The following is a 57,671-nucleotide window of genomic DNA, read 5'->3' on the forward strand; positions in this document are numbered from 1 at the left end:
CAATCAGCCGACGCGTTAGCGGTCGGCAGTGTTGACTTGTTAGCCTTACTTTTAACCAGTCTAAATGAAGTTTCCAATGGGATTTCTACATTTCTTACAGAGTCTTTCATATTAAAAAAGACTGTCCACTCTCCATAGGGATCACCTGCTTCACCAATGTACTTAATCACGGTTTGTGTGAGGAATATTGACATGGGGTCATCTTCCATTATTCCCTCGGCGCACGGTACATCAATTTCATTGATTGAAAAGCTGCCATGTGGCTTGATAATTTTAATGTCGCACAAGATCTTAAAATATCTATTTTCATCTAGCTTAGGATTCGCAAAAAAAGGCAAGATTGTTAATTCTTCACCAAGTTCGACCTCTTCCGCTTCTGAAAAGTGAGGGATATTCTCTTTGGGAGTATTCCATTTTTCCTCCCAATCTTTATCAGGAGTAACCAGCAACCAACCGCCAAATCCCGAGATACTTTTTTGATTTTTCGTATTTGGTGCTTTTGTGCCATCACCAGTTCGCCAATTAAAATCCTCAGCATGAACAACTAATGTTGTGACAAACAGTACTAAAATAACTATCAGATTTCTCATAACTTTCCTTGTAAGGCTAACACGCAGTGTAAACGACCCTTTATCTCCATTTATGACACTACGCTAGCGAATAACTAACGTTAAATCAATTGTTTTGATTTCAGGTAGTTTCCAAGCTTTGCAGAGCGAGCCAAAACCTTGCGATTTACCTGTTTACTGTTTGGTTACGTTTGCTGGTGGTTTGGACAGTATCTGGCGCTCTAGGCTGATCTGGAAATGTGGTTGGGGTGGTCACACATTTTAGTATCGCAGGATCGACTCCGGTACGCGCGCATACCGGAGTCGTAGTGCGGTTTGGTGTTGGGGTCGGTGTTCTTTTGGGTATCGCAGGGTCGACTCCGGTACGGCTAGCGTACCGGAGTCGTGGTGTGGTTTTGGTGTTGGGGTTAGGTGTTTTTTTAAATATCGCATGACCGACTCCGGTACGCGCGCATACCGGAGTCGTAGAGCGGATCGGAGTCGTAGTGCGGAGCTGTGTAGTGTTGGGTTTGGGTTTTGGAATGCAAAAAGCCGCTTTGGCAGCGGCTTTTTTGGAATTTGGAGCGAGTTACGAGGTTCGAACTCGTGACCTCGACCTTGGCAAGGTCGCGCTCTACCAGCTGAGCTAAACTCGCATTTTGAAGCTTTTATACTGCTGGTCAGTATAAAATGGTGCCCGGGGCCGGACTTGAACCGGCACGGGGTTTCCCCCGAGGGATTTTAAATCCCTTGTGTCTACCGATTTCACCACCCGGGCAGACACCTGTTTAACCTGTCAGTCAGGGTGTTAATGGAGGCGGGTCCCGGAGTCGAACCGAGGTGGACGGATTTGCAATCCGCTGCATGGCCACTCTGCCAACCCGCCACTAAGCTTTCCGACTCTGAGAGTTGGAGCGAGTTACGAGGTTCGAACTCGTGACCTCGACCTTGGCAAGGTCGCGCTCTACCAGCTGAGCTAAACTCGCGTTGCTATGGCCATCTGCCTTAACACGAGACGCATTCTACTGTTTTATACTGAGTCGTCAATAACAAATTTTTAGTTTTATGACCGTTTGCTTAAAAAGTAACAGCATCGGCGGTAAAAACAGCAACTTGCTTTGTTCTGCCCCCCTGCGGCGACATCCTGTTTCAAAACCGGCCGCTGCGACAGTCGAAACACGCGCTGTCCAGGCCCGGTTTCAGTAGCACTAGTTTGCGGCTAAATCGGCCCAGGCCGCGCGCAGATATTCGTACATCGACCACACGGTTAAAATGGTGGCGATATACAGCAAAATCCAGCCAGCCGGAGTAAACCAGGCAAATAAGGGCAGCTGGGGTTGCCAGATCAGGCCAATTAACGCCAGCATCTGAGCGATGGTTTTGTATTTGCCCAGATTAGAGACCGCTACATTGGCGCGTTTGCCAAGGCCTGCCATCCATTCGCGCAGCGCTGAAATAAAGATTTCGCGGCTGATAATAATAATCGCCGGCACTACCGCCCAAAGGTTATGAATGTCGGCAGCAATCAGCACCAGGGCGGTGGCGACCATCACCTTATCGGCTACCGGATCGAGAAAGGCGCCAAAGGGGGTCGATTGCTGTAAACGGCGGGCCAGATAGCCATCTAACGCATCGGTTACAGCTGCCAGGCAGAATACTAATGCCGACCAGAAGCGGGCATTTTCTAAGCCCGAATAGAAACAGTAAATAAACACCGGGATCAGCAGCAAGCGAAAGAGGGTCAGCAGGTTAGGAATATTCCACATTTTAGTTCTCACATCAGTCCTGGTTGTCATGCTACTTGTTCTGGCAAGCCTGGTAAATCTTTTCAGCCTGTTGTTTGGAAATTCCCGGTACCTTGCACAATTCGGCAACACTGGCTTGCAACACGCCTTGCAAACCGCCTAAATATTGCAACAAAGCCTGGCGGCGCTTTTCGCCAATACCGGCGATATTTTCCAGTGGGCTTTTCAGTAGCGCCTTGCCGCGTTTATTTCGATGCCCGGTTATCGCAAAGCGGTGCGCTTCGTCGCGGATCTGCTGAATTAAATGCAGCGCCAGCGAATCCTCGGGTAAATGAATGCTACGGCCGCTATCCCATAAAATCAGCGTTTCCAGGCCGGCTTTACGGCTAACACCTTTTGCCACACCTATTAACAGCGGCTTTTTGGCAAAGGGCCAGTTGGCAAATTGTTCTAAGGCGATATTCAGCTGGCCCTGCCCCCCGTCGATAAACACAATGTCCGGAATTTTGCTTTCATCGCTAAGCTTACCGTAGCGCTTGTCCAGAGCAAAGCGCATAGCGCCATAGTCATCACCGGCGGTGACACCGGTTACGTTATAGCGGCGGTATTCCTGCTTATAGGGCCCCTCGCCGTCAAACACCACGCAGGAAGCAATAGTCGCCTGCCCCATGGTATGGCTGATATCAAAACATTCCATCCGGCCGATGGTGCTATCCAGTGCCAGCTGCTGCTGTAGCGCCTGATAGCGGGCGCGCATCTTTTGTGTTAACGATTGCCGGCTATCCAAGGCTATCGCCGCGTTTTTTTGTGCCAGCGCGAGATACTGCGCTTTCTCGCCACGCTTGGCATAGGTTAAGCGTACCTTATGCTCGGCCAGCTTACTGATGGCGTCCGCCAGGGCTTCGGTGTCGGGTATTTCCAGTGGCAACACTATTTCTTTTGGAATTTGCTGCTCACTGTGGCCACTTAAATAAAACTGCAGCAAAAAGGCCGACAGCACTTCAGCGGCTTCGGTATCGGCCGGCACTTTCGGGTAATAGGATTTACTGCCCAGAATTTTCCGATCGCGGATAAAGAGTACATGTACCACTGCCGTTTGCCCTTGCAGGCTAAAGCCAATTGCATCCAGCTCTTCATGTTCGCCGCTGACATGCTGCTGCTCCTGCACCCGGCGCAGTGCACTGATCTGATCGCGATACGCAGCCGCCGCTTCAAATTGTAATTGTTCGCTGGCGCTGTTCATCTTTTGCACCAGATCATCAATTACCTGCTGGTTTTTACCGCTTAAGAATAAGGTGGCTAAGCGTACTTGCTCGCTGTAATCCTGGTCGGAAATTTTACCGACACAGGGCGCGCTACACAGCTTTAACTGATACTGCAAACACGGCCGGGTACGGGCGCGGTAAAAACCATCTTCACACTGGCGAATTGGGAAAATCTTCTGCAGAGTTTTGAGGCTATGCCACACCGCACCGGCATTAGGGTAAGGGCCAAAGTACTGCCCCGGCACCTTGCGCGGGCCGCGGTGTGAGCTGATCCGCGGATGTTTATGCGCGGATAACAGAATATAAGGGTAAGATTTATCGTCGCGCAGCAGTACGTTGTACTTTGGCAGGTATTCTTTAATCAGGTTATTTTCCAGGATCAGCGCTTCGGTTTCGCTATGGGTTAGCGTGAACTCGACCTGGCTGATCTGGCTGACCAGCGCCCGGGTTTTAATGCTGTCGACTTCTTTGCGGAAATAACTGCTAAGGCGTTTTTTCAGATCTTTGGCTTTACCGACATAGATCACTGTGCCGGCGGCGTTTATCATCCGATAAACACCGGGCTGCTGTGGTACGGTCGCCAGAAAGGCTTTGGCGTCAAACATGGGTATTTTGGGTATTAGTGCGCAATTTTCGCGATATCAATCATGCCATGGCGCAGTGCCAGGTGAGTTAATTCCACATCACCACTGATCGCCAGTTTTTCAAACATCCGGTAACGATAAGAATTCACCGTCTTAGCGCTAACGTTAAGTTGCTCGGCAATGTCTGTGACTTTCTGGCCCTGAGTAATCATCAGCATAATTTGCAGTTCACGATCGGATAAGCCTTCAAAGGGGTTAGCCTGTTGGTTATTCACCTTGGCCAGTGCCATTTTTTGTGCCACTTCGTCGGAAATATGCCGCGCGCCGGAGTAGACCTTTTTAATGGCCATAATCATTTCTTTCGGCGGGGTGTTTTTCGAAATAAAACCTGCGGCACCAAGTTGCATCACTTTAGTGGGCACGGGCTCCTCACAGGAGATCGACAAACCGATAATTTTAATTTCCGGGCAGTAATGCAAAATACGCTTGGTGGCGGTCATCCCGCCCATCCCCGGCATATTCATGTCCATCAATACCACATCAGGTTCATATTGCCGGCAAAATTGCAGGGCTTCTTCGCCGGTACTGGCCTCGCCTATCACCTTGATACCGCGCTCATCCATTAGTATGCGACTGATCCCAGTTCTTACCAGCTCGTGATCATCAACTAACAGCACGTTAATCAACTTGGCTCTCCGTTATACTGGCTTACCTGTTGCTCACCCTAAATACAAGCGATTCAGGTATAGAATTATTCTGCTGTCTAGCATAGCCCAGCGCACCGTTTTTTCCTAATACTTATTCGTAATAAGCAAAGGCTGGCGCCAGGCAGCGATTTTGCCAAAAAACAATAATAAATAAAGTTAAATTAATGAAATTTATCGGTAATTTTAACTTAAGGTTAATAATTAATCTTGATGCTGTAATGGAGATAAGGGTTAGCTTGATGACACTGAGAAGTGGCGGAGGGAGAGAGATTCGAACTCTCGGTAGGCTACTAACCTACGCCGGTTTTCAAGACCGGTGCATTAAACCGCTCTGCCATCCCTCCGCATTGGCCGGCATATTAAAAAGGCCGCCGGCTTTTGTAAAGTGCAAAGTTTCGCAGTTTTATCTGTTTGCTGAGATTTTCAGCAACAAGCTGCTATTTTCTGCAGTTTTTCTGCTACGCCCTGTTAGCGTAGCGCTAAAAACAAAAAACCACCGGTTAAGGTGGTTTCTCAGAATAAGTGGCGGAGGGAGAGAGATTCGAACTCTCGGTAGGCTACTAACCTACGCCGGTTTTCAAGACCGGTGCATTAAACCGCTCTGCCATCCCTCCAGCGACGCGTATATTAATCAGTTAATTGCGGAAAAGAAAGCAAAACCATGAAAAAAATTTTAGTTGCTGTATTTTCAAGCGGGTAAGGCTGGTGATAACGGAACTTTAACAGTATGATGCGGTCATACAAATCAAACTTGGTACAGAGGAGACAGCACTATGTCATACAGAGAAACCAGTAATATCGGCACCCTCAGTCAGGGCGTCGAAATCAACAAGGTCCTGCGCAATACTTATTTTCTGCTTGGTTTAACCCTGGCGTTCAGCGCTGTGGCAGCCGGCATTTCAATGGCAATGGGTATGCCAGCGATCGGCGCCATCGTCTGTATGATCGCCGGTATTGTTATGCTGTTTGTGGTTCACAAGAAAGCGGACAGCGCCAGCGGTATTTTCTGGGTATTTGGTTTTGCCGGTTTAATGGGCGCCTCTTTAGGCCCAATGCTGCTGGCCTACGCCGGTTTACCGAATGGTCCGGCGCTGATTATGCAAGCGCTGGCCGGCACCGCGCTGATTTTCTTCGGTTTATCAGCCTATGCCCTGACCAGCCGTAAAGATTTCTCCTTTATGGGTGGCTTCCTGATGATCGGTTTACTGGTTATCGTGGTGGCGGCTATTGCAAATATCTTCCTGAGCATTCCGGCGTTAAGCCTGACCATCAGCGCAGTAGCGGTGCTGGTGATGTCGGGTCTGATCCTGTTCGATACCAGCCGCATTATTCACGGCGGTGAAACCAACTATATCCGTGCCACTGTTGCCCTGTATCTGAACATCTTTAACCTGTTCGTACACCTGCTGCAGTTATTAGGTATTTTCGGCGGCGATGAGTAATCGGCCCCGTTAAACCTAGCCGGCAACGGTTGAGTTCGCTAAAATGCCCCGCTTGTGCGGGGTTTTTTATTTCCCCCTATGCCAGTTGCAGGTATGCAGATTATGATCACCCGCTTTAGCTTACTGTTACAACAAAGCCCCTTTGCTGGCCAAAGCTTTGCCAGTGCGCTGCAGTTCGCCCGCGCTGTGCTGGCCAATGGTTATCAGCTGGAGCAAATATTTTTATATGAAGATGCTGTTTTAGCCGTGCAGCCAGGTATTGATTTACCGGCCGATGAGCCGGATCTGGCGGCGCAATTAGCCAGCTTCTGTCAACAACAACAGATCCCGTTATTATATTGTGTGACCGCAGCCGAGAAGCGCGGTATTTACGCGGCAGAGCACAGCCCTTTTCTTGCCGCTGGTCTGGCAGAGTTTGCCATGCGGTTAACCGGCACTAAGGTGGTACAGTTCTGATGCAAGCGATTCTGTTAATTCAAACCGCCTCGCCTTTTAATCAGGCCAAAGCCCGGGAAGCGCTGGATCTGGCGCTGGCGTTAGCCGCGGTGGAGCATCAGGTGAGTATGCTGTTTCAGGATGATGCGGTGTATCAGCTGCTGCCTCCTGCCGATAACCCCACTGATGCGCCGGCGCCGTTAAAAGCCTTTCAAAAAAGCTTTGGCTTATTTGCGCTGTACGACATGGGCCCCTGCCTGGTATGTCAGCAATCCCTGAACAGCCGTGGTCTGGCTGAGCTTGTGCTACCAGAGGGCTTTAGGCTTGCCGATAGCGCGCAGATCCGCACCGCGATGCAACAGGCCGATCAGCTGATCCGCTGCTAACAGCGGCTTAGCGCTGTAAGGCCTGTGATTAAAAAGGAGCTGTGATGAAACTGATTACCCTGACCCAACCCCGCTTTGAGTTGCAGATGCTTAGCGCCTGCTGTGCGCCGGAAGATCGGATCCTGTTACGCCAGGATGCGGTTTATCTGTGCTTGCAAGCCGATCTAAGCCTGCCGGTGCCGGTATTGGCGCTGGCGTCAGATGTAAACTGGCGCCAAATTACGCCGCTGGCGCAGGTGGAACTAATTGATGATGCACGCTGGGTTGCGCTTAGCGCTCAGGCCAAACAGAATTTATTATGGAACTAAGCCGATGACACAGGCCTTTATAACGGTTGGCGAGCAGTCGCTGCCACTGGATAAACATGGCTATCTGCAGCAGCTGTCAGACTGGACGCCAGAGGTGGCCTTAGCCTTTGCCAGGCTGGAACAGCTGAGCCTGACCGATGCGCACTGGGAAGTGATTTATTTTGTGCGGGAGTTTTATCAGCAGTTTAATACCTCACCGGCAATTCGGCTGCTGGTTAAAGCGATGGCAGAAAAACTGGGGCCAGATAAAGGCAATAGTAAGTATTTGTTTTTATTGTTTCCGGAAGGCCCGGCGAAACAGGCTACCCGGCTGGCGGGGTTGCCAAAGCCGGCGAAATGCCTTTGAGCTTTGAGTTTTGAGTTTTGAGTTTTGAGTTTTGAGTTTTGAGTTTTGAGTTTTGAGTTTTGAGTTTTGAGTTTTGAAAACTGAAACTCAATTAACCGCAGCATTGAAGTCGTTATTGCGCTTTGCAGCGTTAGCCGCAAAGCGCTTGCGTACTGGATTAAACCAGTTTGGTTTGGCCGCCCATATAAGGCTGTAACACCTCTGGAATGGCCACTGAGCCATCGGCTTGCTGATAGTTCTCCAGAATAGCTACCAGGGTGCGGCCCACCGCCAGGCCAGAGCCATTTAGCGTATGCAGCAACTCTGGCTTTTTGCCCTCTTCCGGACGGAACCGCGCCTGCATCCGCCGTGCCTGGAAATCGCCCATATTCGAGCAAGAAGAGATTTCACGGTAGGCATTTTGCCCCGGTAACCAGACTTCCAGATCGTACGTCTTGCATGAGCCAAAACCCATATCGCCGGTACACAGCAGCATTACCCGGTATGGCAGGCCTAATAACTGCAGAATTTTCTCGGCATGGCCGGTCAGCTCTTCCAGTGCCTGCATTGACAGTGCCGGATTAACCAGCTGTACCAGCTCCACTTTATCAAACTGGTGCTGGCGGATCAGACCACGGGTGTCACGGCCATAAGAGCCGGCTTCACTGCGAAAACAAGGCGTATGCGCGGTATATTTAAACGGCAGTTCGCTGGCATCAAAGATGCTGTCGCGCGCCAGGTTAGTCACCGGTACTTCAGCGGTTGGGATCAGTGCCATGCCCTGACCCTCTTCGGTTGCAGGCTGGGTGTGGAACAGATCAGCACTGAATTTTGGCAGCTGGCCGGTGCCGTATAAGCTGGCATGGTTAACCAGATAAGGCACATAAACCTCAGTGTAACCATGCTGCTGGGTATGCACATCCAGCATAAACTGGGTTAACGCCCGGTGCAGCCGCGCCATCTGGCCCTTCATTACCACAAAACGTGAGCCGGATAACTTGACCGCACTTTCAAAATCCAGCCCCTCGGCATAGGCTTCGCCAAGCGCAACATGATCTTGCACCGGGAAATCAAACTGGCGTGGCGCGCCAACGCGGCGTACTTCCAGATTTTCGGTTTCATCTTTACCGACCGGCACAGACAGATCCGGTAAGTTAGGAATGCTTAACGCAATTTTGTCCAGCTCGGCCAGTACCGCATCCAGGCGGATCTTTGCCGCATCCAGCTGGGCGCCTAAGCCATCCACTTCGGCCAGCAAGGGGGCAATATCTTCACCGCGGGCTTTGGCCTGACCAATGGCTTTTGATTTGGTATTACGCTGATTCTGCAGCTCCTGGGTTTCTACCTGCAGCACCCGGCGCTGCTCTTCCAGGGCACTGATGGCCGCAACATCCAGCGTCATACCACGGGTTGCCAGTCGCTCAGCGGTTTGCGCCAGTTCTGCGCGTAAAAATTTCGGATCTAACATAGAATTCGCTTCAGTTCGCTAAATTAGGCCAGCAGCTTGCCGGCGGGTGATCATAACAGGGCTGAATATTACTAAGCTGCCACTTAAATTGAAATGCCTAAGGCAGATTTTCTCTGTTCTGCCGGTGTTATACCCAGAGCCAAGCGCCAGATCAGCCGCAATAGCGCACTATAACGCCGGGAGTCAGCGCTCAAACACGGCACGGCTTTACTATAGCTATTCAGCTTTTAGATTTGGGTTCAGCATCACGTTGCTTCGGGCTTTGCGCATCCAGCGCGCGCAAATAGCGCAGTTTTTCCGCCAGTTGCTTTTCCATACCGCGCTCACTGGGCTGATACAACTGCTGTTGCCATAGCTCTGGTGGTAAATACCGCTCGCCGGCGGCATAGGCACCGGGTTCATCATGGGCATAACGATAACCGGCACCATGCCCCAGTTGCTGCTGCAGTGCCGTTGGTGCATTACGCAGATGCAGCGGCACCGGATAATCCGGACGCTCTGCCACCAGCGCCTTTGCCTGGTTAAACGCCAGATAGACGGCATTACTTTTGGGCGCCAGCGCCAGATACACCAGCGCCTGGGCAATAGCGCGCTCGCCTTCGGCCGGGCCGACCCGGCTAAAGGTATCCCAGGCATTAAGTGCCAGCGTCAGCGCCCGCGGATCGGCATTGCCAATATCCTCACTGGCAATGGCCAATAAGCGCCGTGCCACATAAAGCGGATCGCCGCCCCCGGCCAGAATGCGGGCAAACCAGTACAAGGCGGCATCCGGATCCGAGCCGCGCACCGATTTATGTAATGCCGAAATCAGGTCGTAAAACAGATCGCCATCGCGGTCAAAGCCGGGTAGCTGTTGTGGCACAATTTGCTGTACCTGCGCTACCGTCAGTTCAGACTGCGGCGCCGCCAGCTCTGCCAGTTGTTCCAGTAAATTCAGCAAGCGCCGGGCATCACCATTAGCCAAACGCAGTAATAGCTGCTCAGCCGCCGGCTCCAGCGTTAATTGCTGTGCGCCTAACCCAAGTTCCGCATCAGTCAGCGCCCGCGCCAGCACCTGTTGTAAATCTGCTTCGGTCAGCGGCTTCAGCACACAAACCCGGGCACGGGATAAAATGGCGTTATTTAGCGCAAAGGCCGGATTTTCGGTGGTGGCGCCAATAAAAATAATGGTGCCATTTTCAATATGCGGTAAAAAGGCATCCTGCTGTGCTTTATTAAAGCGGTGCACCTCATCGACAAACAGCAGTGTACGTTGCTGATATTGCTGCTGGTGTAATTTGGCCTGCTGAATGCTGTCGCGAATTTCTTTAATGCCGGCGGTGACCGCCGATAAGCGCTGCATTTGCGCCTGGGCATGGCCGGCAATCAGTTCTGCCAGCGTGGTTTTGCCGGTACCCGGCGGGCCCCACAAAATTAACGAATGCACACGGCCGGCCAGAATGGCTTGTTGCAACGGTGAGCCTGCGGCCAGCAGATGCTGCTGGCCGACATAATCAGCAAGTTGCCGCGGTCTTAACCGGGCGGCCAGTGGCCGGAAGTCGCTGCCAAACTCCAGCGGTAAGGTGGCCATTAGCGTTGCCGCTGATCATCAACGTCCAGATTAGACGTGACCTTAAAGCTGAACTGAGCATTGGCGATCTTGTTGTTCAGCTTAATATCGCTAAACAGAAACACGCTTTGCTGCTGGTTAATATCAATCACCTGCATTTCAATCAACTGATCTTCGCTAAAGGTAAGTAGCAGCTGCTGCACCGGATTATCACTGCTTTGCGGGTGAATAAAGAAACTCTGCTGTTGTTTAGTCACGCGGTATTGCTGCCAGAGCGCCGGATCGGTCGAAGTCAGCAAGGCAAAGGGCGTTTGCCCCACTTCACTTTGCGCATCATAGATACTGACCTGCTCTAACGGCTCATTGTAGATCCACAGCGTTTTACCATCACTGACCAGTAACGATGGCTCCGGCTCAGTGCTTTCAAAGCGAAAACGCGCGCCTTGCTGCAGCGCCAGCTGGCCTTTACCTTCCTGCAGCAGTTGCTGCTGAATATCGTAAACCTTTTGCCGGTAACTGGCGGTGTAGCTTTTAATGCGCGCCAATTGCTGCATCAGTTCGGCACTGGCATCCTCAGCACTTAAGCGCTGCTGTCGTGCCGCCTGCATATGGGGGGCAAAATCAGGTCTGGGTACTACTTCTACCGTTTGTGCCCATACCGGGCTGGCCACTGTGGCGGCGGCTCCTGCCGCGGCTACCAACATCATGAACGACAATTTACGCATTGACGCCAACTTACCCATTAACCACCTCTGTTCGGAACCAAGACTTCACGGTTACCATTGTGCCCCGGTGGGCTGACTAAACCGCTGTGCTCCATCTGTTCAACCAGACGGGCGGCGCGATTATAGCCGATCCGGAATTTACGTTGCACGCCTGACACTGAAGCGCGGCGTGATTCAATGACGAAGGCCACGGCCTGATCATACAGCGGATCGGCCTCACCCTCTTCCCCTTCGAGTACTTCGCCGGGTAACAAGTTCTCTTCCGTGGTTTCGCCACTTAAAATTTCTGGTAAGTACTGTGGTTTACCACGCCGTTTCCAGTCGGCAACCACCGCATGCACTTCATGGTCATCAACAAAGGCGCCATGCACCCGGGTAGGCACCCCTGAACCAGGTGGTAAATACAGCATATCGCCCTGCCCCAACAGGCTTTCTGCGCCCTGCTGATCAAGGATGGTGCGCGAGTCAATTTTCGACGATACCTGAAACGCGATCCGGGTTGGGATATTGGCTTTAATTAAACCGGTGATCACATCAACCGATGGCCGCTGCGTCGCCAGTACCAGGTGAATACCGGCCGCCCGCGCTTTTTGCGCGATCCGGGCAATCAGCTCTTCAACTTTTTTACCAACGATCATCATCATGTCGGCAAATTCGTCGATCACCACCACGATCGCCGGTAGTTTTTCCAGATAAGGCGCGCTATCGCGCATATCATCCGATGGCTTCCACAGTGGATCTTTCAGTGGCTGACCCTCAGCGATAGCTTCTTTGATCTTGGCGTTGTAGCCCTTGAGGTTACGCACGCCCATGGCTGACATCAGCTTGTAACGGCGCTCCATTTCCCCGACACACCAGCGCAGCGCATTGGCCGCGTCTTTCATATCGGTAACCACTTCGGTTAACAGGTGCGGAATGCCTTCGTAGATGGACAGCTCCAGCATCTTGGGATCGATCATAATAAAGCGCACATCGTCCGGCGTAGATTTATACAGCAAACTACAAATCATGACGTTAACGCCAACCGATTTACCCGAGCCCGTAGTACCGGCGACCAGTAAGTGCGGCATCTTGGCCAGATCGGCGACCACTGATTTGCCGGCAATATCTTTGCCCAGCACCATAGTCAGCGCAGATTTGGACTCGTTAAACACCTCATCGCCAATGACTTCGGATAAGCGCACGATTTCACGGTGCTGATTTGGCAGCTCTAAACCGATAAAGCTCTTGCCTGGGATCACTTCCACGACCCGTACGCTAATGGCCGATAACGAGCGGGCTAAATCTTTGGCCAGGCCGGTAATTTTGCTGACTTTGACGCCCGGCGCCAAATCCAGTTCAAAGCGGGTGACAACAGGCCCCGGATGGACGCCGACAACCTTGGCTTCGACGTTAAAATCGAGCAGTTTTGCTTCAACCAGCCGCGATACCCGCTCTAAATCAGCCGGATCAATCGGGTTGGTGGCTTTATCCGGCCGATCTAACAGCGCCAGTGATGGCAACTCTTCCAGCGAATGTGCGACCTCTTCGCTGTCGTCTTCTTCAACTACGACGGCTTCATCTTCCGGATAGCGCAACAGTGGGTGCAGCTCTTCCTGCTCTTCCAACTCGCGCAGGGTGCGGCCGATATGCACTGACTCGTTCGGATCGTCGACGGCACTAAACGACAGCTGATCATCGGCAAGACTATCCACACTGTAGAAAGCCCGGGCTTCGGTGCGCTCATCCAGCGGCCGGATCGGTAACGGCTCTTTGCGTTTTGGCTCCGGCTCTGCCGCCGGTGGCCAGCTAAATTGCGGCTCTAAATCATCCTCATCCGCAGCAGCAGCAGCAGACCAGGCCGGTTCAGTGGCTTCGAGGTTGTTACGCTGGGCTTTTTTCGCTTTTGGCTGTGGCAGCTCTGCCGTTGCTGTTTCGTTAAATACCGGGTTGGCTGGGGCTTTGCTGCTAAAACGCTGCGGTAATTCCAACAAACGGGTAAACAGATAAAAACAGCCGGCACCGAGGTAATCGGCGACGGTCAGCCAGGAGATACCGGTTAGCAGCGTCAGACCGGTGGCAAAGGCACAGAGTAATAACAGACTGGTACCAATAAAATTAAAGTACGGCAGTAAGCTGCTGCTGATCATATCGCCCAGCACACCGCCGGACGAGAAATAATAGATATCGTTGAAATTCATACTGCTGATCGCGGTTGCCGCACACAGCGTCAGGATCAGGCCAAATACCCGAGAGCCTAAAATCAGGTAATCGAGGCTGAGTAAATCTTTAAAGCGTTTAAAGAGCAGATAGCCCATCAGGGCAACAAAAAACGGCAGTAAATAGGCAATCCAGCCGAAGCTGAATAGCAGCAGATCGGCAACAAAGGCACCGCCACGGCCGGCATAGTTATTGACCTGTTGTTGATAACCGGTTTGCGACCAGCTGGGATCAGCCGGGTCAAAGGAAATTAATGCTAACAGCATAAAGACGGCCAACGAGGAGAATAGGATCAGGCCGACTTCAAGCAGTCGTTGCACACCGTTTAATGAAAATAATACTTTGCTTTGCAAATGAAAGGCCTCTAATTTCATTTTTTGCTCCGCTCCTTAAAAAAACTGCGCGCAAGTCGCGCTAATAACCGCTGTGCGGAGTGCTGAGTCTGTCTTCACTGACCTGCTAAGGTTACCAGAGCAGCGCTAAAAGTGCATCTTTCTGGCATAGCAGCGGCGCAGTGGCCAGTTTAATCCGCCCAAGCTGAACGCGAGCTTATACCAAAGTAACTGATACCAAACTACCTTATACTAAAATGACTTAAGGTATCGCCACAAAGCTACTTTGCTTCACTTCTTCCATCACCACATAGGTCCGGCTTTCCCGCACGCTAGGTAACCTGAGCAGGGTTTCCCCCAGCAGTTCACGATAGGCGGCCATATTGGCTACCCGGGTTTTCAGTAAAAAGTCGAAACTGCCGGACACCAGGTGACATTCCTGAATTTCCGACAGCTTCTGTACTGCCTTGCTAAATTCGTCAAAGTCTTCCGGTGAGGTTTTGCTCAGGGTAATTTCCACGAATACCAGCAACGCAGCACCAACTTTATGCGGATCGACCTGGGCGTTGTAGCCGAGGATAAAGCCTTCGGCTTCCAGCTTGCGCACCCGCTCCAGACAGGGTGTGGGGCTCAGCCCTACCCGTCTGGCCAGTTCGACATTCGCCAGACGGCCATCCTTTTGTAATTCCACCAGAATTTTGCGGTCAATCCGATCTAACTTCTTGACACTCTTATTTAAAGAGTACATTTCAGCATAAAACTCCAAGCCAGTTTCTTAAACAGGATTTTCTGCTATTTCAGCGTTTAAAAACAAGCATTAATTCTGGTTTTTTATCGCTATACTGCGCAAAAATTTTACCCAACCCAACCAAGGTGAAACCTATGATCATCGGTGTACCAAAAGAAATAAAAAACCATGAGTACCGTGTCGGCATGACGCCTGCCAGCGTCCGTGAAGTGATTGGCCACGGTCACAGCGTCTTTGTTGAACACAATGCCGGTATTGGCATCGGTTTTACCGATGAAGATTATCAGGCTGCTGGTGCCACAGTACTGGGCACCGCCGCTGAAGTCTTCGCCAAAGCCGAGATGATTGTTAAGGTAAAAGAGCCACAAGCCGTTGAACGCGCCATGCTGCGCGATGGCCAGATCCTGTTTACTTACCTGCACTTAGCACCGGATCCGGAGCAAACTGCCGATCTGATTAAATCAGGCGCTGTCTGTATCGCCTATGAAACTGTGACCGACAGCAAAGGCGGTTTACCGCTGTTAGCGCCAATGTCAGAAGTGGCGGGCCGGATGTCCATTCAGGCCGGTGCCCGGGCACTGGAAAAATCCTGTGGTGGTCGCGGTATGCTGTTAGGTGGTGTACCAGGCGTAGCGCCAGCCAAGGTCGTGGTGATCGGTGGCGGTATGGTTGGTACTAACGCCGCGCAAATGGCGGTAGGTTTAGGTGCTGATGTTACCGTACTGGATCGCAGTGTTGATGTACTGCGTCGTATCAATGCCCAGTTTAACGGCGCCGTTAAAGCGGTTTACTCTACCGCTGATGCGCTGGAGCAGGAAGTGCTGGCGGCTGACTTAGTGATCGGTGGTGTACTGGTACCGGGCGCTGCGGCACCTAAACTGGTGACCAAAGAGCATATCAAGCGGATGAAGCCAGGTTCAGCTATTGTTGACGTAGCAATCGATCAGGGTGGCTGTGTTGAAACCTCTAAGCCAACCACGCACGCTGAACCAACCTACATCGTTGATGATGTGGTGCACTACTGTGTGGCAAACATGCCAGGTGCAGTACCACGCACTTCTACCTTCGCCCTGAATAACGCTACCCTGCCGTTTATTCTGCGCTTAGCCAACAAAGGCTATAAGCAAGCGCTGCTGGATGACCAGCATCTGCTGGCTGGCCTGAACGTTTACCGTGGCAAAGTGACCAACGAGGGCGTAGCCCAGGCACTGAACCTGCCATTTGTGGCACCGGCTGCGGCGATCGCCGGCTAAGTTCAGTTTGCTTTAACTAAGGCCGGTTATCCGGCCTTTTTTTATGCCGGCGCTGCGGCTTTTCGTGAAAAACCAGGCCGCCAACTGCGGTGAAAATAGGGCCACTTGCTGTAGCGTGTGATTTCGCTAAATTATTCACCGATAAAGCTATACATTCCTGCAATACCTGTTATAGTGGTGTCCGGCCTGTAGTACAGACCTATGTAACAACTTGTTTTTGAAAACTTCGCTACACAGCTTCGCTTGTAAGTCATGTCCTGAAGATTCACGCACGTTTGGCCACATAAGTAACAGTCAGGCTAACAGCGCATTTTGCGTTATTACATTTATCAAAATTTTTAGGAGTCTCTCATGGCTAAAGTAACTGGTGTGGTTAAGTGGTTCAACGCTGACAAAGGTTTCGGATTCATCACTCAAGACAACGGCGGCGCTGACGCTTTCGTTCACTTCCGTGCAATCCAAACTGAAGGCTACAAAACTCTGAACGAAGGTCAGAAAGTTGCTTTCGAAATCGAACAAGGTCAAAAAGGCCCACAAGCTGCTAACGTAACTGTTATCGGCTAATTCGATACCGAATTCCAAGAAGCCAGCCTAGCGCTGGCTTTTTTTATGGCTGTTAATCGGCATAGGGGCAGTCAGTGTAACTGACTGGCCCCTGCCACACCACCCGGCATGCGGGTCCGCACCGGGCGGTTCGAGAAGTTGAGGTCATGAGAGTCTTATAAGACCTTGTTTGTCAAAGTAGCTTATCGTCAGTACTGTATGGAGTAACATCTGGCTGTTTCGCCACCAACTTCGGTAGTTTCCGGCAATCCGCTTGGCGACATTTTCTGTGCCGCCAAGCTTGCGTACCATTTCATACGCGCGCTTGCCATGCCGCCACTGCTTTAGCTGAATAGCTCTCAGACGATGTCTTATCCATTCATCTAACCTTTGCCAGATGTAGGGCGTTTGGGATAACCCGAAGTAGCCTTTCCATCCCAGCATATAGCGACGTAACCCAGCAATGACTTCACTTAGGCTGCGCCCTGTCTGTCGGCGTGTTAACTGCTTTACCCGTGTTTTGAAACGCATCAGTGCCGCTTCAGATACCGCGCGTTTAACCTCGCCTCTTCGGGTTCGCCACAGGCTGTACCCTAAGAATTTTCGGCCAAACACGCTGCCTACCGCACTTTTGCTTTCATTCACTTGCAAACGCAGTTTCGCATAAAGCCTGCGCAGCCACGCCATCACCCGCTCTCCCGCTTTCTGACTGCGGACATACACATTGCAGTCGTCTGCATAACGGGCGAACCGATAGCCGCGTTGCTCTAAGGCTTTATCAACCTCATCCAGTAGCACATTCGCCAACAACGGCGAGAGCGGTCCACCTTGTGGTGTGCCTTCTTGGCGCGTTATCACCACGCCATTAGCCATGATGCCGGCGTTCAGATAAGCCCGGATAAGATGCAGTACGCTTTTATCGTCCAGCCGTTTGCTCAGTCGGTCCATCAGAATGTCATGGTTCACCCGGTCAAAGAACTTCGACAAGTCAACATCAACGACTATCTGGTAGCCTTCCTGCACATAACGTTGCGCGGCTAATACCGCGCTCTGGGCCCGTCTGCCAGGTCTGAAGCCATAACTGTGCTCACTGAACTGTGGGTCCAGTTTCGGTTGCAGTACCTGAAGTAACGCTTGTTGGATGAGTCGGTCCGTCACCGTTGGGACACCCAGCTCGCGCTCGGTGCCATCACTCTTCGGGATACCGACCCGGCGTACCGGTTGTGGACGATAACTGCCGTTTAGCAGCTGCGCTTTGATAGCCGGCCACTGCACCTTAAGGTGCTCTGCCGTCTGTGCTATCGTCAGACCATCTACTCCGGCGCTACCTTTGTTCGCTTTAATGCGTTGCCACGCTAAGCGCATGTTCTCCCTCGCAAGCGCCTGCTCAAGCAAGCTTTGCCCTGTGTGTTTGAACTGTTGTTGCGGGAATACCGTTTCATCACGGGTAGGCATCAACAAGGCTTCACCTTGCTTTTGCTTACCTCGCTCCAACTCTTTGGACATCTGATGCATGACGTTATTCATCAACAACGCGTTTCACACTCCTTCTCGTTCGGCCCTTCGTGTTATCCACTACTACGGCCTCTGCTGACTTCTCGCTCCGTATCACTACGTCGCCCTTTCAGGCATGAGGCGAGATCTCCCCAGGTAAGAACGCATTCCTTCACTGCACAACCGCCGGATTTACGTCACAAAGCTTTGGCTACAAGAGCTTCGCAGAATTATGCCTGCTCGCCCTGCTCAGTCACGCCTCATATCCGATTCTTGTTCATCGGCTCGCAGTTTCGCTCCACGCTTCCTCCCCACAGTCCGTCGCCGTTCTGCAGTTGCGCTTCACTTCATTCGCTGTAGCCAGCTTATGGGAGGACTTGCACCTCCAAGAATGCGCCCATGCTGGGCGCACATAAAAAACCCGCTGCGAGGCGGGTTTTTTAGTGGCGGGTTAAGCTTATTTGGCGACAGGCAGTGTCGGATAGGTAATGCCGGCCATTTCGTTCATCACCCGGGTAACCTGTACGCTGTAACCGAACTCGTTATCGTACCAAACGTATAACACGCAGCGGTCGCCATCAACGATGGTCGCCTGTGAGTCAACCACACCGGCGTAGCGCGAGCCAACCAGATCGGATGATACGATTTCGGTTGAGCTGGTAAAGTCGATCTGATCCTGCAGTTCAGAGAACAAAGAGGTATTTTGCAGGAAGTTGTTCAGCTCATCTTTGCTGGTTTCGCGGTTCAGGTTCAGCGACAGAATCGCCATTGACACATTGGGTGTCGGTACCCGGATCGCATTACCGGTTAACTTGCCTTTCAGCTCTGGTAACGCTTTAGCGACGGCACTGGCAGCGCCCGTTGAGGTCAGTACCATATTTAATGGTGCCGCCCGGCCACGACGCTCGGCTTTGTGGAAGTTATCAATCAGGTTCTGATCGTTGGTATAAGAGTGTACCGTTTCCACATGACCATTACGGATACCGTACTCATCGTTCAGCGCTTTTAATACCGGCGTAATGGCATTGGTGGTGCAACTGGCCGCTGATACGATGGTGCGATCCGGGGTAATCATATGCTGGTTTACACCATACACTATGTTTGGCACATCGCCTTTGGCCGGTGCCGTCAGCAGCACCTTGGCCGCGCCCTTACTCTTCAGATGTACCGACAAACCGACGTCATCTTTAAAGATACCGGTATTATCAACCACCAGTGCGTTGTCGATACCATAGGCTGTGTAATCGACTTCTTCCGGCGAATTGGCATAGATCACTTTGATAAAGGTACCGTTGGCTTTAATGCCCTGGTTCTCTTCATCGACTGTAATGCTGCCATTGAAAGGACCATGGATGGAATCGCGACGCAATAAGCTGGCGCGTTTTTCCAGATCGCCCTGCTTACCGCCACGCACAACAATGGCTTTTAAGCGTAATTTAACGCTTGGACCAGAGCGCTCTAACATCAGACGGGCTAACAGCCGGCCGATCCGGCCAAAACCATATAGCACCACGTCAACCGGCTTCACTTTATCTTCATGATCCAGAATTTGTGACAACTCACGGGCCAGATACTGCTCCAGCGTTAAACCTTCCGCGACGTTTTTGTACAGGAAAGCATAAGCCAGCTTACCGATATCAACGCGGCCTGGGGCCAGATTCATCTTGCTGATCGCTTCCAGTACCGGGAAGCTTTCACGTAACCGCAGTTTTTGCCCCTCGAAACGCTGCACAGTTTTGTGCGCTTTGATGATATCGATGATGGTAGCATTGACCAGCGGACGGCCGTAAATCACGACTTCGATGCCTTTGTTACGGTACAGACGGCCAATAATTGGCAACATGTTTTCGGCGTATTCCTGGCGCTCCTGCCAGCTCTTCTGGTACTGCTCTGCGTGTGATAGGGTCATGTTCAGGCCTTTTACTTCAATAAGATGAATTAATCGGAGTTGCCTCGGCCGCTTTTATGTAGGGTACAGCGGTTTTGAAAGGCGGCCTATTGTAATGGATTATGAAAGCCTACCACAACAATTACAGAATTTTTTAGACCTTGGTAGTATGTTGAAAGCGCAGCGACACCGAGTTGACACAGTAGCGCTGCCCGGTTGGCAAAGGCCCATCGTCAAACACATGCCCCAAATGGGCATCGCAGGCGGCACAAAGAATTTCAATCCGGTGCATGCCATGGCTGTGATCCGGTTTATAGCTGACTTTACCCTCTATCGCCTGATAGAAACTCGGCCAGCCACAACCGGCATCAAATTTAGTCGCCGAATCAAACAACACGGTACCACAGCAGATGCAGTGGTAGGTGCCATCAGCCGTATGGTGCAACAATTCTCCACTGAACGGATACTCGGTGCCCTTTAAACGGGTGATCCGATACTGTTCGTCAGTCAGGCGTTCCCGCCATTGCTGTTCTGTTAGTTTCATCTGTACCTCAGCACATCACAGAAATTCTCACTTAAACTATTATACGCGGAAGCCGGCTAACAGATTATTTAATTCCCTTGCCATTTGCCGTAACTGGCTACTGGCGCCCGCTAACTGTGCTGCCTGTTCATGGGTTTGCTGCACTGCCTGGGCAATTTGCTCCATATTCTGGTTAATACCACCGGCAACCATCGCCAGCTCTTCGGTAGCACTGGCCAGTTGGTCATTGACGTCGGTGATCTGAGCAACAGCGCCATTGATACGCTGCAAGGCACTACTGGCTTCAGAAGAACGGGCGATGGTCAGGCTGGTTTCCTGCTGGCTTTGTTGCATTGAACTGACGGCGCGGGCGGCATCCTGCTGAATTTCCTGCACCTTGCTGTTGATATCCTGAGTAGAGCTGGCCGAACGGCTGGCCAGGGTGCGGACTTCGTCGGCAACCACCGCAAAGCCCCGTCCCTGTTCACCGGCACGGGCGGCCTCGATGGCGGCATTTAGTGCCAACAAGTTGGTTTGCTCTGCAATGCTGCCAATCACTTCCGTCACGGCACCGATTTGCTGACTGCTGTCGGAGAGCTCCGATAATACCGCTGCCACCTGCTCTACTTTGCTTTGTAACTGATTAATAGCCTGTAAGGTTTGACCAACAGCCGCAGTACCGGCAGCCGCCTCACGATCGGCATCCCGTGCCGAATGTGCCGCCGTAGTCGCATTACGCGCCATATCATCGCAGGTGGTGCTCATTTCGTGCACTGCGGTCGCAACCTGGGTGGTTTGCTCCATAACCTGTTGCAGTAAGGCCTGACTTTGCTGGCTGGAACTATCCAGCGCCTCAGATTGCTGATTCAGCCCGCTCACCAGAGCCCGCTGCTGACCGATGAGTTCACGCAAGCGGCCAACCAGGGCAGCTACAGCGGCTAGCAGACTATCCTGATCACCTGCTTGCAGGCTAATGCTGGCGCTAAAATCACCGGCTGCAACCTGTTGCACCAATTGCCGGGTATAGGCAACCTCACCACCCAGCTGGCGCAACAACCAACGGCGGATATACAGCGAAACGGCAACTGTCAGTAACATCACCAGCACTATTACCAATGCCAGCCGTAAACCGGTTTGCCAGAACATCTTTTGCACATCATCAATATAGATGCCGGAGCCCAATACCCAGCCCCACTCCTGATCCGCAATCACATAGGACAGCTTGGTATAACGCTCCTCGGTAACACCACCACCGGGTAGCGGCTTGGTCCATTGATATTCAACAAAACCACTGCCATAACGGCCAATGGTCTCAACAAAGGTCACAAAGAGGTTTTGGTTATTCAGTTTTTGCTGCTGACGACCGTCGGGGCTACGCATTAACGTCGCGTAATTAAAACTTGGCCGGTCCAGTACTGTGCCTTCCAAAGCAGGCACGGTAGGATGCATCACCATTTTCGGAAAGGGCCGCCCCAGATCATTGATCCAGATATACTCGACCTTGTCATAACGAATGGCACGGATCGCCGATAATGCGGCCTGTTGTGCCTGCTCCCGGCTCAGGGCGCCGCTTTTTTCCAATTGCTGGTAGTGCTTAACCAGGGTCCTCCCCACATCAATCACCGCCACTACCCGTTGTTCGCGTCCTTCCGTCAGCCGTTGCTGCAGCGCATCCAGCGCCACGGCAGCAATCACCAGAAAACCGGCTAACGCCAGTAATGGAAGAATCAGTAAGCGGCCAGCCGCTGTTGACCAGAATCCCATAGCCCTGCTCCTGTCGTATTTTTTGTATTTTTGTTAAGCATAGCTGCATCTTGCAAAAGCGCGTATAAGTTTTGCTATTACAGTAAGTTGTTGCATAAATACCGACAATAAACTGTAGCGCATAGAGCCGTCAGCGCATTTCAGGTATAGTACGGCGGCAGATACCCTGTGCGGACAGCCGGCTGGCTCTCCCCCTGATTGAGTGTGTTATGCCAAGTCGATTAAAAACTCCGCTTAGCCTCCTGCTGGTGCTGCTGCTATTTACCTTGCTAAGCTACCAACTGCTGTTTAACCGCTTACTGAGTCAGGCCCAGCAAACTGCGCTTCGGCATGGTGCTGAATTTAATCTCTACATCGAGCAGCAACTGGCTCGCTTTTCGCTGCTTAATCAGAGTCTGGCCGTCCGCCCTGAGCTAAAACAGGTGCTCTCAGCCGCTGCGGGCTCGGACCAAAGTGCCCTGAGTCAGTTACTGGCCGATTTTAATCTGGCCAGTGGCAGCGCTTCTATCTATCTGATGGACCATAGCGGTCTGGTGCTGGCAAGCAGTAACTTTGCACAGGAAGTCAGTTTTCTCGATTACAACTTTGGCTTTCGGCCCTACTTCACTGAAACCATCCGCACCGGGCAAAGTTACATAGACTATGGTCTGGGCTGGATCTCAAAAGAGCGTGGCATCTATTTCTCTAATCTGGTGCAACAACAGCCCAGCGAGCGTTATGGTGTGCTGACCAGCAAACTGAATATTGATCAGTTAGAGTTGGCTTATCAGAGTATCGCCGGTCAGAGCCCCTGGTTGTTTATGCTGGTCGATGAAGAAAATACCGTGCTCGCCAGCAATAATCCGGCCTGGCGTTTATCGCAGCTGGGTGAACAAAGCCTGACCCTGCCCCGTCATCCGGGGATGCTACTGCCGGCCCTGGCGGTGAAACAGCAAGGCAGCTTATGGCAGCTGCTGCAGCAGCCTGGTCAGAGTCAGTTGCCGCGTACCGAGTACACGGTAGCCCAGAAAGCCCATCAAGCCCTGCCCTGGCAGCTGGTGATGCTGCATCCAACCCGGCCGTTAAAGATTCAGGCGTTGCAATACAGTATCAGCCTGGCGCTGCTGTTAACACTGCTGCTGTTAACGGCACAATACTGGCGAAACCGCCGCCAGCAACAATTACAGCGCACCCAGCTCTACCAAAAGCTGGAACAGGCTGTGGCCGAGCGCACCGCTTCGCTGCAACAGAGCAACCAGCAACTGCAACTGGAGATCCGCCAGCGCAGTGAGGCAGAACAAGAGCTCAGACAAACTCAGGAGCAACTGCTGCAAGCCGCCAAGCTGGCAACCATTGGCCAGTTAAGTGCATCCATCAATCATGAGTTAAACCAACCGCTGACCGCCATGCACAGTTATTTACAGAACAGTCAGTTGCTATTAGCCCGCGGCCAGCATACCGAACTGGCTGGCAATCTGGATAAACTCAGTCAGCTGTTACTGCGCTTAAACCATATCGTGCAGCAGTTTAAAGGTTTTAGCCGCAAAGCCGCCAATACCCCCCGGGTAGTGACACTGCAGAGCCTGGTGCATAATGCGCTGGATCTGCTGCAGCCGCTACTGCGCCAGCAAGCGGTCAGCATTAGCTTTGAGGAACAGGCCGCACCAAACGTTAAGGTGGATCCGCTACAGCTGGAGCAGGTGCTGGTGAATCTGCTTGGCAACGCCGTTCAGGCCTGCGAAGGTATACCCCAATGCCGGCTCAGTATTCGCCTGAGCGTACAAGAGCAGCAGGCATGCCTGCAGATCCATGACAATGGCCCCGGTATCCAACCGCATGTGATGGTACATTTGTTTGAGCCCTTTTTTACCACTAAACAAGGCTCGGGGCTCGGCCTTGGCCTGTCTATCTCACGGCAAATCGTACAGAGCTATGATGGCAGTTTACAGATAGCGAATCACCCAGATGGCGGCGCCGTGGTGACCTTATTTTTACCGCTTTACCGCACGGAGTAACGCATGACAAACCCGCAGCAAGTCTGGCTTTTGGATGATGACAGCAGCATTCTGGATGCTTTAGCACAGGGCCTGAGTCTGGAAGGTTGGCAATGCCGGACTTTTACCGATCCGGCCAGCCTGCTAAGCCAACTGACGCCCGATTTCGCCGGCGTTATTGTCACCGATCTGAATATGCCGCAGCAGGACGGTTTAAGTGTGCTGGCCGCGATTTTAAAGCGCGACGCCGAACTGCCGGTTATTTTGCTAACCGGCTATGGCGATGTCAGTATTGCGGTTACGGCGATGCAGGCTGGTGCCTATAGTTTTATTGAGAAGCCGGTTAATCACAGCCTGTTGCTAAAAAACCTGCAACAAGCTGTCGTCAGCCGCCAACTGACGCTGCAAAACCGGCGCTTGCAAGCCCAGCTACAGCAAAGCCGGCGTGGCCGGGTGCAGTTAATTGGCGATAGCCCGGGTATGGATCAGATGCGCCAGTTACTGGACCTGATCCTGGATACGCCAGCCGATGTGCTGATTGAAGGTGAGACCGGCAGCGGCAAGGAACTGGTCGCCCGCTATTTGCACGATAACTCAGCGCGCAGTGAGCAACAGTTTGTGGCGCTGAATTGTGGCGCTATTCCGGAACAGCTGATTGAAAGTGAACTCTTCGGCTGTGAAGCCGGCGCTTTTACCGGCGCCGATAAAAAGCGCATTGGCAAATTTGAATTTGCTAATGGCGGCACCCTGTTTCTGGATGAAATTGAAAGCACACCGCTCAGTGTTCAGGTACGCCTACTGCGAGTTTTAGAAGAGCGCAAGGTGACACCGCTGGGTAGCAATCAGGCAAAAAGTCTGGATCTGCGGGTTATCGCTGCCACCAAAACTAATCTGGCCGAGTTAAGTGCCACCGGCGATTTCAGACTGGATTTGTATTACCGCCTTAATCTGGTGCATGTCACTATTCCACCGCTGCGGCAAAGACGGCAGGATATTCCGCTGCTGTTTAAACACTTCGCCATGCTGGCCAGCGCCCGTTATCACAAGCCGGTACTGGCGCTGACGCAAGCCCAGCTCGACCGGCTACTGGCCCATCCGTGGCCGGGTAATGTACGCGAGCTACGCAATCTGGCAGAGCGCTTTGTGTTACTGGGACCTGAAGCAGCATTTGCGCAGCAAGGCCTGACCTTACCCGATACCTTTGGCAGCGCCATGGGACTGAGCGAGCGGGTGGCGTTTTTCGAACAAATGCTAATCGAAGAAGCGCTGAATGCCACCAAGGGCAGCATTAAAGACACTATGCAGGCGCTGAATTTGCCACGTAAAACCTTGTACGACAAGATGCGCAAATATGGTCTGCTACGTAGTCAGCTACCTGACGAGGATAGCGAAGGCTAAGCTGGGTGGTTTTCCACCCAAGGCCGCAGATTACAGGGTCAAATTTGACCCAAAAACTGACTTCTAAAATCACAAAATACTGTATTTATTGGTTTTTAATCTTGGCAGCATAGTTGCTAAAGCCCTGTTGCAATTAATTATAACGACAGAGCAAGAGGTAGCTATGCAACAGGACAACATCTTTCAATTAATCCGCCCCCGTACCCTGGCCGCACTGGCCGCCTGTACCCTGCCAATGAGCATGGTTCAGGCCAGTACTAACCTACCCGCCCCTGCGATTCAGTTTTATGGTAAGGCTGAAGTGCAGCTGGCGCATACCGATAAGGGCTTTATGCGCTATGCCGAGCAAGGTACCCAGCTGGATATGCCTTTTAGCCGCTTTGGTTTACGCGGCGAGCAGCAACTGAACGACTATCTGACCGCTTTTTTTACCTATGAAGTCGATGTGCGAGGCTTTGATGAGGCCAATACCCAAACGCCATTTTCTGCCCGTAATACTTTTGTTGGTATCAAAGGTGACTTTGGCCAGTTGATCGCCGGGCGTAATGACACCCGGCTGAAAACCAGTGAGGGCTTAGTTGATTTATACAACGAGACCAGCGGCGATATCGCCCAAATCCTGCCCGGCCAGGATCGGCTCGGTGATAGTCTGACCTATATCTCACCTAAACTGGCGGGCTTTGAACTTTCTGTTACCTATGTGCTGGGACAGGACAATGAACTACAGCAAGGTAAAGATGGTGTAGCCGTAAGCCTGGCCTATGGCGATCGTAACCTGAACAGCCAGCCTTACTACATCACCCTGACCCGGGCTCAGAGTTTAAACGGCCTGGATGCCAGCCGGTTGGTCTGGCAACAAAAGTTGTCCGACTTTACGCTGGGGGTGTTACTGCAATATAGTGAAGAAGCAGAAGGCGAACGCAGTGGCAGCGGTGGTTATATCAGTGTGCAGTATCTGTTTGGTAACTGGGTACCTAAACTGCAGCTGGGGCGGGATACGTCCAGCCTGCGGCAACGCAGCGCCGCAAATCATTACACCGCGGGCGTCGACTATCTGTTTAACAGCCAGAGCAAAGCCTATGTTTATCTGACACAGCTCGTGTTAACCAACGCAACGGACACCTCAATCGTGGCTGGCTTACAGTATCGCTTCTAGGAAGGTTACCATGACAACTATTACTAAAACCCCGTGGTTTGCGCTACTGCTTGGCCCGGCTTTTATGCTGCTCACGCTGCTCACCACAGCACCCTTTGGCATGAATCAGGAAAGCTGGCTGGTGCTGGGCCTGACATTCTGGATGGCCAGCTGGTGGATCAGTGAGGCGGTGCCAATCCCGGTGACCTCTTTTTTACCGCTGGTGCTCGCACCACTATTGGATCTGAATAGCCTGGCGGCAACGGCGCAACCTTACGCTCACCCGCTGATTTTCCTGTTTCTCGGTGGCTTTATTATTTCCATTGCGATGGAGCGCTGGTCTCTGCATAAACGCATTGCGCTGCATACCATGTTGCTGGTGGGCAGCAAGCCCAGCCAGCAGATCGGCGGCATTATGATCGTCACTGCCTTTTTGTCGATGTGGATGTCAAATACCGCGACGGCGGTGATGATGCTGCCAATCGCGCTGTCGATTATGCAGCTGTTACAGCAGGATCAGGAAGACAGCGCCTTTGGCAAAGCTATGCTGCTTGCCATTGCTTACGCCGCCTCTATCGGTGGTCTGGCAACCCTAATTGGAACCCCGCCCAATGCGCTGATGGCTGCCTTTCTTGCCGATAACTACCAGATCCAGATTGGTTTTGCCGAGTGGATGCTGGTGGGTTTGCCGCTGAGTATTATTTTGCTGGCGATCAGCTGGCTTTGGCTGACCCGGGCCGCTTATCAGGTTGATAAGGTAGCTGCAGTTGAAACTAAGGGCTTATTCCGGCAACAACTGGCAACGCTGGGCCGGATGCAACGTGGCGAAAAAGCGGTGCTGATCATCTTTGTGCTGACCGCGCTGTGCTGGACCTTCCGGCCGTTACTGGCCAGCTGGAGTGGCTTACCACTGGATGATACCACTATCGCCATGACTGCCGCCCTGTTGCTGCTGGTATTGCCACTGGATCGCAAGAACACCCGCATCCTGACCTGGGATGAAACCAAAAAGCTGCCCTGGGGGATTCTGATGCTATTTGGTGGTGGTCTGAGTTTAGCCGCGCTGATCACCAAAAGCGGGCTGGCGGCCTTTATTGCCGATCAGGTGATCCTGCTGGGTGACGTGCCGTTCTGGGTGATGATCGTGGTGGTCACTGCGGTGATCGTATTCCTGACCGAAATCACCAGCAATACCGCTACCGCAGCCGGCTTTTTACCGCTGCTGGCGCCGGTGGCGCTGGCAATGTCTGGTACCCCGTTAACGCTGGTGATCCCGGCGGCCATTGCGGCCAGCTGTGCCTTTATGATGCCGGTGGCAACTCCACCTAATGCTATCGTTTTCTCTTCCGGTCAGCTTAGAATTGCCGATATGGTTAAAGCCGGCTTTGCGCTGAATATCTTCTCGGTAGTGGTGGTCAGCGTCCTGACGTTAACCCTGGCGCGCTGGGTGTTTGGCTTTTAATCCAGCTTAAGCTTTAAATACAACCTAATATGCAAAAGCCCCGGGATTCGGGGCTTTTTTATGTGTTCAACTAAGCCGTGTTCAACTAAGCCGTGGTAAACTAAGCTATGGCGCTTTACAGCAAGCTTACCTTTAGCTGCTTTACTACCGCCAACGCTTTCGCCGTTGCCGCTTCAGTGCTTTCTGCCAGCGCCAGCGCCACGCCCATTCGCCGCTCGCCCTGCACTTCCGGCTTACCAAAGAGCCGCAACTCCGTATCAGGTTCACGCAGCGCATCGGCTAAGCCGGCATACTGAATATTCTGGCTTTGCCCCGGCACCAGCAACACCGCTGATGCGGCCGGGCCGTACTGCCTGATCTGTGGAATAGGTAAACCCAGAATGGCGCGCGCATGCAGTGCAAACTCGCTCAGTTGCTGCGAGATCAGCGTCACCATACCGGTATCATGTGGCCGGGGTGAGACTTCGCTAAACCAAACCTCGTCGCCTTTGATAAAGAGCTCAACACCGAATAAGCCTTTACCGCCCAGCGCCTGTACTACGGCAGTCGCGTAAGCTTCCGCTTTTTGCCGTGCCACAGCTGACATCTGCTGTGGCTGCCAGCTTTCGCGGTAATCGCCTTTTTCCTGGCGATGCCCAATGGGCGCACAAAATTGGATCCCGGACACCGAATTCACCGTTAACAGGGTAATTTCATAGTCAAAATCGATAAAGCCTTCCACGATGATCCGGCCCTTACCGGCACGGCCACCCTCCTGCGCATAGGCCCAGGCCTGCTCCAGATCGGCATCCGAGCGCAGCACGCTCTGGCCTTTGCCTGAGGAAGACATAATAGGTTTAACCACACAGGGATAACCAATAGCCGCGACTGCGGCCAGAAAGCCGGCTTTATCTTCCGCAAACTGATAGGGTGAAGTCGGTAATTGCAGCTGCTCGGCGGCTAAACGGCGGATCCCCTCGCGGTTCATCGTCAGATTAACGGCTTTGGCACTGGGCACCACGTTAAATCCGGCCTGCTCCAGCTCGAGCAGTACCGAGGTGGCGATGGCTTCCAGCTCCGGCACAATCAGGCTTGGCTTTTCGCTGATCACCAGCTGGCGCAGTGCGGCGTTATCCAGCATCGAGATCACCACGGCTTTATCAGCCACCTGCATCGCCGGCGCATTCGGATAGCGGTCAACCGCAATCACTTCACAACCGTAGCGCTTTAATTCAATACACAGCTCTTTTCCAAGCTCACCGGCACCTAATAACAGCACCTTGGTGCTACTGCTGGTACCCGGGGTTCCGATTATCGTCGTCATTTAATTTTCACCATTGGCCGCTCTGGGTGGCTCCAATCTACGTGATAAGTCTTACCTTTGGCCTTGTCGGTACGTTCAAAGGTATGGGCACCAAAATAATCGCGCTGCCCTTGCAGCAGGTTGGCTGGCAATACTGCAGTACGATACGCATCGTAGTAACTCAGTGCTGAGCTCAGCGCCGCGACAGGAATACCGGCCAGCGAGGCATTAGCAACCGCTTTACGCCAGTTTTGCTGATAGACCGAAATTTGCTTGGAGAAAAACGGATCCAGCAGCAGGTTCTCCAGCTCGTCGTTGCGCTCATAGGCTTCACTGATCGACTGCAGGAATACCGCGCGGATAATACAGCCGGCACGCCAGATTTTCGCAATTTCGGCGAAATTCAGCTGCCAGCCCTGCTCTTCCGCCGCCGTTTTCATTAAATGGAAGCCCTGGGCATAAACGCAAATCTTGGCGCAGTACAGCGCATCGTGCAGCATCTGAATCAGCTCCGCCTGCTGCGCTTCGCTATACAGGTTTTGCGCCGGACCCGCCAGCACTGTCGCAGCCTTGACCCGCTCGGTTTTAAGGGCCGAGATAGAACGGGCGTACACCGCTTCGGCAATGGTCGGCGCCGGGCTACCCAGCTGCAGGCTACTGACCGCAGTCCACAGGCCGGTGCCCTTTTGGCCGGCTTTATCGACAATCACATCGACCAGCGGCAAGCCGGTTTCACTGTCTTTGGTGGCCAGCACCTCGGCACTGATGCCAATTAAATAGCTATGCAGCGGGCCTTCATTCCAGCGCCGGAAAATGTCGGCAATCGCCAGCGCCGACATGCCCAGCACATCGCGCATCACCTGATACACTTCACAAATCAACTGCATATCGGCATATTCAATGCCGTTATGCACCATCTTCACATAGTGGCCTGAGCCGCTGGGGCCAATATAGCTGGCGCATGGCTCACCTTCGGTAACCGGATTACCCGGCTCAAAGCGTTCGATAGCTTTGCCGGTGGCCGGATCAACCTTGGCCGCAATGGCCTGCCATAAGGGTTTAATCCGGGTCCAGGCATAGGGATCGCCACTTGGCATCAAGGAGGGGCCAAAACGGGCACCGACTTCGCCGCCGGAAACGGCGGTTGAGAAAAAGATAAACTTGCCTTCAAAGCTTTTCTCCCGCGCGACGGTATCGGTCCACAGGCTGTTGCCGGTATCAACCACGATATCATCGGCCTGAATACCGGCGTCTATCAACTTGTGACAGACATCGTCTACGGCTTTACCGGCGGGAACAGAGAGAACAATCAGATGAGGGGCAGAAAGGCGGGATAATAATTCGGTGTAGGAGCTACAGCCAATTACCCGCGGCGGCTGGTCACCGCGCTCTGCGGTATCCTGCGCCAGCACGGCTTCGAGCTTTTGCAGATCGAGGTCAAAGGCCGCCACCCGGTAACCATGATCTGCCAGGTTTAAGATCAGGTTTTTGCCCATTACGCCGGCTCCAACGAAGCCGATATCACACAGTGGTGTGTTGTCTGTCATTTGACGATCCTTTAAACAGCAGAGAAATGCGCCTTGGCGCGGCTCGAAAAATGGCCGGCATTATAGCCGAATAACCGGCATAAGCCTACTGCCAGACTGACAGGCTGTGCGCCGTTTGCAGCCATTGGCTGGCTTGCAGCGGTTTAACCGGTTGTAAGCCATCATCCAGCGCGGTATCAAACACCAGTTGCCGGCTGTTGCCCGGAAATAACACGGCTTCGTTACGGGCCGAACCATTAATCAGTACCAGCAGGCTTTGCTGACTGTTGGTATTGATAATTTCCAGCATACAGCAGTTAAGTTCGGCCTGATGCCAGTGTTGTTCCTGCATCGGCGTGGCATCGAGTAAATACCAGTGCACCTGATGTTTGTCACCATGCAGCTGATACTGATCATCCAGTAAACTCAGCTGCTGCAGGCAACTAAACTGGCTACGCAGTGCCATCATCTGGCGTACAAACTGCAAAAACTTCGTACTATGGCCATCCAATTGCCAGTTAAGCCAGGAAATCGGATTATCCTGGCAGTAGGCGTTATTGTTGCCATGTTGGCTATGGCTGAGCTCATCACCGCCCAGCCAGTGGATAATGCCCTGACTGAGCAGCAAGGTGGCCACCAGATTACGCTTATGCTGATAGCGGGCGGCGACGATTGCCGGATCTGAGCTTGGGCCTTCAACGCCATGATTGCTACTCAGATTATGACTATGGCCGTCCCGGTTTTCTTCACCGTTCAGCCAGTTATGTTTATGCTGGTAACTGACCAGATCCTGCAGCGTAAAACCATCGTGATAGCACAGATAATTGACACTACAACTGGCCGGCTTATGGTGCTTTTGGAAAATATCGCGTGAGCCCAGTAAGCGGGTGGCAAATTCCGGTAAGGTGCCACTGTCACCACGCCAGAACGCGCGGCAGGTATCGCGGAACTTGTCGTTAAGCTCAGACCAATGCGCCGGAAACTGCCCCAGATGGTAGCCAAAGGGCCCGACATCCCAGGGCTCGGCAATCAGCTTGGCCTGCGACAGCACCGGATCCTGAGCAATAATTTGGAAAAAGGCCGCATAGGGATTAAAGCGTTTATGCTCACGACCCAGCGTTACCGCCAAATCAAAGCGGAAGCCATCGACCTGCATCTCGGTCAGCCAGTAACGCAGCGCATCCAGCACCATTTTTTGCAGCGCCGGGTGTGACAGGTTTAGCGTATTTCCGCAGCCGGTAAAGTTACAGTAATTCTGATAGTCAATCATTTCACCGTGGCTGTGAAACAGGTAATACTGGCGGTTGGCCAGACCGCGGAAACTGAGCGCAGGGCCATCTTCGCCCGCTTCAGCGGTGTGGTTAAAGACGACATCCAGAATCACTTCCAGCCCGTGCTGATGCAGGGTGCGAACCAGAGTTTTAAACTCCTGCACCGCATCTTCTACCTGATAGCGTGGCTCGGGTGCAAAAAATGCCAGCGGGTTGTAACCCCAGTAGTTGGTAAGCTTCAGACTGCTTAAGCGTGGCTCTGCCATAAAGGCCGCCACCGGCAGTAACTGCACCGTAGTAATACCCAGTGCCTTTAAATGCGCGATCACCTCTGGCTGACACAGACCAAGATAGGTACCGCGCAATGCTTCCGGTACCGCCGGATGCTGCATGGTCAGGCCCTTGATATGCGCCTCGTACAGTACGGTTTTTTCGCGTGGGATCTGTGGCTTAGTGGCGCCCTGCCAGTCAAACTCAGTGCTGCTGAGTACGCCTTTGGCCAATGAATAGTGACTACGGCTTAAATATTGCTGTTCATGCCAGTACTGCGGCCGGTTTAACTGCCGGCAATACGGGTCCAGTAACAACCTGTTACTGTCAAACAATAAACCGCGATCCGGCTGATTCGGGCCTGCGGCTTTTAGTGCATAGAGGGTGCCCTCAGCGACGCCCTGCACCTGCAAATGCCAGATCTCCCCGGTGCGGCCACTAAAAGCAATCTCCGCCAGCAGCTCTTCCGTATCCGGGCGGAATAAACACAGTTGCAGTCCGGTCGCATCCGGGGCATAGACGGCGAAGTTCCAGCAGCCGGCACTCAGTTGCGTCGGCCCCAATGGCGCCGGCTTACCAGGACTCATTTTTAACAGTGCTATCTGATCGGCCATCGCGCGGATCCTAAGATTTAACTCGTAGATAGAGGGTTGCCAGCGGCGGTAAATTCAAGCTCAGCCGTCGAGGTTGGCCCTGCCAGGCTTCGGCAATACTGACCAGTGCCTGCTGCTGCACCGGATAATTACTGCCCCAGAAATACTTACTATCGGTATTGAGGATCACTTCAAACTCACCCTCTTCCGCCACGCCGAGCGCAAAATGCTGGCGCGGCACCGGCGTAAAATTACTGACCACGTAAATACGCTGGCCGGCCGCATCCTGCCGGAAAAAGCTCACCGTACTGTGGCTTGCATCCTGATGCTCCAGCCAGCCAAAGCCCGCTGGCTCATAGTCTAGCTGATACAGCGGTGCGCAGCGCCGATAAGTCAGGTTCAGATCGCGGAACAGCTGCTGTACCCCACGGTGCTTATCATAGCTTAGCAGCTGCCAGTCCAGACTCTGGGTATGATTCCATTCGCGGCTTTGCGCCAGCTCATTCCCCATAAAATTCATTTTCTTACCCGGGTGCGCGTACATAAAGGCAATATAGGCACGTAAGTTCGCCGCCTGCTGCCACTCATCGCCCGGCATTTTTTGCAGTAAGCTGCCTTTACCATGCACCACTTCATCGTGCGATAACGGCAGGATAAAATTCTCGTTATAGGCATACACCATCGAAAAGGTCAGATCATTATGATGGTACTGCCGGTAAGCCGGATCCTTACTGATATAGCGCAGACTATCGTTCATCCAACCCATATTCCATTTAAAGCCAAAACCGAGGCCACCACCGTCGGTCGGCCGTGACACCATCGGGAAAGACGTCGATTCTTCGGCAATGGTCATGGCATTAGGGAACTTGCTATACACTTCGCGGTTAAGCCAGCGAAACAGACTAATGGCTTCATAGTTATGATTGCCGCCGTCGATATTCGGGATCCATTCCCCGGCTTTGCGCGAGTAATCCCAATACAGCATCGAGGCCACCGCATCAACGCGGATGCCGTCGATATGAAAGTGCTCCAGCCAATACAGCGCACTGGCTACCAGAAACTGGCGCACATAATCCTTACCAAAATCATAGATGCAGGAATTCCAGTCCGGGTGCCAGCCACGGCGCGGATCGGCGTATTCATAGAGATGCGAGCCGTCAAAACGGGCTAAACCATGACCATCTTCCGGAAAATGCGCCGGTACCCAGTCCAGAATAACGCCGATACCGGCCTGATGGCAGGCATCGATAAAGGCTTTAAAATCATCCGGATGGCCAAAACGCGAGGTGGGGGCAAATAGCCCCAGTGGCTGATAGCCCCAGGAACCATCAAACGGATGCTCCATCACCGGTAACAGTTCGATATGGGTATAGCCCAGATCCAGTACATAAGGGATCAGCTGCGCCGCCAGCTCACGATAACTCAATGGTTGATTGTCCGGCCCGCGGCGCCAGGAGCCCAGATGCACTTCATAAATACTCATCGGGCTCTGATACGGATTGGGCGCAGTGCGGTTTTGCCAGGCCTGATCCTGCCACTGATACTGCTGATGATCGTAAACCAACGAGGCATGCGACGGATATTGCTCAGCATAAAAGGCCAGCGGATCAGCCTTGTGCGGCAACAGATGACCATGCTGATCTTTAATTTCAAATTTATAACGCACGCCGGCGGCTATTTCCGGCAGCACCAACACGAAATGGCCACAGTCGGTGCGTTGCATCGGATGGCAGCGGCCATCCCACTGGTTAAAGTCACCGACCAGACTGACACTGCTGGCATTGGGTGCATAGACGGCAAAACGGGTTGCCGGCAGCCGTTTGCCGGCATGGTCCAGCTCAATCAGCTGGGCGCCAAGCTGCCGGTACAGATTTTCCGGCTGATGCTGTACAAAGTGCACCGCATAATAAGCTTGCTCGGTAAACTGATAAGGGTCAAACAACTGGTGCTGATAGCGGCCCTGGGTAACCTGTAACCGATAGGGCACCGCCTTACGCTTGGTCGGTAGCTCCAGCACAAATAAACCGGGACAACTACTATCGGGCGTTAACTCACCTAACAGTTTATTGGTTTTGCTATCGAAAGCACTGACCGCGCTGGCGTGCGGCAGATAGCAGCGCAGCAACAAACCACGCGCTTTCCCATCCTGCATTCGCGGCTGCCAACCTAAAAAGCCAAACGGCTGATTTAAACGGGCTTCGGTTAACAGCTGTGCAGTCATGATTCTGTCCTTAATAAAATGTCTGAGAGTTACCTGAACGGGCCTTACAGCGGCTTATTTATTGGCGTCGCAGCGCCGTTAATTGCTGCAATAAGGCGGCAATATGCGGCTCTTGCGTCCACTGCTCCAGCGGCTGACTCAATTTGCGCCGCCAGTTTGGATATTCGTTGCTGGTGCCGGGCACATTCACCGGCTGGGTCATTTCCAGCCAGTCTTCAATTTGCAGGCATAACAGCTGCTGGGCGCCGACGGCCAGATGCTGCTGCATTGCGAAATTCAAAGTGCGGTCCATAGCAAGCTGATCGACACTACGCGGGTAATCAGCCGGTAAGCGGCCATGACCGTGCAGCGAATCTAAAATTCGCTGTTTATTGGCATGGCGCTGCTGATAAAGCAGTTGCAGTTGGCCTTCGTCGCGATACAAGCCCAGTTGCTGGCCCAGTTTTAAGTCTTCACAATGCCAGAAACCGATTAAGGTTGGCAAATCGTGGGTACTTAAGGTCGCCATCGCCTGCAGCGGATAATGTGCCGGCGAAATATAGCCGCCATCCGGCGCGGTTTCAAAGAAGAAGACCCGGTAGGAATAGATACCGAATTGCTGCAGTAACTCACGGATGCCCTCTGGTACTGTGCCCAGATCCTCGCCAATAACCACCACCTGCTGACGCTGACTTTCCAGCGCCAGAATGCCCAGCAAATCCATAATAGGGTAATAAACATAAGCACCCGAGCCGGCATTGGCCGCCGTTTTTGGTACCCACCATAGCCGCAGCAGCGCCATCACATGGTCAATGCGCAGCGCACCGGCATGCTGCATATTGGCACGCAACAGCTCAATAAAGGGTTGATAGCCCTGCTGGTACAGCTGAAACGGCTTCATCGGCGGCAAACCCCAGTTTTGGCCGGTCGGCCCCAGTGGATCCGGCGGCGCACCGACACTGGCGTCACGGCAATACAGCTCAGGATTCCCCCAGATCTCGGTCGAGGCTTCGCTAACGCCAACCGCTAAATCACGATACAAACCTAATAACATGCCCTGTGCTGTTGCCAGTTGCTGGGCCTCTGAGAGCTGCTGCTGCGCCAGGAATTGCAGATAAACGTAAAAATCCAGTTCAGCTGCGTGCTCAGCGGCAAATTGCTGCACGGCGTCGCTGTCCGGATCCCGGTATTGCTCTGGCCAGTTTGGCCAGCCCCAGTATTGGCTGTCTTGCTGATACAGCCAGGCATGCAGCGCATCATATAGCGCCAGCTGCGCTAAACTGTTGCCGCCGGCGGCTTTAAAGGCATCAAAGGCGGCAGCCAGTTCAGGCTGCGACGCTTTGTTGTCGATAAACCACTGATAACACAGCTTCAATGCTGGCAGCTTTAGCGCCATCACGGCCGGGTAATCGACCCAGTCCTGCTGCCGCGCTGCCACTATTGCCTGTTGCACCGCAGGCTGCTTTAGATGAGCCTGTAGCGCTGCGTTTTCGTTAAAGCCAGGTGTGGCGGTCACATCAAGGTAAATAATATTGAGCCAGCGCCGCGACGACGGGCTATAAGGGCTGGCATTATCCGCTAAGGCCGGATAGAGCGCATGAATGGGGTTAAGGCCAATAAAATCTGCCCCCTGCTTCGCCAGATAGCGGATCAGCGTTTGCAGATCGCTAAAATCACCGATCCCCCAGTTGCGCTCCGAGCGCAGTGCATAAAGCTGGATCGCGCTACCCCACTGTTTGCGTTGGCTAAACTCTGCCGGTTGATAACAATGACCAGGGCTGATAATCAGTTGCTGGTTAACCAATAAATCGGTACCACTGCAGCGCAGCTCCAGCTGGTGGTAACCGGCTGTTAATGGGTAAGCGATATGATACAGATACTGCTGATACTCCTCGCCCTCTAACACCACCACCTGTGTCAGCTCGCCATCTACCGGCACCAGTGGCCACTGCTGTGTTACGCCCTGCTCAGTAGTCAGCGTCAGGGTAAAATCGGTATTCGCCAGCGCCAGTGGCACCATCACTTCCAGCTGCCAGCCCTGCTCATCTTGCTGCTGCACCGATACCGGCGCGATCAGTTGTTGCCAATAATCCAGTTGCCGCTGTAACAGCTCCTGGCGGCAGGAGGCTTCATCTTGTACCGGATATCCCATGGCACTGAGCAGCGCTAACTGATCCGGCTCGCTGACCTGACACGGCTGCCCCCAGGCATCATTAAAGGTGGTTTCAATGCCGTTAAAGGCAATCAGTTCGGCGAGTAAGGCGGCGTCCATTGGAAATCCTTATTTTTATGTGCCTAAAATAGAGTCTGCATGCTTGTTATGCTAACGAGCACTCTATTGTAAGGAGCGGTTTGCTGCTTGTCATGGTCATTTATGTCATTAAATTACAAAATCAGCAACAAAAATGCTTTTAAGCTTGAAAATTGCCATGAATAATGTAATTTTACTACAAAATGCCTGATGAATACGTTTTCAAACAGTTTAACACTTTAACAGCGGGGTTCTTATGACTATTCGTGTTGCGATTAATGGTTTTGGCCGGATTGGCCGTAATGTGCTGCGGGCACTGTATGAAAGCAGCAAAAGCTATGACATTAAGATCGTAGCCATCAACGATCTCGGCGATGCGGCGATTAACGCCCACCTGTTAAAGTACGACACCGCGCACGGTATTTTTGCTGCCAACGTCAGCCACGATGACAAAGCCATCTATGTGAACAATGACGAAATCCGTACCCTCAGCGTGCGTAATCCGGCCGAGCTGCCGTGGGCGGAGCTAAAAGTCGATGTGGTACTGGAATGTACCGGCCTGTTCACCGATCGTAAAACCGCAGGCGCCCATTTAACTGCCGGCGCGAAGAAAGTCATCATCTCGGCACCGGGTAAAGATGTCGATGCCACTGTGGTCTACGGCGTGAACCATCAGATCCTGACGCCGGAGATGAACATTATCTCTAATGCGTCCTGCACCACTAACTGTCTGGCGCCGGTAGCCAAGCCACTGTATGAAGCCTTGGGTATTGAATCCGGTTTAATGACCACTATCCACGCCTACACTAACGATCAGCGCTTAAGTGATGTTTATCATACTGATGTGCGCCGGGCCCGCGCCGCGGCAATGTCAATGATCCCGACCAAGACCGGCGCCGCCGCTGCTGTCGGTTTAGTGGTACCAGAGCTAAAAGGCAAATTTGATGGCCTAGCCGTACGGGTGCCAACCATTAACGTATCTTTAGTCGACCTGACCTTTATTGCTGGCCGCGATACCACGGCGGAAGAAGTGAACGATATTATTCGTAAGGCCGCCAGCAGTGGCCCAATGAGTGAAGTACTGGCGGTGAACGATCTGCCGCTGGTATCAATTGACTTTAACCACAACCCAATGTCGTCGGTATTCGATGCTACAGAAACCCGCGTACTGGGCAGGCTGGTCAAAGTGATGAGCTGGTACGATAATGAGTGGGGCTTTAGTAACCGTATGCTGGATAACACGGTAGAGCTAATGAAGTTCTAATTGTCTCTTCCCATCACTACAGCCAGCTTTTGCTGGCTGTATGCATTTTGGGCTAGTGGATTTAGCCCGTGATAGCAAAACTTACAACGTAAGCCATGGCCTGTCAGCAATAACCAGCAAGCAAAATTGATCAAGCAGAAGGAATCAAGATGTCGCAGACAATATCGCAAATCAGTAATCAGACCGGCTTTGCCCATTTAACTGACCTGCCCTGCCTGAAATTAGTCTGCGGCCAGGCCTCGGCTGTGATCTCGCTGTATGGTGCTCAGTTGTTATCCTATCAGCCAGTGCCCGGGCGCGAGCTGCTGTGGCTATCCCCGAAAGCGGTATGGCAACAGCAACAAGCGATCCGTGGCGGCGTGCCGGTATGCTGGCCCTGGTTTGGCCCAGCGGGCAAGCCCTTTAATACCAGCGCGGCTAAACTGCCCAACCATGGTTTAGTGCGTAACCGACTGTGGCGTCAGGTGCAGGCGGAGCCGTCGGCACAGCAAGCTTTGGTTACCTTAAGCATCGATGTTGATGATATCCCGACACTGCATAACAGCGTAACGTTAAACCTGACGCTGAAGCTGACCACAGACACTCTGACTTTACAGCTGGACTGTGCCGAGCCGATGCTGCAACAAGCTGCGTTACACAGCTATTTTGCGGTACCGTCACTGTCAGACACCCGTGTAAGTCCTTTACCCGGCGCCTATCTGGATAAAACACTGGGCGGCGAGCGGGTGCAAAGCACTGCGCCGGTTCGCTTTGAGCGGGAAATTGATCGGGTGTATCCAGAGCCAGCGGCAGAGCTGCTGTTAGAAAGCGGCGCACAGCAGTTAAAAATCAGCCAACAGGGCCAGGATGCCACTGTGGTCTGGAATCCGTGGCGGGAACGCAGCCAGGCCATCTTTGATCTTGAAGCAGACGGCTATCAGCAATTTGTCTGTGTTGAGACAGCACGGCTGGATTTGACCTCTGCAGCGCCATTACAGCTGTGCCAGCACCTTACCAGCTTGACGTAAAATCGATCAGCTGCAGTTGCTGCTGCCCGCTTGCGGTTTCCATCGTCAGCGTCAACTGCCAGCGCATTTGCGGATCGGTACAGGCGCCGAGCAAAAACTCCGCTTGCCAGACGGTGCCCTCTGTGTCGCTGACCTTACGCCAGTGTAACGGGATCCGCCCCATATACATCGAAATGCCGCGAATTTCACCACTAAGTTGCTGAATATCAAGGTTTGTTTTCACCGTTAGCGTCAGCGGGCTTTCCACCGGTATTGTTGCCGGACTGATTTGTACACTCAGGTCAGCGGTTTGCAGCAGGGTCAGCTGGCTGTTATCATTAGCGGCGGGTGTACAAGCCTGCAGTACAAATAAAAAAATGAAACATAACACTAACTTCACTGCAAACTTCATCTCAGGGTAATGCCTGCTAAACTCGTAGAAGTGGCTATCTTAGCGCTAACAACAGGCAAAAAACCAGCAACAGGCCTAATTGCCTGAAAATTGAACAGCAACTTTGTTCTACATCATAAAATAGGCGGCTTCGCCTATCTTTTATGGGGTAAAGGCCTTATCATTCGGGCCAAATAAAGTGGGTACAACCAACTGTATCAGCTCTTGCAGCGGACGTAGCCACTTATAATAAGAAGGGCCACCCTCAGGTGGTATTTTAGTAACCAGCAAAACTGCAGCGGAACTCAACATGAGCCAGACCAAACCGTTAAATGTTGAATACAACTATAGCGTTGTCCGCCTCTTTGCCATCACTACCGTTCTTTGGGGTATTGTTGGCATGGTGGTGGGTGTGTTAATTGCAGCCCAGTTATACTGGCCGGCGCTTAACTTTGATACACCTTGGCTGACCTACAGCCGTCTTCGTCCTCTTCATACCAACGCGGTGATCTTCGCCTTTGGTACCAGTGCTTTATTCGCCACCTGTTACTATGTGGTGCAGCGTACCTGTCAGGTACGGTTGTTCGCGGAAAAGCTGGCAATGTTTACTTTCTGGGGCTGGCAAGCCGTTATCGTGGCCGCGGCCATTACGCTGCCGATGGGTCTGAGCCAAAGTAAAGAATACGCTGAACTGGAATGGCCAATTGATATTCTGATTACCATCGTTTGGGTCAGCTTTGCTATCGTGTTCTTCGGTACCCTGATCAAGCGTAAAACCAGCCATATCTACGTGGCAAACTGGTTCTACGGTGGCTTTATTATCACTGTTGCCGCGCTGCATATCGTCAACAGCATGGTTATCCCGCTGCATTTAGGTAAGTCTTATTCGATCTATGCCGGTGCCGTCGATGCGATGGTCCAGTGGTGGTATGGCCATAACGCAGTAGGCTTCCTGTTAACCGCTGGCTTCCTGGGTATGATGTATTACTTCGTACCAAAACAAGCAGGTCGTCCGGTCTACTCTTACCGTTTATCGATCGTCCACTTCTGGGCGCTGATTGCGCTGTATATCTGGGCTGGCCCACACCACCTGCACTACACTGCCCTGCCTGACTGGACCCAGTCCTTAGGTATGGTGATGTCAGTGGTGCTGTTCGTACCAAGCTGGGGCGGTATGATCAACGGTATTATGACGCTGTCAGGCGCCTGGCATAAGCTGAAAACCGATCCAATCTTACGTTTCCTGATTGTGTCACTGTCTTTCTATGGTATGTCGACCTTCGAAGGTCCGATGATGGCCATCAAGTCAGTGAATGCACTGTCACACTACACTGACTGGACCGTAGGTCACGTGCACTCGGGTGCGCTGGGCTGGGTTGCGATGATCTCTATCGGTGCCATGTATCACCTGATCCCGGCCGTATACAACAAAGACGGCATGTATAGCTTAAAACTGATCAACACCCACTTCTGGCTGCACACCATCGGTGTGGTGCTGTACATCGTAGCAATGTGGATCAGCGGTATTATGCAAGGCATGATGTGGCGCGCAGTTAACACTGACGGTACTTTGACTTACAGCTTTGTACAAAGCCTGGAAGCCTCAATGCCGTTCTATCTGATGCGCTTTATTGGTGGTGTTTTTGTCGTCGCCGGTATGTTGCTGATGGCTTACAACGTCTACAAGACAGTAAGCAGTAAAACACCAGCAGCCCAACCTGCTGCAGCAGCCGCCTAAGGAGAGCGAAATGTCAAAAAATCATCACGAAAAAGTCGAAAAAAGCGTTGGTTTACTGGGCATTTTCACCATTATCGCCATCAGCTTTGGTACCTTAGTGCAAATCACCCCGCTGATGTTTCTGGATGAAACCACCCAGCCGGTCGATGGCCTGAAACCTTACACTGCCCTGCAGATGGAAGGCCGGGATATTTTTATCCGTGAAGGTTGTACCAACTGCCACAGTCAGATGATCCGCCCGTTCCGTGCCGAAGTGGAGCGTTATGGCCACTATTCGGTTGCCGGTGAGAGTGTATGGGAGCACCCGTTCCTGTGGGGCTCGAAGCGTACTGGTCCTGACCTGGCTCGGGTTGGTGGTCGCTATAGCGATGACTGGCACTATGCGCACCTGATGGATCCCCGTTCAGTTGTACCCCAATCCAATATGCCGGCCTATCCCTGGTTAGACCGTAACATTCTGGATGGTAAATACACGGCCCGTAAGCTGGAAATCTTCCGTGGCTTTGGTGTGCCTTATACCGACGAAGATATCGCCGGTGCTGCAGACGCAGTGAAAGGTAAAACCGAAATGGAAGCCCTGATTGCCTATCTGCAATCACTGGGCACAGCCCTGAAGTAAGCGCTATGGAATTTGCAACAGTTCACAGCATTTTGACCGTGATCCTGTTCGTTGGCTTTGTCGCCTTTGTTATCTGGGCTTACAGCAAAAAGCGTAAGCCAGATTTTGATGAGGCCGCTAACCTGGTGTTTGACGACGAACCGGATTCAGAAAAACAACATTCAAAACGGGAGAAGGAGCATGAGTAGCTTCTGGAATCTTTGGATTTGGGTACTGACTATCCCAGTATTAGTACTTTGTGTAGTGCTGTTGGTGTGGAACCTGAAAAACTATGTCGGTGTGCCGGAAGACGAAACCACCAATCATGAAGTGGATGGCTTAAAAGAACTGAATAACCCCCTGCCAAAGTGGTGGACCTATATGTTCTTCGCCACCCTGATTTGGTCGGTATTCTATCTGGCTGCCTATCCGGGCCTGGGTAACTATAAGGGTTTCCTGAACTGGACCAGCTCTAACCAGGGAATTAAGTCTCTGGAGGAGTCACGCCAGGCGGTGGAGTTAGCCCGCGCTGAAGGCCGCCATGTGCAGCTGGATGTGGAAAATGCCCGTGCCGATGAGGTCTTTGGCCCGGTGTTCCAGGCGTTCGCCAAACGTGATGTGCTGGATCTGGCCTATGATACCGAAGCCCTGAAAATCGGTCAGCGCTTGTTCCTGCAGAACTGCGCCCTGTGTCACGGCTCAGATGCCCGCGGTCAGCGTGGCTATCCGAACCTGACCGACAACGACTGGTTGTATGGCGGCACACCGGAAAAAATCAAAGAAACTCTGCTGTACGGTCGTAAAGCGGCCATGCCAGGTTGGGAAGCAGCGCTGGGCGATCAGGGTATCCGCGAGATGACGGCCTATGTCCTGCAACTGTCTGGCCGTGCGGTAAATGAAAAAGACGCCGAAGCCGGTAAAGCCAAGTTTGGTATGTGTGCCGCCTGTCACGGTGTCGATGGTCGCGGTAGCGTGGCGCATAATCTGCCGTTTGGCGCGCCAAACCTGACCAATAATATCTGGTTATACGGTGGCTCTGCCAAGGATATCGAAGAAACGCTGCGTCATGGCCGTTTTGGTGTGATGCCAGCCTTTAAGGAGACACTGGGCGAAGATAAGGTACATATCCTGACGGCCTACGTCTATCGTCTGGCGAATCCGGAAGACCTGCGCTGACACTCAGCCTGACATTCTGTTAGAATCTAAGCCCCGTTCCGGGGCTTAGTTTTATAAAAGAGGTAACTGATGCAACTGGACACCAAACCCTGGTATAAACAACTCTGGCCCTGGATCCTGATTGCCATTCCGGTGATTACGGCATTAAAAGCTGTGCACACCATAGTGGTGATGCAACAGCATAAACCGGAAGTAGTAATCGACGATTATTATGCTGCGGGCAGAAGTATAAATCTGCAGCTGGCCAAATATCGCGAAGCTGCCCTGCGTAATCTGGACGCGCATATACTGGTGGCAGGTAACCGTGCTGTGGTGCGTTTTGCCGAAAATGCCGTCTTGGGTGACAAGATCCACCTTGATTTTTACCATCCGACCCTCGGCGCACAGGATTTTGCCGTCGACGCTGAGCGTAGTGGCGAATTGCTGTACGTGGCCACCCTGCCGCTGACACCGAATGGTCGCTGGCGCCTGACCGTCTCAGATGACTCTAATGAATGGCGCTTAAAAGCCAATCTAACCCTGCCGGCAGAGCAGGAAATTAAACTCGGTTATAACTAACCTTAAGTACGAAGGAATAGGCGTCTTGGGCGACCTGAAATGTTTTCACTGCCATGAGCCGGTACTCACCGGTGACCGTTTCACCCTGCAGATTGATGGCACAGCGCAGCCCTTTTGTTGCGCTGGTTGTCAGGCTGTGGCCGATACCATTATCCAGAATGGTTTAGCCGACTATTACCGCTTTCGTACTGAGTCAGCGACCAAGGTTGCTGCCATGCCGGCGCAACTGGCGGCAGAGCTGGAAAACTTTGATCAGCCCGAGGTACTGGCCGATATCAGCCGGCAGCAGGGCGAGCTGACCGAGCTGGAATTGTCCATCTCCGGCATGAGCTGCGCCGCCTGTGCCTGGTTAATTGAAAAGCAGCTAAAAAAACAGCCGCAGATCGCCAGCGTGACTATTAATTCCTCCACTCAGCGCGCCTTATTGCGCTGGGATAGCAAGGCGTTGCCGCTAAGCCAGATCTTAAGCCGCATCGCCGCCCTTGGTTATCAGGCCAGCCCCTTTGTCGCCGATCAGGAAGAACAAACCTTTAAGCAGGAACTGAACCGCTACCTGAAACGACTGGCGGTGTCTGGTATTCTGACTATGCAGGTGATGATGCTGGCATTTGGCCTGTATTTTGGTGAGTTCACCGGCATTGAAAAATCGCACGAAGGCTACCTACGCTGGATCAGTTTGTTATTAACGCTACCGGTGTTGTTGTATGCCGGTAAGCCCTTTACGGTTAGCGCCTGGCGCAGCATTAAGGCCCGGCAGATGAATATGGATGTGCCGGTCAGCCTGGCGCTGTGGTATACCTATCTGGCGTCGTCCTATGCCACCGTCTTTCATACCGGTGAAGTCTATTTTGAGTCGGTATGTATGTTTATTTTCCTGCTGCAACTGGGCAAGTTTTTTGAATACCGGGCCCGGGCACAGGCGCGCGAAGCCACCAGCAACTTGCTGAAAATTATGCCGGTAACCGCCACCCAGCTAACTGATAGCGGGCCGCAAGCGACATCGGCACGGCGCCTGCAACCAGGCGATCGGATCCTGGTAAAAGCCGGTGAAACCCTACCGGCAGACGGTATAGTATTGGAAGGTCAGAGCTCAGTTGACGAGTCGATGCTGACCGGTGAATACCGGCCGATCAGCAAAATGGCTGGTGAGCAGGTGTTGGCCGGCAGTATTAATCACGATGGCTTACTGACCATTCAGGTCACTGAAGTACTGGCACACTCCCGGCTGGGACAAATTATCCAGCTGCAACAACAAACGCTGAGTCAAAAGCCCAAGCTGGTCGAGAAAACCGATCAGTTGGCGAAGTACTTCGTCGAGCGTTTACTGGTGATTGCCGTGCTAACCTTCGGCCTCTGGTATTTCTGGTGGAATCCGGATCGCGCATTTTGGGTGACGCTCTCGGTGTTGGTGGCAACCTGCCCTTGTGCCCTTAGCCTGGCGACGCCGACCGCCATTACCTGTGCCCTCGCCCGCCTCAACCGTCAGGGCATACTGATCAAAAACGCTCAGGCGTTAGAAGCCTTGCCACAGATCACCCATATTGTACTGGACAAAACCGGCACCCTGACCGAAGGTAAGTTTAGTGTCGAAAGCGTCGAGATGCTAAGCACGGCTTACACTGAGCAACAGGCACTGAATCTGATTGCAAATCTGGAACGTTACTCCGAACACCCGATAGCCCGAGCCTTTGCGCCCTATCAGACAGCTGCCGAAGAGCTGCAACAGGTAACGGTCAGTGTCGGTGCCGGGATCAGCGGGTACTGGCAACAACACGCGGTGCGGGTCGGCAGTGCCAGTTTTTGTCAGCTAAGCCGCACTGTCAGCGGCGCCATGGTCTATCTGACGATTAACCAGCAGCCGATAGCCGCTGTGACCCTGAGTGACAGAGTACGGCCGGAAGTTCCGGCGCTGCTCGCCAGTTTACAACAACAGGGCTATCAATTGGGGATGTTAACCGGCGACAGCTCATCACAGGCCGAGCAACTGGCCAGCGAATTACAGCTTAACTTTATGCATAAAGGCTGTACGCCAGAACAAAAAGTGACGCATATCCAGCAGCTGATTAGCGAAGGCAAGCAGGTACTGATGCTGGGCGATGGCATTAACGACAGCCCGGGCTTTAACGCTGCCCATATTTCGGTTGCAGTGCACTCAGGCGCCGATCTGTCTAAAAATCAGGCTGATGTGGTGTTATTAAAACCCGATGTGAGTCTGTTAGCCGCATTGCTTAAAGGTGGCAAAACCACCGCCAGCGTGATAAGGCAAAATCTCGGATGGTCTGTCGGTTATAATTTGATTATTATTCCGCTGGCCGTAGCTGGTTTTGTCTCGCCCTATATTGCAGTGATCGGTATGTCGTTCAGCTCGTTATTGGTGGTATCGAATTCATTGAGGTTACTAAAGAAATGAGCATCATTTACGTACTTATCCCGATAGCCATCTTCTTTGTCGCAATGGGGATCTGGATTTTCTTCTGGGCGGTGCGCTCGAAACAGTTTGAAGATCTGGAAAAAGAAGGGCTGAGCATCCTGTTTGACGAGGACAATAAGCCAAAACCATCCGCGGACAAAGATGAGCCCTGATTATCTGGCCGCGCTGCTGATCGGCCTGCTGGGCAGCAGTCACTGTCTGGTAATGTGCGGCGGCATTGCCAGTGCCTTGCAACTTAGCGTGCCGGCTGAGCGCCGCCACTCAGGTTATACTTACCCTCTGCTTCTCAGTGCCGGCCGCTTAACCACCTACAGCCTGTTTGGTGCCCTGGTCGGCTACTTTGGTCTGACCGCAATGCAGCTGGCTGGCGCCTCCATGCTCTGGTTACGCTTGCTGGCAGGCGTCTTACTGGTTGCTATGGCACTCTATATTGCCCGACTCTGGTTTGGTCTGACGCAGTTGGAACGACTTGGTCAAAAGCTCTGGCAGCGCGTCCAGCCCTATACCAAGGCGCTGTTACCACTTGACTCAGCGACTAAAGCCTATCGGTATGGCCTGCTGTGGGGCTTTTTGCCCTGCGGTCTGGTCTATTCGACCCTTAGCTGGAGTCTGGCCAGCGGCAGCCCCTGGCATGGTGCCCTGCTGATGCTGAGCTTTGGCTTGGGCACCTTGCCGGCGATCCTGGCCGTTGGTGGCGCCGCACAGCTACTGCGCCAGCTGAAAAGCGCCTTGTGGTTTCGCTATAGCACCGCCGCTATACTGGCTATCTACGGCATTTATACGATATGGCTTGCTTTGCAGAGGTTAGTTTTTTAAGCTAGCTACTATATTAGGGAATTCAGGGTTTATTCGATGCAACGCTCGGCGATTAATTGTCAGGATTGTGGTTTTAGTCAGTTGTGCCTGCCGTTTTCACTCAACGATCAGGAAATGACCAAGCTGGATGACATTATTCAGCGCAAACGACCGTTGCATAAAGGCGATATCCTGTTTGAAAGCGGCACCGCCCTGAAAGCACTGTATGCTGTGCGTACCGGCTCCTTTAAAACCTTTACCCTGACCGAGCAAGGTGAGCAGCAAATTACCGGCTTCCATTTACCCGGCGATATTATCGGTTTTGATGCGATTAATACCCAGCAGCATATGAGCTACGCCGAAGCGCTGGAAACCGGCATGATTTGCGAGATCCCCTTTAACAACCTGGAAATGTTACTGGACCAGCTACCCAAGTTACGGCAGCAGATGATGCGGCTGATGAGTCAGGATATCCAGGCTGATCAGCAGATGTTGTTGCTGTTAAACCGCAAAACTGCCGAACAAAAACTGGCCACCTTTTTAAACCATCTGGCCTCGCGCTACGGTAACCGTGGTTTTTCCTCCAAAGCCTTCCGCCTGACCATGACCCGCAGTGATATCGGCAATTACCTGGGTTTAACCGTTGAAACCATTAGCAGGCTGCTGAGTAAATTACATAAAGATCAGATCATCGAAGTGGATGGCAAACTGATAACCATTTTAGATGCCCCTGCCTTAAGTAACCTCGCCGGTCAGTGTTAATCGGTATTTTGTTGATTTAACACAAAGGCCAGCCTACCAACTCCGGTTATGTTGACTACACTTAATCTAACAGATTGCGTGCATCAACCTGGTAACCGGAGTCATTATGTCGATTTATAACAATGTTTTAGTGGTATTAGATCCCACGACTGAACAACAGAAAGCCCTCGACCGCGCCCTGGAGCTAAGCCGCAAACAAGGCGGTAAACTGACCGCGTTTTTATCGGTATACGAATTCTCCTATGAGATGACCACCATGCTATCCGGTGACGAACGCGAAGCAATGAAGCAGGCGGTGATTAAAGATCGCGAAATCTGGGTCAGTGGCTTACTGCAGCAGGCTCAGGCGCAAGGACTGGAGATCAGTATTCAGGTGGTCTGGCACAACAGACCGTTCGAAGCCGTCGTCAAAGCTGTGCTGGAGCATAACTTTGATCTGGTGATCAAAGGCACCCATGACCACGATGTGCTGAAATCCATGATTTTCACCCCAACTGACTGGCATATTTTGCGCAAATGCCCCTGCCCGGTGCTGCTGGTAAAAGAGCATGCCTGGCCGGCGCAAGGTAATATTATCGCCGCTGTTAATGCCGGCAGTGAGCAGGAGCATCATAAATCCCTGAATAACAGGGTGATTGATAAAGCTAAACAAATGGCTGCCATGCTAAATGCCAGGGTGCATCTGGTGAATGCCTACCCCGGTACTCCGGTTAATATCGCCATCGAGATCCCGGAATTTAATCCGCAGGAATATAACAGCACCATGCAGCGACATCATAAGGATGCCGTGAAGCAACTGGCAGCCGAACATCAGATCCCGGCAGAGCAATGTCATGTGCTGGAAGGGATGCCGGAAGATGTGATCCCGAAATTGGCACGGCAGCTTGATGCCGAGATGGTATTAATTGGCACTATCGGCCGTACTGGGTTATCGGCGGCCATTATCGGTAATACCGCTGAGCATGTGATTGACCGTCTGGATTGTGATGTGCTGGCCTTAAAACCGGCCAATTTTGTCTGTCCGCTGGAGAAATCCTAGCCTTCCAGCCTCTGCCTCTTTTGAACAGGCGCACCCTTGGGTATAATGTGCGCCTTTTTTCTGTCTGGTAGTTAATGATGTCTCACGCGGCACAAGCGAAAGCCCAATATAATCTGAACAAGCTGTATAAACGGCTGCGCCGTAATGTCGGCCAGGCCATTGCTGATTTTGGCATGATCAGCGAAGGTGACAAGATCATGGTCTGTTTATCCGGCGGCAAAGACTCCTATACGCTGTTAGATATCCTGCTTAATCTGCAGCAATCTGCGCCGGTGAATTTCAGCATCGTTGCAGTTAACCTGGATCAGAAACAACCCGGCTTCCCGGCGCATGTGTTACCGGAATATTTAAGCAGCATCGGCGTCGATTTTAAAATTGTTACTGAAGACACCTACTCGATCGTCAAAGAGAAGATCCCGGAAGGTAAAACCACCTGCTCACTGTGCTCACGGCTGCGCCGCGGTATTTTATATCGTACGGCAAAGGAGCTGGGCGCGACCAAGATAGCGCTGGGTCATCATCGCGATGATATGCTGGAAACCTTGTTTTTAAATATGTTCTACGGCGGCAAGATGAAGTCGATGCCGCCCAAGCTGATCAGCGACAATGGTGAACATATCGTGATCCGGCCACTGGCCTACTGCAAAGAAAAAGATATTGAAAAATACTCAGTGGCGAAAGGCTTCCCCATCATCCCCTGCAACCTCTGTGGCTCACAGGATGGTTTACAGCGGCAGGTGGTAAAAGAAATGCTGCAGGATTGGGATAAGCGCTTCCCCGGCCGCATTGAAACCATGTTCCAGGCAATGCAAAATATTATTCCTTCGCATCTGGCCGATAACAGTTTGTTCGATTTTAAAGCCATCAGCAAAGACAGCCCGTTAAACGGCGATGGTGATACTGCCTTTGATAAACCGGCCGTACCATCAGTGCCGGTAGGTTTTGAGCAGGATGATGAAGAGCTGAGCGTGCATCAGACGGTAGAACTAAGCTAGTTTAGCCGCAATCTACCTTAAGTATTTTGCTTTAGAAAAGCCTGGTTAAAACCGGGCTTTTTAATTCTAGCTTGCTTACTCTTCCAGCAGACGGCGATTAAAACGGATCATGGCAGTGATTTCTTCAATATACTCATGACCGCGTTCAGAATACGCGCTTAAACCGTGCGCCAGGGCTTCACCACGCAGCGGCTTATTATCAGCGCGGTGCTCAGCCCGGATATGCCGCAGCTTCTCATAAGTATGAAAGGTATTCAGGTTGTAGAAGTAACTACGGATACTGGCCGCCGGGCTATCGAAGCGGGCAACTTCATGAAACTGATCTTCGGCACGATTTTGTGGGATCAGGCCACAGCCCTCCCGGAAACACCATTGCCCAAAGAAATTATAACCCTCGACCGCAAAGCGGCTGGTACCCCAGGCTGATTCATTGGCAGCCTGCATCAACACCAGACTTTCCGGCAGAATATCCACCCGCTTTAACAGCTCCTGCAACGCCTGGGGATCGGTTTCGGCCACATCCAGTTTAAACTCTTCATACAGGCTGTATAAAAAAGCGTATTCTTCCAGCGAGATACGCAGGTTTTTCTGCTTCTTTTCCGCAATATCTAATAGCTGCTCGCGCAACCAGAGTAAACGCTGGTTCTCGCGTTTTACATGTGGCCGCAGGTAATCAAAAAAGGCCTGTTTTTTGCGGTTAATGTCGCGGATCGCATTAAAGTCCGGTAATGGCTGTTTTGGAATATCTGCTTTCGGATACGCCAGGCGCTGCAGTAGCTTTTTCTGATCCGCTTCTGATAACGCAGTCAGCCGGCTTGGGATCTGCCATTCTTCCAAGGCTTCCGGCTCTTTAATTGGTTCCAGCTGACTAAAAGGGCTGGCGATAGCAATAACTACCCAAAGCCAAAACAGTAGCAGAATCAATTTACGAATTAAGAGCATTCACCACCTTTAATACTGGATTTGTACAAATAACGACCAAAACGGCCGCATATTCTACCGCCAATAAGGCCAGGATTCGATGAAAAAGTTCGAACTGCGCTTTTTTTCTGTTTTATTGCCTGAAAATATTGCAAATTTTTCTGTACTGAGAAACACTGCCATAGGCAGTTTTAGCTGTCTGGATGGATATTTTACTGAAGCAGGCAAACAAGATGAAAGCGGTAGAACGGTCAAATAAACTGGATGGGGTCTGTTACGATATTCGTGGCCCGGTGGCACGTGAAGCGAAACGGATGGAAGAAGAAGGCCACCGCATTCTGAAACTGAATATTGGTAACCCGGCGCCCTTTGGTTTTGAAGCGCCGGATGAAATTCTTAAGCATGTGATCCACAACCTGCCAACGGCACAGGGCTACTCAGACTCACAGGGTATCTATCCGGCCCGGGTGGCGGTAGCACAGTACTACCAGCAACGTGGTATTCTCGGTGCCGATGCGGATGATGTCTATATCGGTAATGGCGTCTCGGAGCTGATCCTGATGTCGCTGCAGGCACTGTTGAATAATGGTGATGAAGTGCTGGTGCCGATGCCGGATTATCCGCTGTGGACCGCCGCAGTGAATCTGGCTGGTGGTAAGGCGGTACATTACCTGTGTGATGAGCAACAGGACTGGCTGCCGGCACTGGATGATATCAAAGCGAAAATCAGCAAAAAAACCCGGGCCCTGGTCCTGATTAACCCGAATAATCCGACCGGCGCTGTCTATAGTGCGGATTTTCTGCGTCAGTTACTGCAGGTCGCACGCGAGCATAAGTTGGTGGTGCTTAGCGACGAGATCTACGACAAGGTGCTGTACGATGGCACTGAGCATGTTAGCACTGCCGCGCTGGCCGACGATCTGGTGATGCTGACCTTTGGTGGCTTATCAAAAAATTACCGCATCGCCGGTTTTCGCATTGGCTGGTTATTTATTTCCGGCGCCAAGCAGGCGGCACGCCAATATATCGAAGGCTTGAATATTCTGGCCTCGATGCGGCTTTGTGCCAACGTGCCCTGCCAGCATGCAGTACAAACCGCGCTGGGTGGCTATCAGAGTATTAATGAGCTGGTGGTACCGGGTGGGCGGTTATATGATCAGATGGATCTGGCGCACAAACTGGTGACCGAGATTGATGGCATCAGCTGTATGCGCCCCAAGGGAGCGATGTATCTGTTTCCGAAGATCGATCTTAAAAAATACCGGATTCAGGACGACGAGCTGTTTGTGCTGGATTTTCTGCGCCAGCACAAGGTATTACTGGTGCATGGCCGGGCTTTTAACTGGCCAGAGCCGGATCATTTCCGTATTGTCACGCTACCGCACAAAGAACAACTGACGCAGGCGATTAGCCGCCTGGGCCAGTTCTTACAAAGCTACAGTCAATATTAAGCTGCAGATGGCTGCGGCCTGACAACAGGCCGCAGCGGCTCTTAACCTGGCGCTTAGTTCAGCTTACGGTCGACCCAGAATTTAGTTCCTTTGATGGTAGCCTGTAACGCCAGGCCTGCTTCAGTAAACTGATAGATAGTCACCTCATCAACACTGGCTTCAGCCCCGACGGCAGCGCCTTTGTCACCGGCTTTGGCGGCGGCGTCCGCCTGAGCACCAAAGGCCCAGCCCTGTTCAATAAAACGGTTCATCGCCTGCTCAGTGTGAAACACCATCACTAAGCGAAAGTCTTTCACACCGGCGCCCAAGCCGACACCGACCTCGCCCATGCGCATATAGGTATCGGCGCCGCTACGGTTGTTACGCACCACGCCATAACCACCACCAAAGCTGGCCAGCAGCAGATTGACATTGGCATTGCTAAATACCGCATAGCCCGGTGCGCTGGCGACTTCAGGCCGGGCACTGGTTTTCTCGCGATACAACTCAGTTAGCACCTGCTGCCGCATCTCATTAATAGCAGTGCGCTGCTCAGCCGGGGTAGCATTTAAACCGGCGGCGCAGCCTTGTAGCATAAATAAGAGTACCGTCAGCAAAGCTGTTTTTATCCACATAGTCCCTCTCCTATTTCGCGGTCTGACAGACCTTAACGCAATAAAGCTTAGCTCAACTATCTGAATCCGCGGTTAATCGCATTCAGGGTACTGTCAGTGCCTGCTGTATTGTCAGCGCCACAGTTAGCAGGTATGCTCCGACAGTCAATAGCCATCCGGATAGCAATATGTCTGCGGAGTTCTCGTTCCAGGCCAGCTTTGAAGCCTTTACCAATCAGCTGGCCGCTGTAGTGTTTTATGCCTTTTCCTTTAATGGGGTACCAATCCCGCTGGTGATGATCTGGCTGATCAGTGGCGCCCTGATTTTTACCTTTTATCTCGGGTTTATTAATATCCGCGGCTTTGGCTACGCTATCCGGCGCTTATTTGCCAAGCCGGAAGCCGGCAGCAGCGGCGAGATTTCGCCCTATAAAGCCCTGACCACAGCCTTATCCGGTACCGTTGGTACCGGTAATATTGCCGGGGTGGCAGTAGCCATTAGTTTGGGTGGTCCCGGCGCGACCTTCTGGATGATTATGGCCGGCCTGCTTGGCATGTCGACCAAATTTGTGGAATGTACGCTGGCGGTGAAGTACCGCCAGCTTAATGCGGATGGCAGCGTCTCCGGCGGGCCGATGTACTATATTAAGGCGGCGCTGGATAAATATCAGTTACCCTGGCTTGGCAGCGCGCTGGCAGTATTCTTCTCCATTGCCGTGATCTTTGGCTCAGCTGGCTTTGTGCACGTGAATCAGGGCTTTGTGCAGGTACAAAGCGTCACTGGCTTTGATAATGCCTGGTTGTTTGGCGCGATCTACGCTGCGTTGATTGGCGCTGTGATTATCGGCGGCATTAAAAGTATCGCCAATGTCACCAGCAAGCTGGTGCCGCTAATGTGCGCCATCTACCTGCTGGCAGCGCTGATCGTGATTGGCAGCCATCTCTCTGCGGTACCGGCTGCACTTTGGCTGATTGTCCAAAGCGCCTTTGCTCCCGACGCCGCCTACGGTGGTTTTATTGGTGTGTTAATTCAGGGTTTTCGCCGTGCCGCTTACTCCAATGAAGCCGGCATCGGCTCGTCACCGATCGCCCATGCCGCCGCGAAAACCAAGGATCCAGTATCCCAGGGTTTTGTTGGCCTGCTAGAGCCCTTTATTGATACGGTGGTGATCTGCACTATTACTGCACTGGTGATTATTCTGACCGGTGCCTATCAGATGCAGGGGCTGGACGGCGTGCAAATTACCTCCAGTGCTTTTGCCTCGGTATTCGATTGGTTCCCACTGGTCTTGATGGTGGCCTTGCTGCTGTTTGGCTTTTCGACGGTACTCAGCTGGTCTTACTATGGCCTGACCGGCTGGCGTTATATCGTCGGCACCCACCCCCGACTCACTACGCTATACAAACTGCTGTTCTGTGGCATGGTATCGATGGGAGCGGTGCCGAGCATTATGGCGGTGTTTGATTTTATCGATTCGATGATTTTTTTGATGGCAGTGCCGAATATCCTGGCGCTGTACTTATTATTGCCGGAAGTAAAACGCGATCTGCAGCATTACTGGCAGCAAAAAATCACGGCGCGAGCCACAGCCGGTAAACAGGCTTAGCCCAAGGCAATCGCTAAGCCGCCGCATAAAGCGGATGGCTTAGCGTTGTCCTAGGGGATCCTGGCGTGATGCGATGCCAAATCAGGCGGCGTGGCCGGCAGCAACAGCTTTCAGCCCTTTGCTGCTGGTATCATCCTGCTTTGCTGTGGTCTGCTCCTCGCTGTCCTGCTTGCCGGCTTTGGCCGCTTTTTTAACGCCCAGCGCCACCAGCAAGGGCTCTTTTTGCTGCGCCAGATACAGTGCCAGCGCCTCTGCCTGAGCTTCATCTGTCAGCTGATTAGACGCAGACAACAACACCTGTAGCGCATCAGCCGTATCAAGCATTTTATCGTAGGCATCGGCTTCCGCTTTACTGGTAAAGGTCATTTTTTCTACTCCACTGCGTTCCACGACATATTTGGTGATCACTGCCATTTTTTGACTCCTCAGTACGCTGACTGCGTTATTATCCGAAACTGTTTATTTATACAGTGTAAATTTAAGGAAGTCTAGAGCACCATTTAGTTTAAAAAACCGACACCAGCGAAGTTTAAACTAGATAATGCTTTAGCATCGCTTCTGGATCGCATTTACTTTATGATAAGTTACTGAATCGTTATTAATTGGTGGACTAGGATGACGGAAAAATGGCAAGCCCGGCGCTCTGATGCGCCGGATAACAGACCCAGAGATCACCGTACGCCCTGGCAGCGCGACCGGGCCAGAGTATTGCACTCGGCAGCATTTCGCCGTCTGCAGTCGAAAACCCAAATCCTCGGCATCGGTCAGAACGATTTTTACCGCACCCGCCTGACTCACTCGCTGGAAGCCGCGCAAATAGGCACTGGCCTGGTTAACCAACTAAGATTAAATTGTCCACCAGCGCTGCAAGGCTTATTACCCGATGATAGCCTGATGGAAGCACTCTGTCTGGCGCATGATTTGGGGCATCCGCCCTTTGGTCATGGCGGTGAAACCGCACTGAACTTTAAAATGTTAGCCTATGGTGGCTTTGAGGGTAATGGCCAAACGTTAAGGATCGTTGCCAAGCTTGAACCCTATACCGAGTTTCATGGTATGGACCTTACCCGCCGCACCCTGCTTGGCTTGCTGAAGTACCCGGTATTACAACCCGAAATCCCACTGCTGCCCAGCGTCGATAATCCACTTAGTCTGGCCGATTGGAAACCTGCTAAGGCCATTTTCGCCGCCGACAGTGATATTCTGGACTGGGTGCTGGCGCCGCTCAGTGCAGCCGATCGGCAAAGCTTTCAGCAGGTACAACAGCTGACACAGTCGCCGTGGCAAAAGTCCTGCCACAAGTCTCTGGATGCCTCCATTATGGAACTGGCCGACGATATCGCTTATGGCGTGCATGATCTGGAAGATGCGATAGTGCTTGGCAACCTGCGCTATCAACAATGGCAGGATTTTACTGCCGCACCTTTTGCCCAGTTGGATCAAGCATATCAGCGACAGCTGGCCGAACTGGCCACTAAGTTATTTAGTCCCAAACATCATTTACGCAAAGATGCCATTGGCTCACTGGTTAATCAGTTAATTACCTCGGTTAGCCTCTATCAAAGCCTGCCGTCTTGCCAAGAACCGCTGATCCGCTACAATGCCCGGCTGGCAGATGCTGAGCAGCATATGTTACAGACCCTGAAAAATCTGGTTTACCGCTGCGTGATCCAGCTGCCGGAGATCCAGCAGTCGCGTTTTCGCTGTCAGAATATGCTGTTAAAGTTGTTCGATGCCTTTAGCTCAGATCCACAGCGCTTGTTACCGCTAAATACCCAGGCCCGCTGGCAGGCTGCGGTTGATAACACTGCCAAACAGCGGGTTATTTGCGATTATCTTTCCGGAATGACTGACGATTACGCCGAACGGATGCATCAGACATTGTTTGGAAACTAGCAGTCAGAAGAGGAGTGACAGTGCAGTCACCACTACGCGTATTAGCCGGTGCTACCGCCTGGCGCCATATCCAGCAGGCTGGCCTGAAGGCGGATGATATTGAGGTGATGGTCGGCGCCAGCGGCGGTCCGAAATGGTTTTGCCTCTATGGTTTAGATCAGTATCTGTTATCTGAGTTTTTTGCCGGCCGTCAGAAACCATTACATTTATTAGGCAGCTCCGCCGGAGCCTGGCGTTTTAGCTGCTATGCCCAGCAGGATGCCGTCGCCGCATCAGCCCGTTTCGCCAAAGCCTATTCGGAGATCTGCTACCCGAAAGGTGCCGATCTGAAGCTGATTACCCGGATCTCGCATGCCATTATCGACCAGGTCCTGCCAACAGCCAACCATTGTCGCGAAGTGCTGGATAATCCGGTGATGAAGCTACATCTGATTGTTGATCGGGCGAAAGGTCTGACCCGCACCCGCAACAGCCTGTTACAGGGTGCAGCGCTCGGCCTGACCGCTACTGCCAACCTGCTGAACCGCTCCTTACTGCAATTTTTTTATCAGCGGGTACATTTTTATGCGCCCGGAGCCTGCGCCTCTCTGATGCACAGTGCGGAACTGCCGACCGAACATGTCGCCCTAAACGATGACAATCTGAAAGCGGCGATTCTTGCCAGTGGCTCCATCCCGATGGTACTGGAACCGATTGAGAATATTAGCCACGCCAAACCGGGCCGCTATTTTGACGGCGGCATTACCGACTATCATTTTAATCAGTCCTTTACTGAACAGGGACTGGTGCTCTACCCACATTTTTACCCCAGCCTGACGCCGGGCTGGTTTGATAAAGCCCTGCCCTGGCGCCGGGTGAAGCCGGCGCTGCTGCATAAT

Annotated in this window: 51 protein-coding genes and 6 tRNA genes (1 of these 57 running past the window's edge); 29 read left to right on the plus strand and 28 right to left on the minus strand. The window is 52.4% G+C overall.

Translation table 11 applies throughout. The features are described from left to right. The 10 genes from AJE_RS01580 to AJE_RS01625 form a co-directional block, all read right to left on the minus strand. The coding region (locus AJE_RS01580; RefSeq protein ID WP_008949360.1) for a hypothetical protein at positions 1-590 on the minus strand (590 nt) is incomplete at its 3' end. A gap of 538 nt (positions 591-1,128) precedes the next feature. Beyond that, positions 1,129-1,204 (minus strand) — tRNA-Gly (locus AJE_RS01585). Positions 1,205-1,239: 35 nt separating this feature from the next. Beyond that, a tRNA-Leu gene (locus AJE_RS01590) sits at positions 1,240-1,326 on the minus strand. 34 nt (positions 1,327-1,360) lie between these two features. Then, a tRNA-Cys gene (locus AJE_RS01595) sits at positions 1,361-1,434 on the minus strand. A 24-nt stretch (positions 1,435-1,458) separates the two neighbouring features. Further along, positions 1,459-1,534, minus strand: a tRNA-Gly gene (locus AJE_RS01600). Between the two features lie 222 nt (positions 1,535-1,756). Then, positions 1,757-2,314, minus strand: a complete 558-nt coding sequence (gene pgsA, locus AJE_RS01605; protein WP_008949361.1) for a CDP-diacylglycerol--glycerol-3-phosphate 3-phosphatidyltransferase — start codon at positions 2,312-2,314, stop codon at positions 1,757-1,759. Positions 2,315-2,345: 31 nt separating this feature from the next. Next, entirely contained in the window at positions 2,346-4,163 is a 1,818-nt protein-coding gene (gene uvrC, locus AJE_RS01610) for an excinuclease ABC subunit UvrC (RefSeq protein ID WP_008949362.1), read from the minus strand. A 14-nt stretch (positions 4,164-4,177) separates the two neighbouring features. Beyond that, entirely contained in the window at positions 4,178-4,828 is a 651-nt protein-coding gene (uvrY, locus tag AJE_RS01615) for a UvrY/SirA/GacA family response regulator transcription factor (RefSeq protein ID WP_008949363.1), read from the minus strand. A gap of 274 nt (positions 4,829-5,102) precedes the next feature. Next, a tRNA-Ser gene (locus AJE_RS01620) sits at positions 5,103-5,193 on the minus strand. A 179-nt stretch (positions 5,194-5,372) separates the two neighbouring features. After that, positions 5,373-5,463: transfer RNA gene (locus AJE_RS01625), tRNA-Ser, on the minus strand. Positions 5,464-5,622: 159 nt separating this feature from the next. Here AJE_RS01625 and AJE_RS01630 point away from each other — a divergent pair. The 5 genes from AJE_RS01630 (at position 5,623) to AJE_RS01650 (ending at position 7,766) form a co-directional block, all read left to right on the plus strand. Further along, positions 5,623-6,291 (plus strand): Bax inhibitor-1/YccA family protein, encoded by a 669-nt coding sequence (locus AJE_RS01630; protein WP_008949364.1) that lies wholly within the window; start codon positions 5,623-5,625, stop codon positions 6,289-6,291. Between the two features lie 93 nt (positions 6,292-6,384). After that, positions 6,385-6,747: a DsrE/DsrF/TusD sulfur relay family protein gene (locus AJE_RS01635; RefSeq protein ID WP_237709277.1), complete on the plus strand. Its 363-nt coding sequence runs from the start codon at positions 6,385-6,387 to the stop codon at positions 6,745-6,747. Next, complete coding sequence (tusC, locus tag AJE_RS01640; RefSeq protein WP_008949366.1) at positions 6,747-7,112, plus strand: sulfurtransferase complex subunit TusC; 366 nt, start codon at positions 6,747-6,749, stop codon at positions 7,110-7,112. The genes AJE_RS01635 and tusC overlap by 1 nt, the downstream gene beginning before the upstream one ends. Positions 7,113-7,156: 44 nt before the next feature. Then, entirely contained in the window at positions 7,157-7,420 is a 264-nt protein-coding gene (locus tag AJE_RS01645) for a DsrH/TusB family sulfur metabolism protein (RefSeq protein ID WP_008949367.1), read from the plus strand. 4 nt (positions 7,421-7,424) lie between these two features. Further along, entirely contained in the window at positions 7,425-7,766 is a 342-nt protein-coding gene (locus tag AJE_RS01650; RefSeq protein WP_008610301.1) for a TusE/DsrC/DsvC family sulfur relay protein, read from the plus strand. A 157-nt stretch (positions 7,767-7,923) separates the two neighbouring features. Here AJE_RS01650 and serS read toward each other — a convergent pair whose 3' ends face one another. From serS to lrp, 5 genes are all read right to left on the minus strand, one after another. Further along, positions 7,924-9,213, minus strand: a complete 1,290-nt coding sequence (serS, locus tag AJE_RS01655; protein ID WP_008949368.1) for a serine--tRNA ligase — start codon at positions 9,211-9,213, stop codon at positions 7,924-7,926. A 220-nt stretch (positions 9,214-9,433) separates the two neighbouring features. Next, positions 9,434-10,783 (minus strand): replication-associated recombination protein A, encoded by a 1,350-nt coding sequence (locus AJE_RS01660; RefSeq protein WP_008949369.1) that lies wholly within the window; start codon positions 10,781-10,783, stop codon positions 9,434-9,436. After that, complete coding sequence (gene lolA / locus AJE_RS01665) at positions 10,783-11,505, minus strand: outer membrane lipoprotein periplasmic chaperone LolA (protein ID WP_008949370.1); 723 nt, start codon at positions 11,503-11,505, stop codon at positions 10,783-10,785. Before lolA ends, AJE_RS01660 begins: the two co-directional genes overlap by 1 nt. After that, entirely contained in the window at positions 11,505-14,060 is a 2,556-nt protein-coding gene (locus tag AJE_RS01670) for a DNA translocase FtsK (RefSeq protein ID WP_008949371.1), read from the minus strand. Before AJE_RS01670 ends, lolA begins: the two co-directional genes overlap by 1 nt. Before the next feature lie 220 nt (positions 14,061-14,280). Continuing rightward, the gene (gene lrp, locus AJE_RS01675) at positions 14,281-14,766 is read right to left on the minus strand and encodes a leucine-responsive transcriptional regulator Lrp (RefSeq protein ID WP_008610290.1); all 486 of its coding nucleotides are present in this window, start codon (positions 14,764-14,766) and stop codon (positions 14,281-14,283) included. 134 nt (positions 14,767-14,900) lie between these two features. Here lrp and ald point away from each other — a divergent pair, with 134 nt between their 5' ends. Then, positions 14,901-16,019 (plus strand): alanine dehydrogenase, encoded by a 1,119-nt coding sequence (ald, locus tag AJE_RS01680; protein ID WP_008949372.1) that lies wholly within the window; start codon positions 14,901-14,903, stop codon positions 16,017-16,019. A 351-nt stretch (positions 16,020-16,370) separates the two neighbouring features. Next, positions 16,371-16,583 (plus strand): transcription antiterminator/RNA stability regulator CspE, encoded by a 213-nt coding sequence (gene cspE / locus AJE_RS01685; RefSeq protein ID WP_008949373.1) that lies wholly within the window; start codon positions 16,371-16,373, stop codon positions 16,581-16,583. A gap of 144 nt (positions 16,584-16,727) precedes the next feature. On the opposite strand, the gene ltrA is transcribed toward cspE, so the two are convergent. The 4 genes from ltrA to AJE_RS01705 form a co-directional block, all read right to left on the minus strand. After that, the gene (gene ltrA, locus AJE_RS01690; protein ID WP_237709278.1) at positions 16,728-18,089 is read right to left on the minus strand and encodes a group II intron reverse transcriptase/maturase; all 1,362 of its coding nucleotides are present in this window, start codon (positions 18,087-18,089) and stop codon (positions 16,728-16,730) included. Positions 18,090-18,513: 424 nt separating this feature from the next. Continuing rightward, the gene (locus AJE_RS01695; protein ID WP_008610286.1) at positions 18,514-19,965 is read right to left on the minus strand and encodes a glyceraldehyde-3-phosphate dehydrogenase; all 1,452 of its coding nucleotides are present in this window, start codon (positions 19,963-19,965) and stop codon (positions 18,514-18,516) included. A 133-nt stretch (positions 19,966-20,098) separates the two neighbouring features. Further along, the gene (msrB, locus tag AJE_RS01700) at positions 20,099-20,488 is read right to left on the minus strand and encodes a peptide-methionine (R)-S-oxide reductase MsrB (RefSeq protein WP_008610285.1); all 390 of its coding nucleotides are present in this window, start codon (positions 20,486-20,488) and stop codon (positions 20,099-20,101) included. Between the two features lie 39 nt (positions 20,489-20,527). Continuing rightward, positions 20,528-22,231, minus strand: coding sequence for a methyl-accepting chemotaxis protein (locus AJE_RS01705; RefSeq protein ID WP_008949375.1), 1,704 nt, complete (start codon positions 22,229-22,231; stop codon positions 20,528-20,530). Between the two features lie 209 nt (positions 22,232-22,440). Here AJE_RS01705 and AJE_RS01710 point away from each other — a divergent pair, with 209 nt between their 5' ends. The 4 genes from AJE_RS01710 to AJE_RS01725 all read left to right on the plus strand — a co-directional run bounded on the left by AJE_RS01710 (position 22,441) and on the right by AJE_RS01725 (position 28,199). Next, a complete protein-coding gene (locus AJE_RS01710) occupies positions 22,441-24,225 on the plus strand; it encodes a sensor histidine kinase (protein WP_008949376.1) in 1,785 nt (594 codons plus the stop codon). A gap of 3 nt (positions 24,226-24,228) precedes the next feature. Beyond that, positions 24,229-25,602 (plus strand): sigma-54-dependent transcriptional regulator, encoded by a 1,374-nt coding sequence (locus AJE_RS01715; protein WP_008949377.1) that lies wholly within the window; start codon positions 24,229-24,231, stop codon positions 25,600-25,602. Between the two features lie 163 nt (positions 25,603-25,765). Continuing rightward, the gene (locus AJE_RS01720) at positions 25,766-26,758 is read left to right on the plus strand and encodes a porin (RefSeq protein ID WP_008949378.1); all 993 of its coding nucleotides are present in this window, start codon (positions 25,766-25,768) and stop codon (positions 26,756-26,758) included. A 10-nt stretch (positions 26,759-26,768) separates the two neighbouring features. Next, positions 26,769-28,199, plus strand: a complete 1,431-nt coding sequence (locus tag AJE_RS01725) for an SLC13 family permease (RefSeq protein WP_008949379.1) — start codon at positions 26,769-26,771, stop codon at positions 28,197-28,199. Between the two features lie 115 nt (positions 28,200-28,314). Here AJE_RS01725 and purT read toward each other — a convergent pair whose 3' ends face one another. The 5 genes from purT to malQ form a co-directional block, all read right to left on the minus strand. Then, complete coding sequence (gene purT, locus AJE_RS01730; RefSeq protein ID WP_202799367.1) at positions 28,315-29,493, minus strand: formate-dependent phosphoribosylglycinamide formyltransferase; 1,179 nt, start codon at positions 29,491-29,493, stop codon at positions 28,315-28,317. Between the two features lie 5 nt (positions 29,494-29,498). After that, positions 29,499-31,028 (minus strand): NADP-dependent phosphogluconate dehydrogenase, encoded by a 1,530-nt coding sequence (gene gndA, locus AJE_RS01735; RefSeq protein WP_008949381.1) that lies wholly within the window; start codon positions 31,026-31,028, stop codon positions 29,499-29,501. 85 nt (positions 31,029-31,113) lie between these two features. Then, the gene (glgX, locus tag AJE_RS01740) at positions 31,114-33,162 is read right to left on the minus strand and encodes a glycogen debranching protein GlgX (protein WP_008949382.1); all 2,049 of its coding nucleotides are present in this window, start codon (positions 33,160-33,162) and stop codon (positions 31,114-31,116) included. Positions 33,163-33,172: 10 nt separating this feature from the next. Then, the gene (glgB, locus tag AJE_RS01745) at positions 33,173-35,365 is read right to left on the minus strand and encodes a 1,4-alpha-glucan branching protein GlgB (protein ID WP_420167165.1); all 2,193 of its coding nucleotides are present in this window, start codon (positions 35,363-35,365) and stop codon (positions 33,173-33,175) included. A gap of 55 nt (positions 35,366-35,420) precedes the next feature. Then, entirely contained in the window at positions 35,421-37,613 is a 2,193-nt protein-coding gene (malQ, locus tag AJE_RS01750) for a 4-alpha-glucanotransferase (RefSeq protein ID WP_008949384.1), read from the minus strand. A 235-nt stretch (positions 37,614-37,848) separates the two neighbouring features. Here malQ and gap point away from each other — a divergent pair, with 235 nt between their 5' ends. Next, positions 37,849-38,856, plus strand: a complete 1,008-nt coding sequence (gene gap, locus AJE_RS01755) for a type I glyceraldehyde-3-phosphate dehydrogenase (RefSeq protein ID WP_008610273.1) — start codon at positions 37,849-37,851, stop codon at positions 38,854-38,856. 149 nt (positions 38,857-39,005) lie between these two features. Then, entirely contained in the window at positions 39,006-39,863 is an 858-nt protein-coding gene (locus AJE_RS01760) for a D-hexose-6-phosphate mutarotase (protein ID WP_008949385.1), read from the plus strand. On the opposite strand, the gene AJE_RS01765 is transcribed toward AJE_RS01760, so the two are convergent. Beyond that, positions 39,847-40,254, minus strand: coding sequence for a hypothetical protein (locus tag AJE_RS01765; RefSeq protein ID WP_008610271.1), 408 nt, complete (start codon positions 40,252-40,254; stop codon positions 39,847-39,849). The two genes, AJE_RS01760 and AJE_RS01765, sit on opposite strands and share 17 nt — an antisense overlap. A 289-nt stretch (positions 40,255-40,543) precedes the next feature. On the opposite strand from AJE_RS01765, the gene ccoN reads away from it, so the two are divergent. The 11 genes from ccoN (at position 40,544) to ttcA (ending at position 50,325) form a co-directional block, all read left to right on the plus strand. Further along, positions 40,544-41,971: a cytochrome-c oxidase, cbb3-type subunit I gene (ccoN, locus tag AJE_RS01770; RefSeq protein ID WP_008610270.1), complete on the plus strand. Its 1,428-nt coding sequence runs from the start codon at positions 40,544-40,546 to the stop codon at positions 41,969-41,971. Positions 41,972-41,981: 10 nt separating this feature from the next. Next, entirely contained in the window at positions 41,982-42,590 is a 609-nt protein-coding gene (gene ccoO / locus AJE_RS01775; RefSeq protein ID WP_008949386.1) for a cytochrome-c oxidase, cbb3-type subunit II, read from the plus strand. A 5-nt stretch (positions 42,591-42,595) separates the two neighbouring features. Next, entirely contained in the window at positions 42,596-42,778 is a 183-nt protein-coding gene (locus AJE_RS01780) for a cbb3-type cytochrome oxidase subunit 3 (RefSeq protein WP_008610266.1), read from the plus strand. Next, positions 42,771-43,745 carry a cytochrome-c oxidase, cbb3-type subunit III gene (gene ccoP / locus AJE_RS01785; protein ID WP_008949387.1) on the plus strand — a complete coding sequence of 325 codons (975 nt, stop codon included), beginning with the start codon at positions 42,771-42,773 and terminating at the stop codon, positions 43,743-43,745. The genes AJE_RS01780 and ccoP overlap by 8 nt, the downstream gene beginning before the upstream one ends. Positions 43,746-43,814: 69 nt before the next feature. Further along, positions 43,815-44,303: a FixH family protein gene (locus AJE_RS01790; RefSeq protein WP_008610261.1), complete on the plus strand. Its 489-nt coding sequence runs from the start codon at positions 43,815-43,817 to the stop codon at positions 44,301-44,303. Between the two features lie 25 nt (positions 44,304-44,328). Beyond that, positions 44,329-46,713, plus strand: a complete 2,385-nt coding sequence (locus AJE_RS01795; RefSeq protein ID WP_008949388.1) for a heavy metal translocating P-type ATPase — start codon at positions 44,329-44,331, stop codon at positions 46,711-46,713. After that, positions 46,710-46,886: a cbb3-type cytochrome oxidase assembly protein CcoS gene (gene ccoS / locus AJE_RS01800; protein WP_008949389.1), complete on the plus strand. Its 177-nt coding sequence runs from the start codon at positions 46,710-46,712 to the stop codon at positions 46,884-46,886. The genes AJE_RS01795 and ccoS overlap by 4 nt, the downstream gene beginning before the upstream one ends. Continuing rightward, positions 46,876-47,550 carry a sulfite exporter TauE/SafE family protein gene (locus AJE_RS01805; protein WP_008949390.1) on the plus strand — a complete coding sequence of 225 codons (675 nt, stop codon included), beginning with the start codon at positions 46,876-46,878 and terminating at the stop codon, positions 47,548-47,550. Before ccoS ends, AJE_RS01805 begins: the two co-directional genes overlap by 11 nt. Positions 47,551-47,586: 36 nt before the next feature. Further along, positions 47,587-48,291 carry a fumarate/nitrate reduction transcriptional regulator Fnr gene (fnr, locus tag AJE_RS01810; RefSeq protein ID WP_008949391.1) on the plus strand — a complete coding sequence of 235 codons (705 nt, stop codon included), beginning with the start codon at positions 47,587-47,589 and terminating at the stop codon, positions 48,289-48,291. A 106-nt stretch (positions 48,292-48,397) separates the two neighbouring features. Continuing rightward, positions 48,398-49,330 carry a universal stress protein UspE gene (uspE, locus tag AJE_RS01815; RefSeq protein ID WP_008610256.1) on the plus strand — a complete coding sequence of 311 codons (933 nt, stop codon included), beginning with the start codon at positions 48,398-48,400 and terminating at the stop codon, positions 49,328-49,330. Between the two features lie 77 nt (positions 49,331-49,407). Further along, a complete protein-coding gene (ttcA, locus tag AJE_RS01820) occupies positions 49,408-50,325 on the plus strand; it encodes a tRNA 2-thiocytidine(32) synthetase TtcA (RefSeq protein WP_008949392.1) in 918 nt (305 codons plus the stop codon). A 75-nt stretch (positions 50,326-50,400) separates the two neighbouring features. Here the strand turns inward: ttcA and AJE_RS01825 are convergent, their stop codons facing one another. After that, complete coding sequence (locus tag AJE_RS01825; protein WP_008949393.1) at positions 50,401-51,267, minus strand: glucosaminidase domain-containing protein; 867 nt, start codon at positions 51,265-51,267, stop codon at positions 50,401-50,403. Positions 51,268-51,346: 79 nt separating this feature from the next. On the opposite strand from AJE_RS01825, the gene AJE_RS18520 reads away from it, so the two are divergent. Together AJE_RS18520 and AJE_RS01830 are read left to right on the plus strand one after the other, a co-directional pair. Further along, entirely contained in the window at positions 51,347-51,505 is a 159-nt protein-coding gene (locus tag AJE_RS18520; RefSeq protein ID WP_008610253.1) for a hypothetical protein, read from the plus strand. Next, positions 51,480-52,697 (plus strand): pyridoxal phosphate-dependent aminotransferase, encoded by a 1,218-nt coding sequence (locus tag AJE_RS01830; RefSeq protein ID WP_008949394.1) that lies wholly within the window; start codon positions 51,480-51,482, stop codon positions 52,695-52,697. The genes AJE_RS18520 and AJE_RS01830 overlap by 26 nt, the downstream gene beginning before the upstream one ends. Before the next feature lie 53 nt (positions 52,698-52,750). Here the strand turns inward: AJE_RS01830 and AJE_RS01835 are convergent, their stop codons facing one another. Beyond that, positions 52,751-53,311 (minus strand): lipid-binding SYLF domain-containing protein, encoded by a 561-nt coding sequence (locus tag AJE_RS01835; protein ID WP_008949395.1) that lies wholly within the window; start codon positions 53,309-53,311, stop codon positions 52,751-52,753. Positions 53,312-53,478: 167 nt separating this feature from the next. On the opposite strand from AJE_RS01835, the gene AJE_RS01840 reads away from it, so the two are divergent. Beyond that, positions 53,479-54,897, plus strand: coding sequence for an alanine/glycine:cation symporter family protein (locus tag AJE_RS01840; protein ID WP_008949396.1), 1,419 nt, complete (start codon positions 53,479-53,481; stop codon positions 54,895-54,897). Positions 54,898-54,978: 81 nt separating this feature from the next. On the opposite strand, the gene AJE_RS01845 is transcribed toward AJE_RS01840, so the two are convergent. Beyond that, complete coding sequence (locus AJE_RS01845; protein ID WP_008949397.1) at positions 54,979-55,311, minus strand: YebG family protein; 333 nt, start codon at positions 55,309-55,311, stop codon at positions 54,979-54,981. A 201-nt stretch (positions 55,312-55,512) separates the two neighbouring features. Here AJE_RS01845 and AJE_RS01850 point away from each other — a divergent pair, with 201 nt between their 5' ends. Both AJE_RS01850 and AJE_RS01855 read left to right on the plus strand, forming a co-directional pair. Next, positions 55,513-56,793, plus strand: coding sequence for an anti-phage deoxyguanosine triphosphatase (locus tag AJE_RS01850; protein WP_008610248.1), 1,281 nt, complete (start codon positions 55,513-55,515; stop codon positions 56,791-56,793). A gap of 20 nt (positions 56,794-56,813) precedes the next feature. Next, positions 56,814-57,671, plus strand: partial view of a patatin-like phospholipase family protein gene (locus AJE_RS01855; protein WP_008949398.1) — the 5' portion only. 183 nt of this gene lie beyond the right edge of the window; only the first 858 of its 1,041 coding nucleotides appear in the window; it begins with the start codon at positions 56,814-56,816; its stop codon lies beyond the right edge, outside the window.

Source organism: Alishewanella jeotgali KCTC 22429 (assembly GCF_000245735.1).
Taxonomy (GTDB): Bacteria; Pseudomonadota; Gammaproteobacteria; order Enterobacterales; family Alteromonadaceae; genus Alishewanella; species Alishewanella jeotgali.

Coding starts and splice junctions, on each gene's coding strand:
- AJE_RS01710 (WP_008949376.1), top strand. CDS start 22,441: ATGCCAAGTCGATTAAAAACTCCGCTTAGCCTCCTGCTGGTGCTGCTG.
- AJE_RS01720 (WP_008949378.1), top strand. CDS start 25,766: ATGCAACAGGACAACATCTTTCAATTAATCCGCCCCCGTACCCTGGCC.
- AJE_RS01835 (WP_008949395.1), bottom strand. CDS start 53,311: ATGTGGATAAAAACAGCTTTGCTGACGGTACTCTTATTTATGCTACAA.
- fnr (WP_008949391.1), top strand. CDS start 47,587: ATGCAACGCTCGGCGATTAATTGTCAGGATTGTGGTTTTAGTCAGTTG.
- malQ (WP_008949384.1), bottom strand. CDS start 37,613: ATGGACGCCGCCTTACTCGCCGAACTGATTGCCTTTAACGGCATTGAA.
- AJE_RS01830 (WP_008949394.1), top strand. CDS start 51,480: ATGAAAGCGGTAGAACGGTCAAATAAACTGGATGGGGTCTGTTACGAT.
- pgsA (WP_008949361.1), bottom strand. CDS start 2,314: ATGTGGAATATTCCTAACCTGCTGACCCTCTTTCGCTTGCTGCTGATC.
- AJE_RS01715 (WP_008949377.1), top strand. CDS start 24,229: ATGACAAACCCGCAGCAAGTCTGGCTTTTGGATGATGACAGCAGCATT.
- gap (WP_008610273.1), top strand. CDS start 37,849: ATGACTATTCGTGTTGCGATTAATGGTTTTGGCCGGATTGGCCGTAAT.
- uvrC (WP_008949362.1), bottom strand. CDS start 4,163: ATGTTTGACGCCAAAGCCTTTCTGGCGACCGTACCACAGCAGCCCGGT.
- ttcA (WP_008949392.1), top strand. CDS start 49,408: ATGTCTCACGCGGCACAAGCGAAAGCCCAATATAATCTGAACAAGCTG.
- AJE_RS01705 (WP_008949375.1), bottom strand. CDS start 22,231: ATGGGATTCTGGTCAACAGCGGCTGGCCGCTTACTGATTCTTCCATTA.
- AJE_RS01635 (WP_237709277.1), top strand. CDS start 6,385: ATGCAGATTATGATCACCCGCTTTAGCTTACTGTTACAACAAAGCCCC.
- AJE_RS01845 (WP_008949397.1), bottom strand. CDS start 55,311: ATGGCAGTGATCACCAAATATGTCGTGGAACGCAGTGGAGTAGAAAAA.
- ccoS (WP_008949389.1), top strand. CDS start 46,710: ATGAGCATCATTTACGTACTTATCCCGATAGCCATCTTCTTTGTCGCA.
- AJE_RS01645 (WP_008949367.1), top strand. CDS start 7,157: ATGAAACTGATTACCCTGACCCAACCCCGCTTTGAGTTGCAGATGCTT.
- AJE_RS01650 (WP_008610301.1), top strand. CDS start 7,425: ATGACACAGGCCTTTATAACGGTTGGCGAGCAGTCGCTGCCACTGGAT.
- ccoP (WP_008949387.1), top strand. CDS start 42,771: ATGAGTAGCTTCTGGAATCTTTGGATTTGGGTACTGACTATCCCAGTA.
- AJE_RS01805 (WP_008949390.1), top strand. CDS start 46,876: ATGAGCCCTGATTATCTGGCCGCGCTGCTGATCGGCCTGCTGGGCAGC.
- tusC (WP_008949366.1), top strand. CDS start 6,747: ATGCAAGCGATTCTGTTAATTCAAACCGCCTCGCCTTTTAATCAGGCC.
- ccoN (WP_008610270.1), top strand. CDS start 40,544: ATGAGCCAGACCAAACCGTTAAATGTTGAATACAACTATAGCGTTGTC.
- AJE_RS01790 (WP_008610261.1), top strand. CDS start 43,815: ATGCAACTGGACACCAAACCCTGGTATAAACAACTCTGGCCCTGGATC.
- AJE_RS01660 (WP_008949369.1), bottom strand. CDS start 10,783: ATGGCCACCTTACCGCTGGAGTTTGGCAGCGACTTCCGGCCACTGGCC.
- AJE_RS01765 (WP_008610271.1), bottom strand. CDS start 40,254: ATGAAGTTTGCAGTGAAGTTAGTGTTATGTTTCATTTTTTTATTTGTA.
- ccoO (WP_008949386.1), top strand. CDS start 41,982: ATGTCAAAAAATCATCACGAAAAAGTCGAAAAAAGCGTTGGTTTACTG.
- serS (WP_008949368.1), bottom strand. CDS start 9,213: ATGTTAGATCCGAAATTTTTACGCGCAGAACTGGCGCAAACCGCTGAG.
- AJE_RS01695 (WP_008610286.1), bottom strand. CDS start 19,965: ATGACCCTATCACACGCAGAGCAGTACCAGAAGAGCTGGCAGGAGCGC.
- AJE_RS01780 (WP_008610266.1), top strand. CDS start 42,596: ATGGAATTTGCAACAGTTCACAGCATTTTGACCGTGATCCTGTTCGTT.
- AJE_RS01760 (WP_008949385.1), top strand. CDS start 39,006: ATGTCGCAGACAATATCGCAAATCAGTAATCAGACCGGCTTTGCCCAT.
- glgX (WP_008949382.1), bottom strand. CDS start 33,162: ATGGCCGATCAGATAGCACTGTTAAAAATGAGTCCTGGTAAGCCGGCG.
- ald (WP_008949372.1), top strand. CDS start 14,901: ATGATCATCGGTGTACCAAAAGAAATAAAAAACCATGAGTACCGTGTC.
- cspE (WP_008949373.1), top strand. CDS start 16,371: ATGGCTAAAGTAACTGGTGTGGTTAAGTGGTTCAACGCTGACAAAGGT.
- AJE_RS01725 (WP_008949379.1), top strand. CDS start 26,769: ATGACAACTATTACTAAAACCCCGTGGTTTGCGCTACTGCTTGGCCCG.
- gndA (WP_008949381.1), bottom strand. CDS start 31,028: ATGACAGACAACACACCACTGTGTGATATCGGCTTCGTTGGAGCCGGC.
- AJE_RS18520 (WP_008610253.1), top strand. CDS start 51,347: ATGAAAAAGTTCGAACTGCGCTTTTTTTCTGTTTTATTGCCTGAAAAT.
- AJE_RS01850 (WP_008610248.1), top strand. CDS start 55,513: ATGACGGAAAAATGGCAAGCCCGGCGCTCTGATGCGCCGGATAACAGA.
- AJE_RS01840 (WP_008949396.1), top strand. CDS start 53,479: ATGTCTGCGGAGTTCTCGTTCCAGGCCAGCTTTGAAGCCTTTACCAAT.
- ltrA (WP_237709278.1), bottom strand. CDS start 18,089: ATGAATAACGTCATGCATCAGATGTCCAAAGAGTTGGAGCGAGGTAAG.
- msrB (WP_008610285.1), bottom strand. CDS start 20,488: ATGAAACTAACAGAACAGCAATGGCGGGAACGCCTGACTGACGAACAG.
- uspE (WP_008610256.1), top strand. CDS start 48,398: ATGTCGATTTATAACAATGTTTTAGTGGTATTAGATCCCACGACTGAA.
- AJE_RS01630 (WP_008949364.1), top strand. CDS start 5,623: ATGTCATACAGAGAAACCAGTAATATCGGCACCCTCAGTCAGGGCGTC.
- lrp (WP_008610290.1), bottom strand. CDS start 14,766: ATGTACTCTTTAAATAAGAGTGTCAAGAAGTTAGATCGGATTGACCGC.
- AJE_RS01825 (WP_008949393.1), bottom strand. CDS start 51,267: ATGCTCTTAATTCGTAAATTGATTCTGCTACTGTTTTGGCTTTGGGTA.
- AJE_RS01670 (WP_008949371.1), bottom strand. CDS start 14,060: ATGAAATTAGAGGCCTTTCATTTGCAAAGCAAAGTATTATTTTCATTA.
- lolA (WP_008949370.1), bottom strand. CDS start 11,505: ATGGGTAAGTTGGCGTCAATGCGTAAATTGTCGTTCATGATGTTGGTA.